We start from the raw sequence: 57671 nt of genomic DNA on the forward strand, positions 1-57671 counted from the left end.
GTACCGTAGCTACGGGGATTCTGTCTCTTTTTTATCGTTAATGGAAATAATTGTTAGTAAACCCGCAACAAAAGAGTATGTACAGAGAATTGGAAATTTAACTTTGTTACAAAGCAGATTAAACCAAGGCGGTTCTAATAAGAGCTTTGCTGAAAAAAAAGAAAACATTTATCAAAAATCAGAATTAAAAATCACTCAAGAGTTATTAGAATATAACGAATGGAATATGGAAAAGATTGATGAAAGACAAAAACGATTAGCAGACATAGCTTTAAAAGTCTGGGCCTTTTAATATATTTCTAAAATCTATCAAAGCTTTGTCACTAGTCTCTAGCCTTTATGAAATCCCTTAGTTCAAAGGCAACCTTTCGGCTATACTGTTTTAACACCCGGGTAATTTACTTTTAATAATGCGCTTGTTTCCTGAGTAGCTGCTTGAATGTAGACAGAGGCGGGGATAACTGCGTCTAAGGCTTTTTAAAGGCTTATTAATTCTTCTCTTTCGAGGGGAAGCATAAGCTAAAGTTTATTTCTTATATCATATATATAGGATATAATAGGCTCATATTAATTTTTTAATATTTTCAACTCGTACCTTTTTTCCCAATTTATAGTAACTATTGTGCAAAGCAATTAATAGCGCTTTCTAATCGAGCTTAATTTGTAATAAATTACTGCTCAATAATTTTAAATCGAAGCTCTATTATAGTGCCTTTAGACACACATAGTCCTGCTTGTTTAAGCACACAGCCGTTGGAGGCCAGATACCTTCAGCGGTTTTTCATTTTCATTTCAGTTTTATACTAAAAGTTTTTTGCTGTGAAGATCCTTTCATATATATGACCGGACTGATTCACCGCCGCCCTAGAAATTATTTACATGGGAAAACCACGGAATTTGTGTTTCACGAAGAAGTGTTGCGCTTAAATTGACAATCTAAGAAATAAAAAAGCCCTATTTCGCAAAATAAATAAAGCGAAATAAGGCTTATAATGTCAAGGCGGTCGTTCTTTGGTTCTCCCGATCTTTTGGTGAAAGAAAACGTGAGCGTATAGAAGATCAGAGATTATTTTTTCGCTATACCTTTGGCCAAGTATAGAGGACTTTCTGACGCAACAGATCGACGTTGGCTCGACCATAAATTTGGCGTTTCATTACCTTAATACGATTCACGTGGCCTTCCACCAGCCCGTTACTCCAGGGGAAATGATAGGCATTGGCCACGGCGTTCCAGTCCGTAACCAAGTAAGTGCTGACGTTTTGCATTTCGGGAACGGAACTTTGAACTACCTGCTGGACCCGGGCTTCAAAGGACGGCCAGTCGGTGCGGTGCTGCATTCGCTGCTGAAAGGTCTCCACCAGAACTTTCACTTCCCAGAGGGAAGGATATTGGTTCTCCAATACCTTGACGGCAACTGCTTCCTGCGACGAAAGCGCTGAGGGGACCAAAGATACGTATGGAGACGATGCCGCGACAGAGGAAACACATGGGGAGAGGCTTGGCCGGCCGGACTAGCGCGTACACGAGCGAGAAAATCCTTCAAGGTCGAGAGGGATTTTTTGGTAGCCTCGGGCTTGAAGGACCGTGAAAATATGGGTGGCAGATACTCCCTTCTTGACTAAGGGAAGGATGACCGATCGATACGGTTCCACGCTATGGGACCGGTGGCGTTCGTGGCTCATGGGGGTCCGGAGGGCACAGTATTTCCGGACCGTTTTTCGGTCCAGAGACAATTCCCGGCTGATGCGGGAGGTCGAAATACCTTGTCGATGCTGAGCCTGCACCTGTTGGATCACCTGCCATTTTTGTTCTTCCTTTTCGGTCAACGGGCGCGAGGTTGGATCGCTGGCTGTGAATGTGAAGGAAGCGATCGAGACCGAAATGGTCCCCTTTCTGGGAAAGACTCGTTTCAGCCAGTGATCGACCGACCGGCTCACATGAGGAAAAAGGTGCCACCGATCCGTGATTTGAAGGGCATCGGGACGAGCTTCTGCAATGGCTTTGGCGTACTCCCAGGAGTCGTCCCTGGTAACTAGGTGAATCGAAGGATAAGGAGCCAGCCATGCTTTCACGGCTTCCATCGTTCGCCCGGCAAAAAGACCGGTCAGTCTTTTGGTTTCCAAATCACAAATAAGGGTGCCATAGTGGTGCCCTTTCTTTATCGCCCAATCATCCAGGCCAATCACAGTGGGAGCCTGAAAGGCATGAAAGGGCTCGCTTCGCACCAAAGCCAAAAAGATATCCGCCCTCACTCGAACGCCATAAAAAGGGATCAGCCGGCTGGCGGCTTCGGCAGCCAGGGAAAAAGCCAGTTTGGTGAGGAAGGATCGAAGCTGGTCGGTTTTTCGAGCGTACGGGCGGCACCAGGCCGGATGCCGTTCCGTAAAAATACGCTGGCTGCAGGCTGGCTCACGGCAAAAGAATTTTCGGCACCGAAGGTGAAGAATTACTGCGCGCTCGCCCATGGGCATATCGGTTAGGGTCCGCCAGTAATGGCTATGAATGCGTTTCGATACATGGCGACAAGACGGGCAGAGACCGTCAAGGCTCGGCCTTTGGAGGTAAACATTCATCTGACTAGACGACAGCCCAACATGGAAACAGCCTCAACCAGATTTGTATTCTGTTAATATATTTATAAATTAATATCCAACAAACAAATATTCTTCAACGTCATTTTTATTCTTACCTACTTTAGTCGCCTGATTACCGAAAGAATATTTATGGTTAACAGATACTACTTCTACATTTTCTTTATACCCAGACATTAGTTCTAACATCTCAGATTTCGTTGGTAAAGAATTAGAAGAATAAGATACTAACAAAATGCTGTCTTGGTGCTTTTTAAATAAGCGGTCAAAAGCATCATAAGCTCCCTTTCGCGAATTAAACGGAGTCGGATAGTTTTTAAATTTCTTGGTTTTTGTATTTTCTTGAATCTCTACATCTTTCCAATCTCTAGAAAGTCCCTCTACAAAATGATATCTGCGAATATATTCATTGTCAGAATATGGACTGTAGTAAGGTGGATCTATATATACCAGATCAGCTTTTTGTCTAGTTGTCATAGCCTCCCCTTGGCGTGACTTATTACTTTTATTATTATCAAAAACAGCTTTATTATAAATTTCTACAGCTTCTATAAAATGTTCTTTTAATGATAACCGTAAGTCTCTGCGTCCATCATTATAACGGTCTAAACCTGTGTACGTAAAAATACCTCTTGGCCTTTTTTTCATACAAGCTCTAATCAATGCTGACATTGCTAATGCTTGCTTATTTTTGTTCTTTAAATGAGGGAGCGCCGATCTGATATGATCAATAAATTCATTGTCTTCATCGATAAAGTAAAGTCCTTTAAATTTGTTAGAAACGAAATTATCCTTCTCTACATCCATATTTAAAAGTCTATCTAAGTCATTTTCAGTTAACTTAGAATTGTTATTTTCAATTAAAGCTTTAGTAAAGGTAGATGAAAGTGCCATATAGTCGTTACTAAAAACTGTTTTACCTTGTGCTTTAAACATGTATGAGACGATGCCACTACCAGAAAAGATATCAGCAACACTTTCAAACTCAAATTGAAATGCTACTCCCCAGATATGTTTGAGCAAGTTTGACTTACTCCCCATAAACCTAGTGGTAGGATATTTTTCAACTTGTGTAGGAAGCTTTATTTCATCAGGTACAACCTCAAATTTGGGTTTGGGTTCCACTTTTACTAAAATATCTTCACCAGTTCTCTTTCCTCCTTTACTGCTTATATTTCTTTTTGTTTGATGAACGCTAATATTAAAATCACTATATAACTCGTGTACTAAAGGATGGTTTGAATTTGTTAGAAGAACGTGACATCCTAATTCATGGAGCCTTTTTACCTCTTCTGCTAATTCTCTATGGTCTTCTTCATAAAATTGTTCTTTAGTATAACGTTTAAAATCTGAATACTCGCTTATAGGTAAATAAGGCGGGTCTAAAAAAATAAAGTCTCCTGGGTCCGCATACTCACGTAAAACTTGTTTATAATCTCCATGATTAATTTTTGTGTTTTGCAATAGATTGCTGGCGGCTCTTAACTTATCTCCGTTACATATATTTGGATTTTTATAATTGCCGAACGGTACATTAAATTGTCCCTCTTTATTTACCCTATACAATCCATTAAAACAGGTTCTATTTAGATATATCATTCTCGCAGCTCTCTCTATATCAGTAAGCTTTGATACCTCTTGAGCCCTTACTTGCAGAAAGTAATCTTTATCATTAGGCATGAGCTTTAGCTTATTGATAAGTGCTTCAACATCTGTTGATACTACACTATATAAATTCACTAATTCTTCATTGCTATCTGCAATTACGGCATTTTCTGGAGAAAGAGAAAAGAAAAAAGCACCTCCACCAAAGAATGGCTCAATGTATTTATTGAACTTTTTTGGTGCTGCATCATTTAGTACTTCAAGAAGTTGCGTTTTTCCTCCAGCCCATTTTAGTATTGGCTTAACATCCACTAAATTTATATCGTTAAACACGTCATTATATATAGTTTCAAAATTACTCATACTTCCCCCTCCTTATAAGGGTTGATTTCAGCTCTAAACGAGATATTGTACCACACGCATCGTTAATTTTAACAATATATATTTTATAATTAAAAGGTCATGATGTACAGCAACATTTAAACAATGATATGAAAAAAGTTTTATGTCTAATGTTGGGACGCCCCCCCATCCGTTATCCGGTGAGCGATCATTTGTATTGATGATGCAGTAATACTTTCGCCTGCAGGCGGTCATACTACTAGAACTCGATAGCGTTCCGTTTGATCACTTTGGTTTGGTTATTCATCCCTTCGATCATGCCATTATGATCATCGAATGTAAAACTGTCCAGGATTTCGGTCTGTCAGCGCACACTGTGACGGCAGCCTGCGCCATGTCCCGAAACCCACTCGCTTCCCCCGGCCGGGAGAAGACGTACAAATCATCCTGGATCGCGCCGGCCTGGCCGGTTGTCATCCGGCGCTTGCTCCGCTCCAACCAGGCCCCGAAGGCCTCTTTGAGTTCATACGCCGTCCGGAGCTCTTCCGACTCGGCCAGGTAATGGTCCCGGATCTTCCGCTGCTGGACGATCAGGTCTTCGGCTTTTTTGGTAAACGCGTGCTTCAGCCATTTGCACTGCTTGCGGTGGTAGGACGACAGAGTGTGCTGGACGCGGCTCCGAACCCGTTCGAGGGCCCTGAACACGTGCCAGTGCACATGAAACTGGTCCGGAAGAATGTCGACCGGACACCCGGTAGATCCACCCGTCACCAACAGCTGGTACTTGCCGGCATTCCACCCGAAGATGCATCACGCCTTCCGTTCGTCGGCATGGAGGACCCTCAACTCTTAGAGGCCGGGGATCGTTATGGTATGATTCATATGCACGCAACTCCTATCCTGCTTGGTTTTTGTCGACAGAAGCATAACGAATATAGGGGTCTGCGTGTTTCTTGTGTTTATACCCTAACAAATATTATAAAGCCAGAAAAAACACCCATTAAGAATGAGTGTTAAATCAATAAATTATTTAAATCACTTCTAATTTGAGAGGGACAATCAAAACTTTCGCCGCCTTCACCTGGCCAACAAACATTAATCCTTCTATCTTCTACCAAGTAATCTTTAATCCATTCATTTTCATTTAAAGGTTCTGCTTCCAAAACTAGCCATAATTTTGCATAAGGCTTGTTATGGCGATAACTATACTCGTATAGTTGTGCAATACCACGTCTTACTTGACTCCGCATATTTGTTGAATTACAGCTCTTCATTTCAAATATATGCTCCTGCTCATTTTCTTCAGCAAATAAATCAATGTGCTTGTTGGCTTTTGGTAGAATATTTTTTCTTGTTAATGCTTGAGCCATTTCTGTAACTAACTTTTGATGGTTAATAGATGCCCTTTCTCTAGCACCAGCGCCAACTTGAAATGTGATGTCCCCGTCCTCTTCCATAGATAAAGACCCATCCCAAATGTCATTTAACTCCCTTATTTCTGATACAAGACTTCTTGCTTGGTAAGTATCTTGATCTTCAATAGTGTCTTCCTCATCCTGTATTTCCATAGCGTACCCGTCATAAATAGGTTTATAATTAACTCTATAACAGTTGTTATCTATGTTTATTAAATCTAATTCCAAAAGCCACCTTATCATCGTCGAAGTTCTACGATAAGCAATACTTTCTTTTACTTCAAGAGAGATTAAGTAATATGTTATTTCTTCAGCAGTACAGTTAGGGTTTGATTCTATGTACTCATATATTGCATTTATTGCATCGTTCTTCAAAACAGAATTCGCGATATAAAGCTTTTTTGCTTCTTGTGGTAAAGATAGAAAATCTCTACCGCTTTGGGTTAATATAGAATGATTCTTACCAACCGACCTTAGCAAACCCAATTGTTCTCCAGCAAGGCGATAATAACGTCCTTGTCTTTCTCCTTTATCTATAGAGTTTGCGATATCTTGATATGTTCTCGCTCCTCTTGAAACAGCTTTAACAGATCTAATTACGTCTTCCAAACTATTTGCTTGTGGAATAACTGATGAATCAAGCAATTTATCACTCCCTATGAAGAATTCACTTGTTACATTCTATCTCAGCGAACAAGTTAATTGAAGCTCTTATTTCGCAGGTTTATTAACAATTATTTCCATTATGAATAAAAAAGAGACAGAAACATCGTTGATAAGGTACAATGGCATCGACCAAAACACCATTGAAAAAGGATTCTGCCTCATGTCTACCGTATCATATTCCTCCTGCATCGCCAACGCCTTTGATCAATGGAACCTCCGGTTCTTTATGTCCGCCCCGGCTGTCCGGCATATGCAAAAGCTGCTAGAAGAAGGCTGGGCCCGGGAGCATCGCAATGGGGGGGAGTGAAAACCCTTCAGGAAGCCGCCAATCATAACGATCATCATTCGTCGGTGGCTCGGTTTTTTGCACGTGCCGGGCGGGTGACCAAACCCTGGAGCGTAAGCTCCAGCGCTCGGTGCTACAGCATATCCGGCGGGAGGCTTCCTCCGCCAATCCGGTCCTGATCTCCATCCATGATACCGTCGTTCCCAAATCGAAACCTTCGTCACAAGCGCACTACCCGCTCGACGACGGCGGATACCATTTTGATCATCAGACCGGCACGACCGTTTACGGGAATCAATGGCTCCCCCTCATGGCAGGCACGAACAAGCGCCTGTATCCCTATCATATCGAACGATATGATAGGGATACAGGCCCAGTAAAATCGATCTGGCCCTTCAGCAGCTTCGCACCATCGACGTGGGCGATTGAAACCTTTTTCCAGGAAGCCAAGGGCAGGCTGTCGATGGGCGGGTACCGGCTGCGGAGCGCTTCAGCCATCCGACACTGCCTGCTTCTCCTCCAAACTACCTGGCTGCTACTTGCCTGGGCATTTGCGGGCACCATCAGCGAAGCCTTTCATGCCAGTCACCAGGATCACCGGCGGCGGGAGATTACGGATATTTATCAGTGCGCCCGGGCGAGCGCGACCCTGGAAAGCGCGTATGACGCTTACCGCGTGGCCTGACCCGCAAAGCCATCGGTTGGATGATATTGTCGGTGATTTCTAATATTTAAATCCATGACCAACACTTGTTTTAAAAACTGCAAAATTAGAGTTGAAGTGAATAATTAATCAAAATTACCAAAATATAAAAGGATAGTAACATACTTTATTTTATATATAGTACTGAAGCAACACCACAGAAAAGAAAACTATATAAGTTGAACTTAATCTTTTGATCTTCTTTTCGGGTATAACAGAAGTATATAGATACCCGAAAGGATCGATGAGCATGAACCGAGAACAAGCTATTCGTGAACTGGAAAAAGCGAGACATGCTGCCTCTGACCGCCGCTCATTCGAGCGGTACCAGGCCCTGCTATTATGGTGTAAAGGCTATGCTCTTTCCGCTATTGGCGAAATTATCGGCCACTGCCCGGCCACGATTCACAACGATGTCAACGCGTATAAGGCAGGTGGCATCTCTGGTCTGGAGCGGGGAAAATCGCCCGGCAAGCCCTCGAAATTATCGGCGGATCAACAACAAGTCCTGAAAGAGACCATTGCGTATCAAACCCCGGCCGATGGGGGCATAGAGGGATGCGACTTCGTCGTAAATAAAAGAAAAATCCAGCGCGGCCTCGATCTGGCGGACCAGGTGGTCCGCGGGCACTAACTGATCCAACTGAATGGTCGCTTCCCGGTAACGAGCTTCTTCCATATTCCGCCTCCTCATGCGCCATAACCCCTTCCCAGACTATTTCTTTTTATCATAGCATAAAAAAACTGCCGACACGCTCTAAAATGAGAGCCATTGTCGACAGTCTAGTAGCTTCCTTTTCGGGGAGCTCTTTTTTTATTCCTCGCTCTCGCTTTCGGTCTGCAGGGAGACGGTCCGCTGCGGGACGAAGGTGCTGATGGCGTGCTTGTAGACGAGCTGCTGCTTGCCGTCGCTGTCGAGGACGACGGTGAAGTTGTCAAAGGCTTTGATCAGGCCGCGCAGCTGAAAGCCGTTCGTCAGAAAGACGGTCACCTGAATTTTTTCCTTGCGTACCACATTCAAAAACTGATCCTGGATATTGACTGATTGTTTCATGATTGAATCTCCTTCCACTGCAGGGCTTAGTAAGTGATTTATGTATTAGCGATGCTCGCGCTCGAACTGCCGCAGAATCGAAGCAAACGCTTCGTCGGCAAACGGCCGGGAGCGATCGGTAATATCATACCAGTGTGCGTCCTCTTTGTTGCGGAACCAGGTGAGCTGCCGCTTGGCGTATCTCCTGGAGTTGCGCTTCATCCGCTCGGCGACCCAGTCGGTGCCTTGGTCCCCGCGGAAATACGGGAACCATTCCTTGTAGCCGATCGCCTGGGCGGCCTGTACTTCCTCGCCGAAGCGTTCATACAGCCAGCGCGCCTCGTGCTCGAGGCCCCCTTCCATCATGCGGTCGACCCGGCGCTCGATCCGCTCATACAAATACGGACGGTTCATTGTTAATCCTATCATGAATGAGGCGTAGGGCGAATGCTTTTTTTGCATTTTTTTGGATAAAGTTGGACCTTCCTCCGACGTTTCAAGAATTTCGAGCGCCCGCACGACCCTGCGCACGTTATTCGGGTGAACCGCGGCCGCGCGCTCCGGGTCCTTTCGCTCCAGGTTCGCGTGCAGCGCCTCGCTTCCGTAATGGCGCGCGTACAGCTCCCACTTCTCGCGCACGCTCTCCTGCTTCTTTGCGTCATAAAACGAATAGTCGTGCAGGAGCGCCCGGATGTACATGCCGGTGCCGCCGACGATAATCGGGAGCTTGCCCTCCCCGTGCAGCCGCTCGATGATCGGCTCGGCCTTTTCCTTAAAGTCCGCAGCCGAATACGGCGTGTCCGGCGACAGCATGTCCACGAGATGGTGCGGGGCCTCGCGGCGTTCCTCGAGCGTCGGCTTGGCCGTGCCGATGGTGAGACCTTCGTACACCTGCATTGAGTCGCCGCTGATGATTTCGCCGTTGTATTTATGGGCGAGCTCGATGCCGAGCCGCGTTTTGCCAACCGCCGTCGGACCGACGACGGCGAGTACCGGTTGCTTCACGTGTATGCCTCCTTCCATCCGTACCGGACCGCGGCGCTCCGCCTCCCGGCCGGGGTTAACTGATACTGCTTAAAATGCGGGCTGTCCGCGTGGTCCTTGACGACAATCCGCCGCCGGGCCACCCGCAGCGCTTCCCCGATCCACGCGTCCGAGAGCGGGTCGGTCGCCGCCACCGGGCGCAGCCGGTCGATCGCCGGACTTGTGTCCACCGCTTCGGCAAACATCGGATCCAGGTACACGACGTCCACGCAGCTGTCGGGCAGCAGGCGCATCAAATGGAAGCTGTCGCCCTGGACGACCGTGATCCGCTGCATCGCGTCCGTAAACCAGCCGGGATAATCCCCCGGAAGCCGGAGCCCTTTACGGACGAGCGAGGCCACCACCGGCTGCTTTTCGATGCCGAGCACTGTACCGGTCGCCCCCGCGCCGAGGGCAAGCATGATGCTGTCGGCACCGAAGCCGAGCGTCGCATCAAGCACCGTGTCGCCCTCCCGGACGCCAGCCACCTCCAGCAGCGGATCGTTCCCGCCGCGGTGCACCTGCAGGCCGCGCAGCCACGCCATCGACGGATGAAAAGCGAGCGGCTCGGCGGCTTTCATCGCCGGGTAGTACGTGTCGCCGCCCGCTGCCACAATGTAGATGTCCTCCCCGGTTTCCCGCTGCCAGCGCTGGATCGAGCGCTTCTCCCGCGGCACGTACGATACGTTCCACGCCCGCGCCTGTGCCTCGGCTTCCGCGCGGACGAATGCGTCCGGCTTTTTGACGGTGGTAATAATCATGGCGCTCTCCCCTTCTATGCAGCTACATGATGCGCTTGAACATTTTTTCCATGTCGTAGTCGGAAAAGTGAATGATGATCGGGCGGCCGTGCGGGCACGTGTACGGGCTCTCGCACGTGCGCAGCCGGTCGACGAGCGCCTGGATTTCGTCCTTCGTCAGGTAGCGGTTCGCCTTGATCGCCGCCTTGCACGACATCAGAATGGCCGCTTCCTCGCGGAGCTCATGCACGCTGATGCGTTTGTTGTTTTTCACTTCTTCGATGCACTCGCGGATCACGCTTTCCTCGTCACCGGCCGGAAACCAGGTCGGATGCGCGTGCACCCGGAACGTCTGGCCGCCGAACGGCTCGAGGAAAATCCCGATGTTTTCAAAATCACTCTGGCGGTCGTTGATGAGGATTTCCTCTTCTTTGGTCACTTCGAGCAGAATCGGCACGAGCAGCTGCTGCACGTCCTTGTCCACGTCACCGATTTTCACGCGGAAGTATTCGTAAAAAATGCGCTCCTGCGCGGCGTGCTGGTCGATCATGTACAGCGCGTCCTCGTTTTCCGCGAGAATATACGTGCCGTGAAACTGGCCAATCGGACGCAGCTCCGGCAGCGCCGGGCCGGTGCTTTCCGGTGCCGGGGCTTCGGGTTCCGGCTGCGGCGCTTCCCGTTCCTCGGGCCACGCCTCTGCATGCTCAAACACCGTTTCCGCTTCCGGCTCCTTGGCAGGGGCGTCGTCGCTGAACGACGCCTCATGGGCGGAGGCGTGTGACGCCGGGGACGGTTCCGGCTCAGTTGGGGCAGGCGGTTCCTCCCGCCGGGGCTCAGCCGCCGGTGTTGGCGCCGGCTCGGCAAAGGTGAGGTTCATCTGTTCGGACGCAGGCGCCGATTTGGCCCGCTTCTGGTCGCCGGCCGGAATGAGCCGCTCCTGCTGGAGGCGCTCCCGCACCGCCTGTTCGACAAGCTGCAGCAGCTCCTCCTCCTTGCTCACGCGCACGTCGAGCTTGGACGGGTGCACGTTCACGTCAATCAGCCCGACGTTCATTTCTATATGGAGCGCTGCGATCGGGTGCTTGCCGATCGGAAGAAGCGTATGGTAGCCCGCTTCGATGGCTTTGGTGAGCGGGTAGTGCCGGATGTAGCGGTGGTTCACAAACGTGGACATGTACTGGCGCGAGGCGCGGTACGTTTCGGGCTTTGCGATCCAGCCGCTCACCCGGTAGTCGTCGGTCTTTGCTTCAATGTACAGCATGTCGCGCGCCGTCTGGCGGCCGTAAATGGCCGCGAGCACCGGCTGCAGGCTCCCGTTTCCGTTCGTGAGTAGCAGCTGCTTGCCTTGGTGGTATAGCCGGAAGCTCACGTCTGGGTGCGCGAGCGCCTGCCGGTTCATCACGTCCGCGATGTTCGCCACCTCGGTATTCATCGTACGCACGTATTTAAGCCTTGCGGGCGTGTTAAAAAACAGGTCGCGCACCTCTACCTGGGTGCCCTGACGGCTTTTGGACGGCGTGCAGGCGATGCGTTTGCCGCCCTGGTAGCGGATCAGCACCCCGGCCTCACGTCCGTCCCCGGTTTCCATCGTAACGTTCGATACGGCCGCGATGCTCGGGAGCGCTTCGCCCCGGAAGCCGAGCGTCTCAATCTGGAACAGGTCCTTTTCCCGGGACAGCTTGCTCGTGGCGTGGCGCTCAAAGGCAAGCTCCGCGTCCTCCTGGTCCATGCCGCGACCGTTGTCGGTCACCCGGATGAGCGACAGCCCGCCCTCCTCGACGTCCACCTGGATGGTCGAAGCGCCGGCGTCAATCGCGTTTTCCACCAGTTCTTTCACGACCGAGGCAGGGCGTTCCACGACTTCCCCGGCCGCAATTTTATTGGCGAGGCCGTCCGGGAGTTTTTTTACATACGTCACCGCTTATTCCTCCTCCTGGTTCGCGTACTGCTGTAGCTCGTACAGCTTTTCAATCGCATCCATTGGGCTCATGCGGAGCACGTCGGTCCGCTTCAGCTCGCTCATGATTTCTTTGGCCCGGGCGCTGCCGTCATCAATCGAAAAGAGCGCGAGCTGTTCGGGCTCTTCTGCCTCCCGAACCGTCGTCTCCGGTACGGGTTCCTCGGGTGCTGCGTAGGCGGCCGTTTTCTGCTGCTCAAAGCTTTTCAGGATTGTCTCGGATCGCTCGATCACCTGCGGCGGCAGCCCGGCGAGCTTGGCCACGTAAATGCCGTAGCTGCGGTCGGCCCTGCCCGGCTCCACCCTGTGCAGGAAGATGATTTCCCCGTTCTCTTCCACCGCCCGCACGTGCACGTTCCGAAGCGCCGGCAGGTGGTCCTCCATCACGGTCAGCTCGTGGTAGTGCGTGGAAAAAAGCGTTTTGGCCCCGACCTGCTCGTGAATGTATTCCATGATCGCCTGCGCAAGCGCCATGCCGTCGTACGTGGACGTGCCGCGCCCGATTTCGTCGAGCAGGATCAGGCTGTCGGCGCTCGCGTTCAAGAGCGCCTGCTGGGTTTCCTTCATTTCCACCATAAACGTGCTCTGGCCGCTCGTTAAGTCGTCGGCCGCCCCGATACGGGTAAAAATCCGGTCAAACAGCGGCAGCTCCGCCTCCTCGGCGGGCACAAAGCAGCCGATCTGCGCCATGATCGCAATCAGCGCCACCTGGCGCATCACCGTGCTTTTCCCGGCCATGTTCGGCCCCGTAATTAACAGCATGCCGTGCTCGTCCATATGGGTGTCGTTTGACACAAATTCGCCCGCGGTGAGCATCGTCTCCACGACCGGATGGCGTCCGTTGCGCACGGCAAGCGTTTTGTCCGCGCTGAAGGCCGGGCGCACGTAACCGAGCCGCTCGCTTACATGGGCAAAGTTCTGCAGCACATCCATTTCACTCAGCAGGTCCGCAAGCTCCTGGAGCGGACGCACGTAGCCCGCGACGCGTTCACGCAGATCGAGAAACAGCTCGTACTCGAGCTGGACGGCACGGTCCGCCGAGCCGAGAATCAGGTCCTCTTTTTCCTTTAGCTCTGGGGTGATGTAGCGCTCGGCGTTCGTGAGCGTCTGCTTGCGCTCGTAGCGGCCGTCCGGAATCAGGTAGGTGTTGGCCCGGGTGATTTCAATATAGTAGCCGAACACCCGGTTGTAGCCGACCTTGAGCGACTTGATGCCGGTCTCGGCCCGTTCCTTCTGTTCGAGCTCCGCGATCCACTGCTTGCCGTTCTGGCCCGCCTCGCGGTACTGGTCGAGCTCCTCGTGAAAGCCGGAGCGGAACATGCCGCCCTCCTGGACACCAAACGGCGGGTCGTCCACCAGGCTCCGGTCGAGCAGCTCCTCAAGCTCCTGAAAGGCGGACACGTCCACGAGGCGCTCGTTGATGGCCGGGTTGTTCATGCTGCTGAGCAGGTCGGCAATCGCCGGCACCGCCTGCAGCGTCCGCCGCAGCTGCACAAGCTCCCGGGCGTTAATGTTGCCGTAGACGGCTTTGCCGGCGAGCCGTTCAATGTCGTACACGTCGCGCAGATGCTCGCGCAGGTCCTCGCGGGCAAAAAAGTTCTCCGCAAACGACGCCACCATGCCGTAGCGCTCTTCGATGGCCGGGCGGGAGAGAAGCGGCTCCTCGATCCAGCGCCGCAGCTTCCTGCCGCCCATCGCGGTGACGGTATGGTCGAGCACGCCGAGAAGCGAGCCGTCCTTCGTTTTGCCCATCATCGTCTCCGTCAGCTCCAGGTTACGCCGTGAATGCAGGTCGAGCTGCATCGTCCGGTTCGGCTCGTATACCGTAAACGGCTGCAGGTGGCCGAGCGAGCGCTGCTGGGTACGCTCCACGTAGCCGAGCAGAAGCGCCGCCCCGTCCCGGAGCGTACGGCTCTCAAGGGCGCTGGTAAGCTCCTCCCATTCCGGCTTCAGCTCCGGCACCGGTCCGGTGGAAATCATGCCGCGGTAGATGTCAGCCATCACGCCCTCCTGCTCCTCCGGAACGATAATTTCCTTCGGGTGCGCGGTCGTCATTTCACGCTGCCATTCGCCGACGTCATCGGACAAAAGCGCTGCAGCCGCTTCCCCCGTCGTCAGGTCCGCCTTCACAAACGCCGTTTCCGTTCCGTTCGGCACCATGGCTACGAGGAAATTGTTTTCCGTCTCATCGAGGGCGCGCCCTTCCATAATCGTCCCCGGGGTGATCATGCGCACCACTTCGCGCTTGACAACTCCCTTTGCCTTGGCCGGGTCCTCCACCTGCTCGCAGATCGCAATTTTATACCCTTTTTCGATCAATGTTGCAATATACCCTTCGGCGGAGTGATACGGCACCCCGCACATCGGGATATCGTTTTCGTTTTTCTGGCCGCGTTTGGTGAGCGTAATTTCTAGTTCGCGGGCGGCAAGCTCCGCGTCGTCAAAGAACATTTCATAAAAGTCGCCGAGCCGGTAAAACAAAAAGGCGTCCGGGTAGGCCGCTTTAATATCCTTATACTGTTTCATCATCGGTGTATCTGTCTCTGGCATCCAAAAGCCTCCGTTATATGTGTTTCATTGCGTATCTATTGTACAGCGTTACCCCCGCTTCTCCAATAGAGAGTGCTTCGTTTTTGCAGTCCTTTTTATTATAGCATTATTGAAAAAGAAACTAAATTACAGTATGTGAAATTATTTAAGTGTTCCGTGATTATATCCAAAAGAATCTCCCTTCCTGCCCGGCGGCAACAAGGGAGACTTTTTTTATGATTTAATCATATGATGCTCTTTCACCCGCCAGGTGCGCTCCATTTCCCCGCGGGTAAGCGGCCCGTTTTTCATGAGCAGATACGAAAGCCCCAGGAAGAAAACACCTGCAGCCCCCGCAGTCTGAACCACTACCACATAATCGGTGAGCAGCCACTCAAGCAGCACCCCCATATCGCCAAACACAGCGGTCAGCGTTCCAGCGATCACGAGGACGGTGCCGATCAGCATGGCGTTGAATGAGCCGAGACGGAACCAGACGGCGTTAATGACCATCCCGGTGCCAAACAGAAACGTCCCCCACAGCAGATCCACCCACACGTATAAAAAGAAATTGGACGATTCCGACAGGTCTGCGAGATGCGCGATGCTCGCCGCGCTGTAACCTTCACCGACCAAAAATTCATTGAACACATAGAGCACATTCAGCGCCGTCATTCCTGCGAGGATAAACAGGCCTCCGGCGAGCATGACGGCCCCCATAAATTGCTTCCTCGTTCCGCCGAGCGACAGAATGTACTGATAGCAGCGGTTGAAGATTAAAAACGGATAAACGAGCAGCAGGCCGTAAAGCGGTCCATAAATGGCGCCCGCATTGAACGTTTCTCCGCTGTAAACCATTCCGAGAACGATATAGAACGCCGTGAGCAGCACGGTAATTGCCGAAATGATATAAAACTGAACTTTCATGTCTTCAAACATAAGCAGAAACGGTCCTTTAAACGTATTCATGTGCCTGCTGCCTCCTCTTCGTAAGAGCTACAAGGTACTCCTGGAACGGCACCTTCTGCACTGTCACGCCCGCACGAGCGGCTTTTTCCTGCCAGTCAGACCCGAACGGCTCATCGACCATGATATTCAGCTGGGTGCCAAGCCTGCGTTCTTCAAGGACAAAAGCCGAACCGATCACCCCGCGAACGGCGTCAGGGCCGCCCGAGACATAAACACCCTGCCGCTTCAGCTGCTGTGCCTCCTCATAACGGAGGACCGTCTGCTGGTCAATTACCGCAATTTTTTCACAGAGCGGCTCGAGCTCCTCGATGTGATGAGTGGAGAGCATGATCAGCCGCGGGCTCTCTTCATGGGTGTCGAGCAGCGCATCGTAAAACTGCTGGCGCATATGGGCATCTAGCCCGTTGGTCGGCTCGTCCATGATCGTCACCGGAGCTTTCGCTGCCAGCCCGATCGATATTTTGGCCATGGTCCGCATCCCTTTGGAAAACTTTTTGATTTTTTTGTTACGCGGCAGCTCAAACATGTCCACCAGATGTTCCGCGAGCGCCTGATCCCAGTGCCGGTTAAAATACGAGCCGAACCGGAGAGCATCCTTCACGTTCCAGTGCTCGGAAAACGGGTGGTCCTCCTGCATGTAGGTCACGTGATGCATCGCCTGCGGGTTATTGTACGGGCGGACGCCATTGATGCGAACCGTTCCTTCTGCCGGAGCCTCCAGGCCAGAGAGCACCTTCATCAGCGTCGTCTTTCCGGAACCGTTTCGTCCCCAGACCCCGGCAATGACCGGCGCCTGCTCCTGAAGAGAGACGTCTTTGAGCGCACGGGTCTGACCGTAATAAAAGCTCATATCCTCCACATTAATCATAATTTTCCTCCTCAATCCATTCATAAATTTCTTTTTCATTAATCTGCAGCCGCCTGGCTTCGGTCAGCATCGGCTGCACAAACTGCTGGTAAAACACTTTTCTTCTTTCTGCGAGCAGCCGTTCTTTAGCTCCGGTGGCAATAAATATGCCCACCCCTCGCTGCTTATAGGCGTAGCCGGATTCGACGAGCTCGGAAAGTCCTTTTTGTACCGTCGCACGATTGACCTGATAAAATTTTGAAATCTCCGTGGTGGAGGGCACCTGCTCCCCCTCTGCCAGCACCCCGTCGACAATGTCGTCCGCGATCATCTCGGCGATCTGTTGAAAAATCGGTTTGGAATCATCAAAAATAGCTTTCACAGTACTCGCTCCTTCTGCTTTTATTGTATACCTGATTACTTGACTAATCAAGTATAAAATAACTATGTATAATATCTAGTATGGTAAAAAGCATAAAAAAATCCGGCTCAGAGAAAATTTCTCTGAGCCGGAATCCAGCGGAAATTTCATCCGCAATTATTTATTCAATCCGTCGTCCTCATTCTCCCAGATTGAGGCGGTGATCTGGTCGCTGATCAGCTGCAGAATGTAGTTGACCTCGGTCTGGCTCTGGCGGAACTGCCCGACGATCGGAATGTTTTCAATCTCTTCGTGCAGGTCGTTGATCTGTGCTTCCACCTGGCGCTTCGCTTCCGTTTTTTCGTAGTGCTGGAAGTTGACCGCCTGCTTCTGCTTGTCCTTGATTTCCTGAATCAGGTTCTGGATCCGCACGTTGTTGTTAATCTGCGTTTCGGCGCGGATGAAAAAGTCCACTTCCTCGGTTTCCTTCAACCGTTCGGCAAGGCGTCCGGCCTCCTGCATCACTTCTTCTTTCGTGTAGGCCATTTGCTTACACCTCCGCAAATTCCACCACATGGCCGTCGAGCGACCACGTTTTGGCTTCGTCAATTTGGACGTAGATGACTTCACCGATCACATCTTTTGGTGCCCGGAAGTTCACGAGCTTGTTCGTGCGTGTGCGTCCGGAGAGCACGTCGGCGTTTTTGCGGCTTTCGCCTTCGACGAGCACCTCAAGCACCTGGCCTTCGAGCTCTTTGTTGCGGCGGTTCGAAATGTCGCCCATGAGCGCGTTCAGGCGGGCGAGCCGCTCTTTTTTCACGTCCATCGGCACGTTGTCCTCCATCTTCGCCGCCGGCGTATGCTCGCGCGGAGAGTAAATGTAGGTGAACGCGCTGTCGTAGTCCATCTCGCGCATGAGAGACATCGTGTCTTCAAACTGCTCCTCCGTTTCGTTCGGGAAGCCGACGATGATGTCGGTCGTAAACGACGCGTGCGGAATCGCCGTTTTAATTTTGCGGGCGAGCTCTACGTATTCCTCGCGCGTGTATTTGCGCCCCATCAGCTTGAGCATGTCGCTGTTGCCGGACTGCACCGGCAGATGGATATGCTCGACGAGGTTGCCGCCCTGGGCGAGCACCTCGATCAGGTAATCGTCAAAGTCGCGCGGGTGGCTTGTCGTAAAACGGATGCGCGGGATGTCGATTTTATGCAGCTCGTTCATCAGCTCGCCGAGCCCGTAGTCGAGTCCGAGGTCCTTGCCGTAGGCGTTCACGTTCTGCCCGAGGAGCGTAATTTCCTTATAGCCCTGGCGCGCGATGTCGCGCACCTCGGCGATAATGTCCTCCGGCAGGCGGCTGCGCTCCTTGCCGCGCGTATACGGCACGATGCAGTACGTACAGAACTTGTCGCAGCCGTACATAATATTGACCCACGCCTGCGTGCCGCCGGCGCGTTTTTTCGGCATGTTTTCGATCACATCGCCTTCCTTCGACCAGACCTCGATCACCATTTCCTTGCCCTGGATGGCGTCGCGGAGCAGCTCCGGCAGGCGGTGGATGTTGTGCGTGCCGAAAATCATGTCGATGTGCTGGTGCTTCTGCATGATGCGGTTCACGACGTTTTCCTCCTGCGACATACAGCCGCATACGCCGAGCATCAGCTCCGGCTTTTCGCGCTTGAGCGCCTTCAGGTGGCCGATCTCGCCGAACACTTTGTTTTCCGCGTTTTCACGGATCGCGCACGTGTTCAAAAAGATGAGATCGGCCTCTTCGGTGTCCTTTGTTTCGGCAAAGCCCATCTCTTCAAGGATGCCGGCCATGTTTTCGGTGTCGTGATAGTTCATCTGGCAGCCGTACGTGCGGATCAGGTACTTTTTGCCGTAGCCGATGCCGCGCATGTCCTCGGGTATGTCAAAGTCATAGTGCACCGAAGCGTCCTGCTTCGTCCGCTTGCGTCCTGCTTTATGGTCGGGCTGGTCGTTGATGACGATCGACCGGCCCCCGATTTTCATGTATTGCTTGCCGTCCTCGTTGCTTTCCACTTCGGCTTTGGAAAAATCAAAGTATTTTTCGTATGCCGGATCGACCGCCGGAGTCGTTTGTTCAGACGTATCCGTTTGCTTTTTATCAGTCACGGTGGTCTCTCCCTTCTCTATAGGTACGGGCGGACGTGCCGCCCGCAATTTTTTTATCGTCGCTTCATATTATAAGCCGAAAACCGGCAAAACTCAATCACCGTTCGACCCGGAGCGGACGGTAGCGGTTGATGGCCGCCGCGATTTCAAACCGGCGCGGGCGCGCAAAATCGCCCGGGTGCTGGTTTTTAAACGGCGACAGGCCGTCAAGCGACTGCTCGTCGATCGTCTGCTCGATGTAGTCGAGCACCTCCGGCAGCGGCGCCGGCTTTTGGAACTGCCTGCTCGCATGCCGGATGGCCTCGGCAATCGCATTCGTCTGGCTGCCGGTGATCAGCTGCTCGACCGCGCTCAGGTCGATGGTTTCCGTTCCGTACATCACCGTGTCGCGGCCCTTGCCGCTTACCTTTTCCTTTTTGCCTTTACGGGCGTCAAAGCGGTGGACCGCAATGCGGCGGCCCGTTAAGGCCCCAAAAGCTTCCCCGGCTTCCTTCGCCCGGTTGGTCGGGTGCTCCCCGGCAATCCGGCGCGCTTCTTCGGTCACGTCGTACGGCACGTACTCTTCAAGCATGATAACATAATCCGCCACGTCAAAATAATCTCCTGCTCCGCCGACGACAAGAATCGTGGAAATGCCTTCGTCGTCATAGAGGGCACGGACCTTATCAATAAACGGCGTGATCGGCTCCTTGCGCTTGGCCACAAGCGCCTGCATCCGGGCGTCACGGATCATAAAATTGGTCGCGCTCGTGTCTTCATCGATCAACAGCGTCCCGGCGCCCGCCTCGAGTCCCTCCATAATGTTCGCCGCCTGCGAGGTGCTGCCGCTCGCGTTTTCGGTCGTAAAAAAGGAGGTGTCCTTGTCGGCCGGAAGGTTCGCGATGAACGGGCTGATGTTGACCCCGGTGACCGAGCGGCCGTCTTCGGCACGCACCTTCACCGCGCCCGGGTCGGCAATCACAAATTCACGGCCGTCGCCGGCGCGGTGGTTGTACACGCCGCGCTCAATGGCTTCGAGGAGCGTGCTTTTGCCGTGGTAGCCGCCGCCGACAATAATCGTCACGCCCTTTGGCACCGCCATGCCGGTAACCGGCTTTCCGTGCGGAAGCTCAATCGTCACCTCGCGCTCCTTCGGCGATTGAAATGAGATTACATCTTTGCCGCTCATCGGGCGGTTGCTGACGCCGCTTGCACGCGGCAGCACCGAGCCGTTGGCCACAAATGCGATGCAGCCGTTGTCCTGCAGGTAGCGGCGCACCGCCTGCTGCTGGTCGGCGAGCTCGAGCTGGGCTGTCAGCTTTTGTTTGGAATGCTGCTGGACAGCGCGCTGTATCGCCTCCGGCAGCTGTTTGGTGAGCCGGTCGACCGCCTCCTGGCCCTGGATTGTGCGCCCTCGGGCCGGCAGGTGGATCGACAGCCGGATTTCAAGATGATCCTTCGACAGCTTCACGGCTGTCCGGTCGATCATTTCCTGGCCGGGGCCGTCGATAATGATGCCCGGCTTGCCCTTCTGCTTGTGGAGCTCCTCCTGCATGGCAAGGGCGAAAAAGTCGATGGCCGCCACCCGGCGCGCGTCGCTTTCTTCAACCTCCGGGCCGAGCTCGAGCGCTTTTCTCGAAAGTGTCACCCGGGCACGGGAGGGACTGGCAAACGGGTCCGCCTGCACGTGGTCCATGTGCAGCCGGAAGTCCGAAAACTCATGCGTGCCTTTAATATCGTTGTAGGCTTTGTAGCCCTTGCGGTCGATGCGTTTCAGCGTTTGAATCAATTGTTTCATTGGTATGCTCCTCTCATCGTATGCCGGCATACAAAAAGACGCCGCGGGGACGTCTCGTTGTACCACCGGCTGGTGATATGTATGGAATTGCCGGCAGCGCCCGGGCGCTGCCGGAGGCGGCGGGGGACGTTTACCTCGGCTCAATAATCAATTTTATCGCCGTACGTTCCTCGCCGTCAATTTCAATATCGGTAAAAGCGGGAATGCAGACCAGGTCAATGCCGCTCGGCGCCACAAACCCTCTGGCGATGGCTATCGCCTTGATGGACTGATTAATGGCGCCGGCTCCGATCGCCTGAATTTCCGCGGCTCCCTTTTCACGAATAACTCCGGCCAAGGCACCTGCGACAGAATTTGGAGTGGATTTAGCGGATACTTTTAATACTTCCATTTCTAGTACCTCCCTGCGTAGGATCAATGATAACGCCATTGTATTAGTCATAATTCATGAAAGAAGGGGCAGATTCCTGCTTTTTTCTAAATATTCTTTTTTTACTCGAAAAAAGGGTGGGCTTCGTCGATACGGATGCGTTCGATTGTGGTCGCTTTTCCGGTTTTCGGATCCGCTTTCACAAAGACTCCATTTAACTGTTCCCGCCCTTCGGCCACTTCAAACTTGGTAGGAAGATTTGTCTGAAACTTTCGTATGATGGCCTCGCGCTCCATGCCGAGAATGCCGTCGCTCGGCCCGGTCATTCCTGCGTCACACAGAAAGGCGGTCCCGCCGTCGAGAATCCGGTCGTCGGCCGTCTGTACGTGGGTGTGGGTCCCGACCACCGCGCTCACCCGTCCGCTTAAAAACCAGCCCATCGCCTGCTTTTCGCTCGTTGTTTCCGCGTGAAAGTCTACAAAGATGAAGCTCGTGCGCGCTGAGGCCTCTGTGACAAGCTCATCCGCCTTCTGGAACGGGTCGTCGTTCGGATTACCCATAAATGTGCGGCCGATCAGGTTGATCACCGCCACTTCCTGGTCATTGATGCGCAGGTACTTGATTCCCTCACCAGGCACGCCTGCCGGGTAGTTGGCCGGCCGGATCATCATCTCGGCGTCATCAATAAATTCGAAAATGTTTTTGTTGTCCCACGTATGGTTCCCCATCGTAATGACCTGCGCCCCAGCTTCGAGCAGCTGCTTGTAGATCTTTTCGGTAATGCCTTTGCCGTGCGCCGCGTTTTCGCCGTTCATGATCGTGACGGTTGGCTGGTACCTGCGCTTCAGGCGCGGCAGGTACTCCTCCACCATTTTCCGCCCCGGCGAACCGACGATGTCGCCAATAAATAAAAATTTCATGTCTGTGACTTCCTTTCTTCGCGTGTGTACGCATAAAAAAATAAAGCGGTGGCGATCACCGCTTTATTTCGCATAATCTACTGCCCGGGTTTCCCGTATCACCGTTACGCGGATATGGCCCGGATAATCCAGTTCACTTTCGATCCGTTTTGTGATATCTCTTGCCAGCTGCGGTGCCAGCTGATCGTCCACCACATCCGGTTTCACCATGATCCGTACCTCGCGTCCGGCTTGAATGGCGAAGGTTTTCTCGACCCCTTTGAAGGATTCCGAAATTTCTTCGAGCCGTTCCAGGCGGCGGATGTACGTTTCAAGCGTTTCCCTGCGTGCTCCCGGCCGTGCTGCGGACAGCGCGTCTGCGGCAGCGACGAGCGACGCAATCACCGAGGTGGCCTCGGTATCCCCGTGGTGGGAAGCAATACTGTTGATGACGACCTCGTGCTCTTTGTATTTCTTACCAAGCTCGACGCCGATTTCCACGTGGCTGCCTTCGACTTCATGATCGATGGCCTTCCCGAGGTCATGAAGCAGTCCGGCGCGGCGGGCCAGCTGTTCGTCCTCACCGAGCTCGGCGGCCATCAGCGCAGTCAAATGCGCGACTTCCATCGAATGCTTCAGCACATTCTGGCCGTAGCTTGTCCGGAAGTGAAGGCGTCCGAGAATCTTCATGAGATCCGGATGCAGCCCGTGAATACCCATTTCAAACGTTGCTTCCTCGCCGTATTCGCGGATAAATTCATCCACTTCCCGGCGTGCCTTTTCGACCATTTCTTCGATGCGTGCCGGATGAATGCGGCCGTCCTGCACGAGGCGTTCAAGCGCAATGCGCGCCACCTCGCGGCGAATCGGATCGAAACCGGAGAGAATGACAGCTTCCGGGGTATCATCAATGATAAGATCAATACCGGTTAACGTTTCAAGCGCCCGGATGTTGCGTCCTTCCCGGCCGATGATCCGCCCCTTCATTTCATCGTTTGGCAGGTTCACCACAGACACCGTCGTTTCGGCGACATGGTCAGCAGCACAGCGCTGCAGGGCCAGGGATAAAATATTCTTCGCTTTTTTGTTGGCTTCCTGTTTGGCTTCTTCTGTGCGTTCTTTGATCAGAAGCGCCGTTTCGTGTTCCATTTCCTGTTCGGTTTCGCGGCGGATCATCTCTCTCGCATCCTCCCGCGACATGCCGGAAACACGTTCAAGTTCCTCCTGCTGTTTGGCGAGAATCTCCTCCACTTTGCTGTTATTTTCCTCAACCTGTTGTTGTTTTTCGTAGAGAGACTCCTCTCTGCGCTCCAAGGATTCTTCCTTTTTGTCCAACGTCTCACTTTTTCGGTCAAGGGTCTCTTCTTTCTGCATCAAGCGGTTTTCTTGTTTTTGAACTTCATTTCTTCGTTCATTCAGAGTACTCTCTGCTTCTGCCCGAATTTGATGTGCTTCGTCTTTAGCTTCCAACCGCGATTCTTTTAAGATTGTCTCTGCCTGCCGCTCAGCTTCTTTCACAATCTGGCCGGCTTCGTGCTCGGCGCTTTTGAATTTCGCTTCGGCAATCGCTTTTCGGACAAAATATCCAATCAAACCAACTATCAATGCACCGATAACAAGCAAAATGGAGATGATTGCAGTGTTCATACATGTCACCTCCTCTTGCTATCTGATTGTTCACTTTCGGTTGTTGCGAAAGTTGCATTGATGATTCTTTTTCGTGTCCGCATTGTTCTGCTTGCGAATAAATACGCTCATCGAAGTGCGGAACAAAACAAACGTTCCACTTCTTTATTGTATCTTTACCGTAAGACGCTGTCAAGAAAGCTCAATGGCAGGAATCCCTGTTTTTATAGGGATTGACACCGCTTTCCTCCATCTCCCGCCCTCCGTTTGCTCCGTGCTGGCGGCACAAAGGCCGCAGATTTTTAACTCCCCGGCCGCTTTTTCCACACAAAAAGGCGCCGGAATCCCGGCGCCCTGGCAGTGCTTTAACGGTTCGTATCTGCTGTTTCTTCTTCTTCGGCAAGCAGGCTGGATTCATGCGGAGCTTCTGGTTCTTCCTCCGCCTCGTCCGGTTCGGCCTGAATGTCATCAAGCTTGTAGTGGTCGCGGATTTTCCGTTCAATCGCTGCGGCCGTGGCTTCATTTTCTTTCAGGAACTGCTTCGAGTTCTCCCGCCCCTGACCAAGGCGTTCGCCTTCATAGGAGTACCAGGCACCGCTCTTGAGCACAATATCGAGCTCGGCGCCGATATCAAGGATCGAGCCTTCCCGCGAGATGCCTTCGCCGTACATGATATCTACTTCTGCCTGGCGGAATGGCGGTGCTACTTTGTTTTTCACCACTTTGATTCTCGTTTTGTTACCGACCATTTCGTTGCCCTGCTTGAGGGTTTCCGCCCGGCGCACTTCAAGCCGCACCGAGGAGTAGAATTTCAGCGCACGGCCGCCGGGAGTCGTTTCCGGGCTGCCGAACATGACGCCGACTTTCTCACGGATCTGGTTGATAAACATCGCGATCGCGTTCGATTTACTGATCGCCCCGGAAAGCTTACGCAGTGCCTGGGACATTAAACGCGCCTGGAGGCCGACGTGGCTGTCGCCCATTTCGCCTTCAATTTCCGCTTTAGGTACGAGTGCTGCGACGGAATCAATAACGAGAATGTCAATGGCACCGCTTCGTACGAGGGCTTCAGCAATTTCAAGCGCCTGCTCGCCGGTGTCGGGCTGGGAAAGGATCAGTTCATCGATGTTGACGCCAAGCGCCCGCGCATAGCTCGGGTCGAGGGCGTGCTCCGCGTCGATAAATGCCGCCGTGCCGCCGTCGCGCTGGGCAGCGGCGATCGAATGCAGGGCAACTGTCGTTTTACCGGAGGATTCCGGCCCGTAAATTTCCACGACACGTCCGCGCGGATAACCGCCGACCCCGAGGGCAATATCTACGGCGAGGGCGCCGGAGGAAATGGTGGAAATGCGGCGGTCGGTCTGGTCTCCAAGTTTCATGATCGACCCTTTGCCAAACTGTTTTTCGATGCGGCTCAGTGCTTGATCCAATGCGGCTTTTCTTTCGCTCATCTTATCTCTCCTTCAAGGATATATACTATTAAACGGACACCCTCTTCCCCACGAAGAGCATATCCATACATGCCTGCTGTTATTCAGGAAGCGTCCCCGCTGTTTTCCTGCTTTCTATATTATATCTTTTTTTGTTCGATTTGCCAACAGATATGCGAACATTTATTCGTGTTTTATTTCCCGATTTCTCCATCAAAGGCACGAGGTTAAAAAAGCTCTTCAACGGCGGCTGCCGCTGAAGAGCGAACGGATTACTGGGACTGGCGCTGCGTGTTCCGGCTCGGACGGGCCGGGCGCGGCTTCGCCGGCTCGAGGTTCACGCGCGTGCCGTTGATGCGAGCGTGCCGAAGGGCTTCGTACACAAACGGAGCGCTGTCCTGAGGTACTTCCACAAAAGTAAACTTGTCAAAAATATCAATTTTGCCGATCGATTTGCCGGGAATGCCGACAGCGTTCGAAATTTCTTCGATTAATATTTTCGGCGTCATGTTCACATTGCGGCCGACATTGATAAAGAATCTTGTCATGCCGCGGGCGCCGCCGGTTTCACCAAAGCTGTAGCTTTCATCGGATTCGCCGACGGTGGAGGCGAAGTTCAGCTTCATTAATGCCCGGACGACGTCCTTCGGATCGTACTCGGTAAGCAGTTCCTCAGTGATGTCATTGAACAGACCAAGCTCCGACTCCTCTTCCATTTGGGAGGCAATCTGACGCTTCCATGCTTCCTGCTGCTTCTCCACCACTTCTTCGATGGTCGGCACCCGGTGCGACGGGATATACATCTTGATTTCCGACTCGATCGAACGCAGATGCTTCATTTCGCGCGGCGTTACAAGCGTCAGCGCTTCGCCTTTGCGTCCGGCTCTGCCTGTACGGCCGATGCGGTGCACGTAGCTTTCCGGGTCCTGCGGAATGTCGTAGTTGATCACGTGGGTGACGTTCTGTACGTCAATGCCGCGCGCCGCGACGTCTGTCGCCACCAGGAATTCAATCGACGCGTCGCGGAATTTCTTCATAACCGCATCGCGGTGCTGCTGGGTGAGGTCGCCGTGCAGGCCGTCTGCGAGGTAGCCTCTTGCCTGCAGAATTTCCGTCAGGTCGGCTACGCCCTTTTTCGTCCGGCAGAAAATAATGCCGAGGTCCGGGTCGCGTGCGTCAAGAATCCGGCAGAGAGAGTCCTGCTTGTTGCGCTCGAGCACTTTAAAGTACGACTGCTCGATGTTTGGTGCCGTCACTTCGCTTTTGTTGATGGAGACCGTGACCGGGTCCACCATATATTTTTTCGACAGCTTGCGGATTGCCGGCGGCATCGTCGCTGAAAACAGCAGCGTCTGCCGGTCGACGTTCACCTGTTTCAGGATCGCCTCAATGTCCTCCACAAAGCCCATGTCGAGCATTTCGTCCGCTTCGTCGAGCACGACGGTATTTACTTTGTCGAGGTGCAGCGTTTTGCGGCGCAGATGATCCTGCACCCGCCCCGGCGTACCAATCACAATCTGCACGCCCTGCTTGAGCGCTTTAATCTGGTGCCCGATCGACTGGCCCCCGTAAATCGGCAGCGAACGGACATTTAAATGCTTGGAGAGCTTCTGGATTTCCGAGGAAACCTGAATGGCAAGCTCGCGGGTCGGAGTAATGATAATCGACTGCACGTGCGGCTCTTCGGTTACCTTATTTAAAATCGGTATGCCAAACGCTGCTGTTTTACCGGTACCGGTTTGTGCCTGTCCGATCAAATCCTTCTGTTCAAGAGCATCGGGAATTGCTTTTTCCTGTACCGGGGACGGCTCTTCAAAGCCCATTTCCCGTACAGCCTGTTTAATTTCGTCTTTCATTTGAAAATCATTGAATGTTGTCATTTTCTACCACCTTTTCTTTCCATAACAATCGGCACCCTTCATATAAAGCCATAAAGCGGACACGATCCCTGGTGCCGGCGATGTGAATTTGCTTTGAGATCGTTCCGTGCGGACCGGACACCCCGATCCAGACAAGCCCGGGCTCTTTACCTTCATCGCAGTCCGGCCCGGCGACACCGGTAAATGAAATACCAATGTCGGTATTGAATTTTTCTTTCACCTTTTCGGCCATCGCTTCTGCACAGGCGGCACTCACGGCGCCATCTTGTTCGAGAAGCGGCCGGTCAATGCCAAGAATGTGCTGCTTGGCCGCTTTGGAATACGTCGTGACGGACCCCTGAAATACGCTTGACGCCCCCGGCACGTCCACGATGGATTTTGCAAACCAGCCGCCGGTCAGGCTTTCCGCTGAAGCGATCGTCTGGGAGCGCTCTTTCAGCACATTCACCGTATGGTTAAAGACCGAATCGTCATCGTAGCCGTAAAAATGCTCCCCGACGCGCCTTTGCACCTGTTCTTCCACGCCTGCGATCATCTGCAGCGCTTCATCTGCAGTCGCAGCCGCCGCCGTCAGCCGGAGCGTGACTTCCCCGTCCCCGGCCAGCGGAGCAATCGTCGGGTTCGTCTGGGCTTCAATCAAATCCTGCAGCTCCTCTTCAAGCGAGGATTCCCCGATGCCGTAAAAACGGAGCACCCGGGACGACACAAGCCTGCCGCTTCCGGCAAGTGCTGCCACGTAAGGCTCGACGTCATACTTGTACATGGACTTCATTTCCCGGGGAGGCCCCGGTATTAAAATGTAATGCGTGCCGCCTTCTTCAACCGCCATGCCGCACGCCATGCCGTTCTGGTTAAAAAATACCGTGCTGTTTTCAGCGTAGTGTGCCTGGCGCATATTGGACGCCGGCATCGCCCGGCCCGTCCGGTTGTAGTAATCTTTGATTTTTTGCGCTGACGCTTCGTGCACGAGCAGCTTCCGGCCGGTAAAGTCTGCTATCACGTCTTTGGTAATATCGTCCTGCGTCGGCCCCAGGCCGCCGGTCAGTATGACGATATCCGCCCGTTCGGAGGCTTCTCCGACGGCTTCTTGCATCCGGGCTTCGTTATCCCCCACCACGGTGTGGCGGTACACATTCACCCCGAGAGAAGCTAGTTCCTTTGATAAATACTGGCCGTTTGTGTTGGCAATCTGGCCCAGCAAGAGCTCTGTCCCTACTGCGATAATTTCAGCATTCATTACACGTTCCTCCGATACACCTTACATCGTCTTCATAATCACAGCGCGGTTTTTCCAGAAATAATCGACGCCGGATATGATGGTTAAAATAACAGCGATCCACATAAGCACGTCGCCTGCCGGAATGCCGGCATAGGAAAATGGAAAGTGGTGAAGCAAGAGCACCACAATAGCAACCATTTGGAATGTGGTTTTCCATTTCCCAAGTCCGCTTGCCGCAATGACGTTCCCTTCTCCCGCAGCCACCAGCCGGATGCCGGTGACCGCAAATTCGCGGCTCAAAATAATGATCGCCATCCAGGACGCCAGCATAGAAATGTCAATCAGCACAAGCAGGGCGGCCGTGACAAGCAGCTTGTCCGCAAGCGGGTCCAAAAACTTGCCAAACGAAGTCACCAGCTTGTACTTTCTTGCAATATAACCGTCGAGCCAGTCGGAAACGGCTGCGATCGCAAAGATGACCGCTCCGATGAAATGATGCACCGGCAGCCCGGCGTTTCCTATCGACCATGTGCCAAACGGAAAAGGCACCAGGACAGCGATAACGAATAGCGGAATCATCAGCACCCGGGCGATCGTAATTTTATTAGGTAAGTTCATAGCGTCCTCCTACTTGCAAATCGTGCTGTTCCGTCCACATTCCAGTCTTTCATATTGTATCACATATCTTTTTTTCTCATGGAACAAAACGCACAATTTGTTTATGGCAAAGCAAAGCCTTCGTTCTGAAACGCTCAGAAGCGAAGGCCGGATTTATTCTTCTGGCACTGCCGTAAATGTAATTCTCTGGTGGGTGCCGTCCGAAGGGTAGGAAAATTCCCGGCCGTTAACGGCCAGCTCCATATTGTTTGTGTTGCCGACGTTGACGGTAATCTCTTCTTCTTCATACGTTTCCTCAAGTTCATCACCGGCTGACTGGCTAGAGAACATGTCGAGCATGTCGCCTTCTGCATTCGTCACATCCACGTAGGAGTCTCCACTGAAATTCATCGTCAGCTCGAACGTTTCCGCCCCGATCACATCATACGAGGCGTTGTCTCCTTCAGCGGACGTTTCTTCCAGCTGCACATCGGCACCGCCGTTCTCTTCTTCGTCAGTGTTTTCGTTTTCTTCCCCGCCCGCTTCTTCGTTTTCCTCCGGGGCGTTTTCTGCACTGCCTGCGTTCTCTTCTGCGCTGCCTTCATCGTCGCTGCCTGCGCCCGACTCAAATTGCACACCGGTGCCCTCATCGCTCTGCTGCTGTTGAGTCTGCGTATCGCTGTTCACATTTTGAAATAACAGCCAGATGCCTGCCCCGATAATTAAAAGAAAAATAAGCGCAAACACAAAGGGCAGGAAGGATGTTTTTTTCTGTTTCTGCTGCTGGCGCGGCTGCTGATTTCTGCTGCGCGTCTGCTTCCGTGACGTCCGCGACGGCATCGCGGCCGGCTGCTGTTTCGGTGCCGGCAGTTCACCGCCGTACTGCCGGAAAATGTCCTCGGCATTCAGGCCGAGCGCTTCGGCGTAGCTGCGGATGAACGCCCGGGTATAAAATGCTCCCGGCAGCGCTCCGTAATCGCCTTTTTCAATTGCCTGTAAATACCTTCGTTGAATTTTCGTGCGCTGCTGCATCAGCTCGAGGCTTGCCCCCTGGCGCTCGCGTTCCCCGCGAAGGTATGGTCCTAATTCTGCCATAACGGCTCACCTGCCCCTTTAACTAATATCAAAGGATGAAAACCCCGAGTCCACCGTATCGTAAGAAATCACCTGGCTTTCATCGTTTCTCAGCTCAATCATGCAGTCAAAATCATCCGCCGTATACGACGTTTCCCGGATAAAAATATCCGGATGCTCGACGACCTTGACCGCAGGCAGGCGCATGATCTCTTCCACGAGGTCGCGGTGCTTCCGGGCCGCGCGCATGGTAGTGACAATTCCGTCGATAATAAACACGTGGCTGTTTGTTCGTTCGTCCTCCCCAAGCTGGGTGCGCATCGTCTGGCGCAGAAGCGTTGACGACACAAATGTCCAGCGCTTGTTGGCACATACGCTTGCAGCCACAAGGGATTCGGTTTTCCCGACCCGGGGCATGCCGCGGATACCGACAAGGTAGTGGCGGTCCTTTTTGAACAGTTCGGCCATAAAATCGACCAGCAGCCCAAGGTCCGGGCGCACGAAGCGGAACGTTTTCCGGTCATCGGCATCGCGTTCAATATAGCGGCCGTGGCGGACAGCGAGCCTTTCCCGCAGGCCCGGCTGCTTGACCTTGCGAACGGAAATGATCTGAATCGTATCCAGAATGGCGCGCAGCCGCTGAATCCGGTCATAGCTGTCACAACGGAGAAGCAGCCCCCGGCGGTTGCCCTCCACGCCGTTGATCGTCACGATATTGATCGCAAGCATGCCGAGCAGCGAAGAAATATCCCCGAGCAGGCCGGGGCGGTTTTGATGAATTTCATATTCCACGTACCATTCGTTGCCAGCCATCAGGCGTTCCCCCTCTTATCTCTACTGCTTTTATTGTACGTCATTTTTTCCCATTTGAACAGAACATGCGGGGGCTTCAGGACGGAAATAAACCGTCGACGCGGAGCACTTCCCCGTGGACATAAGCGGCATCCGGCGAGCATAAAAACGCCACGGTTCCAGCCACCTCCCCCGGTGTGCCAATCCGTCCGAGCGACACGCGCCCGGCGACGTCCTCCCGTTCTTCCTCCGACAGATGCCCGAGCATCGGGGAGGCGACCGCTCCCGGCGCCACCGCGTTTACCCTGACGCCGGACGGTCCGGTTTCTTTGGCAAGCGACCGGGTGAACGCTTCAATCATTCCTTTGGCCGCCGCATAGGTGGATTCCATTGCTGCTCCTTCCCGGGCCCATACGGAGCTCACAAAAACAATCGTTCCTTGGCGGGCACGGATCATTTCCGGGAGGAGTGCCCGGCTGACCGCAAGCGCGCTCATCGCATTTGTCTGAATAATCGAATTTCGGTGGGCGTACGTGGTTTCCTGAAACAGTATGTATTCCTCCATGCCTGCAGCATGAATAAACGTATCAATATTTTGGGGCAGCCGTTCCGTAAACGCCTTTTGGCCTGCTTCCGTGCCAAGATCCCCGTAGATTGTTTCTGCCCGCTGTCCGTTTTGGCGGCAGCGCATAGCTGTCTGTTCTGCGCTTTCTTTTCCTTGATAATAATGAAGCAGAAGCGGGCGGCCGGAGGCAGCAAGCCGTTCAGCTGCTGCGCTTCCAATCGCCCCGCTCGCTCCAGTCACCAGCGTCCAGTCAGGCATCGGTTTCGCCCTTCTGGTCGACGATGGAGGTTGTTCGGTTGTCGATGCGGAATTCATTTTGCAACAATCCGGAAATGTCGTCGAACGTCACCTGCTGCATAATGTCCACTGCATCCATGACCGATGCGCCGTGAAACGCGTAGCGCGTGCCCTCGGTAGCGAGAAATTCAGTGGAATTCAGCTGTTTGACGAGCTGGCCTAGCAGCTTTTTGCGCATCCGTTCAAAGCGCCGTTCGTCCATGCCTTCAGTCTGGGCGTGTGCGATAATGTCAAGCAGCCGTGCCTCCGTTTCTTCCGGCTTCGGCGTATTGCCGCCAATGGCCGCGAGCGAAAACGAACGCTCAATCATCGCCTCGCTTGAAAAGCTGTCATCGATCAGCCCTTCGGAGTACAGCGTTTCATACGCCTCCGAGCCTTCTCCGAACAGCGTTTCAAGCAGCAGCTCCAGCCGGGCTTCCTCGTACAGCAGGTTCTCCGTTGCGCTGTGCAGTGACAGCTTGTAGCCAAGAAGCACCTTCGGCAGGCGGATACTCATCTTTTCGACTGCCCTGGAATGAAGCGCCGTTGCCGGCTCGTTCACTTCAACGCGTTCCACGTGGTCCATCGGCGCAAATTCCTTTTCCGCCTGGTTGCTTCGTACGAGCTCGAAAATGTCTTCAGGCTCCACCGCCCCTGCCACATATAAAATCATGTTGGCCGGATGGTAAAACGTATGATAACACGTATACAGATCATCCTTGGTAATCCGGTTAATGGACTCAGCGGTGCCGGCAATATCAATACGGGCCGGATGGCGGTGATACAGATTGCCGAGCAGCTGGAAAAAGAGGCGCCAGTCAGCATCATCATCGTACATGCTGATCTCCTGGCCGATAATGCCCTTTTCCTTTTCCACGCTTTCCTCGGTGAAATACGGGTGCTGCACAAAGTCGAGCAGCGTATGCAGGTTTACTGCGGTGTCGTCAGTGCTTGAAAATAAATACGCCGTGCGGGTAAAGGACGTGAACGCGTTCGCTGAAGCCCCCTGTTTGCCGAACGTATCAAATACGTCCCCCTCTTCATCTTCAAACATTTTGTGCTCCAGAAAATGGGCGATTCCGTCCGGCACCTCCACGCTCTGCTTTTGCCCGATCGGAACGAAGGCGTTGTCAATGGAGCCGTAGTCGGTGGTGAAGGTGGCAAATGTTTTACTGAACCCCTGTTTTGGAAGCACGTACACCCGGAGGCCGTTTGGCATCACTTCGGAGTAGACAGTTTCATGCAGCTGATCATACTGTTGTTTCTGCATCTTTATCCTCCTTTCCGTGTAGGAAAAATACGGTATCAAGCACAATCGAGTTCGCGCATGCAAGCACGTCCTCCGCGCTCACCTGCTCAATTTCTTCAATCCATGTTTCAATCGGGCGGACGCGGCCGGCCATTTTTCCCTGAAAATGCAGAGCTGCCAGTCCGCCCGGGGCGTCGGTCGTCTCCCGGATCTGGTTGATGAGCATTCTTTTCGTCTGGGCCAGCAGTTCCTCGGACACGGCCTCCTGCTGCAGCGCCTGCAGCTGTTCACCGATGACCGTCTTCACCTGCTCGTACTGCTCTTTTTCAATGCCGGTCATCACCATGACCAGCCCCTTCTGGCTTTCATAGCGGGACGCGGCGTAATACGCCAGGCTCCGTTTTTCACGCACTTCCTGAAACAGCTTCGAGTGCGGAAAGCCGCCGAACAGTCCGTTGGTTACCTGCATCGCGGCAAACCGCGGATCGTCCTGCGTAACCGGCGTCCGGTAGCCGAGCTGCAGCTTGCCCTGGTGAATGTCATCGGCCTCCTCCACGTAGCGTACACGCGGCGGGCGCTCCGACCCGTCTTCAACCGGCGGCAGGGGGCTTCGTTCCGGAAACGGGCCTGTTACTGCCTCCACGTCATACGATTCCACGTCGCCGACCACATAGACGTCAATCGCATCTTCAGCCAGAAACTGCTCGTATACGTCGTAGAGCTTCTGCTCATCGAGAGCCTCCATCTGGTGGGCATCGCCAAGCGGATGCACCGAGTATGCTTCGGCGCTGCACATTTCCTGCACAAGGCGCATGTTGGCGTAGCGGTCCTTTTCATCGTAAATCGTATTGATTTTCTGCAGCAGGGTCCGCTTTTCCTCTTCGACGATCTTTGAGTTAAACGCGCGGCTCTCTACAAGCGGTGCGTGCACCATTTCTGCTAAAAAAGCGGTCGCTTCGGCAAACAGATCCTCCTGTGCCGGCAGAAACTGCTCGTTTACAAACTCCATGCGAAAGCTCATCACATGATAGTTGCCGCGTTTGCCGACGTCCACGTTGAACGAGGCACCGTACAGGTCATCGAGCTTTTCTTTTATGTGGGACTGCGACGGGTAGCGCAGGCTCCCTTTTTTCAGCACTCTGGCCAACAGCGCCCGGCCCGCTGCAGTATGTTCGGACAGCGGAGCGCGGCACTGCATAATGACGGCCGTTGTTTTAAACTGCTTCGTTTGAAATAAATGCACCGGAATATTCGTGTTCGTTGTCACTGGCTGCATGAAAATCCTCCTCAACTATGGTGCGTATCTTCCTTTTCTTCCGCGGGTTCGCTGTTTGCTCCCCGGGTGTCCCCAAGCACTTCACGCGGCTTGCTGCCGCCGTAAGGCCCGACGATGCCACGGTCCTCCATTTCATCGATGAGGCGGGCTGCGCGCGTGTAGCCGATGCGGAACCGGCGCTGCAGCATCGATACGGAGGCGCTCTGCATCTGCAGAATCATATCCACCGCTTCGTCAAACAGCTCGTCGCTCGGCCGTTCAGCCTGCGCCGGCTGGTCATCGGGTATCATTTCTTCCTGGTACTTGGCTTTTTGCTGGGCGACGACTGCCTCCACCACCTGTTCCACTTCCTGGTCGGACACAAACGCTCCCTGCACACGGGTGGATTTGTTGGAGCCGATCGGGGAGAACAGCATATCTCCCTTGCCGACCAGCTTTTCCGCTCCGCCGCTGTCAAGAATGGTCCGGGAATCCGTCTGGCTCGATACGCCGAATGCGATCCGCGACGGAATATTGGCTTTGATGACCCCGGTAATGACGTCCACGGACGGGCGCTGGGTCGCGATAATCATATGAATGCCGGCCGCACGGGCCATCTGGGCGAGGCGCGTAATCGCATCCTCCACCTCGCCCGAGGCAACCATCATGAGGTCCGCAAGCTCGTCGACGATAACCACAATGTATGGGAGCTCGGGCTGCTTGGCACCGCCTTTATCGTTCTGCTTCCGGATCCATTCGTTGTAGCCTTCCAGGTTTCTCGTGCCCGTGTGCGAAAACAGATCATAGCGCCGTTCCATTTCAGCCACCACTTTTTTCAGCGCCTGGGCCGCCTTCTTCGGTTCGGTGACCACCGGCGCCATCAGGTGGGGCACGCCGTTATATACGTTCAGCTCTACCATTTTTGGGTCAATCATCAGCAGCTTCACCTCGTGCGGGCGGGCCCGCATCAGAATGCTTGTAATGATGCCGTTAATGCAGACACTTTTTCCGCTTCCTGTCGCCCCGGCGACAAGCAGGTGCGGCATTTTGTGGAGGGAAGCGAGAATCGGTTCGCCGGAAATATCCCGGCCGAGCGCGACATTCAGCACATGTTCGTCTTTTTTATCGAGCGACTCAAGCACTTCCCGAAGCGTCACCATCGCCACTTCCTGGTTCGGCACCTCAATGCCGACGGCGGATTTGCCTGGAATCGGCGCTTCGATCCGTATGTCCCGGGCCGCGAGCGCAAGCGCAATGTCATCGGAAAGGTTGACAATTTTGCTGACCTTCACCCCGACAGCCGGCTGGATCTCGTATTTGGTGACCGCGGGGCCAAGGTGTACTTCCGATACGTTCGCCTTTACCCCGAAGCTCTGCAGCGTTTCTTCGAGCTTTTTCGCATTGGCCGAAATTTGCGAACGCTCCTGCTGCTGATTCTGGTTTTTCGGCGCTGAGAGCATCGTAAGCGCCGGCAGCTGATAGTTCTTGTTCTCGGTTTCCCCCTCGGTCACACTCAGCATATCCGAGCGGTCCACCTCGGGTTCGGACTCTGCAGGCGCCCCCGTTTGCTCCGGCGCAGGCGCTTCTTTTTTGCGCGCAGGCTCCTCCGGCTTCGGTGTCTCTTTAACCGCCGGCGGCTCCTGGTACGCCTGTTCGGTAAAGGAAAAGATTTTCGGCTTTTCTGCGCTTTCTTTCGCTTTTTCCGCAGGTGCTTCAGGCGTTTCTGTCCGCTTCGGCGCAGCCTTCGCAGGCGCTTCTTTTGCCCGCGCCTCCTTTTGCTTTCTTCGTTCCGCCTGGCGCTGTTTCCCTTTTTCGACCGCCCGGGCTGCTCCCTGTTTCGAGGCACGGGCCGCCCATGCCCCGCCTGTCTGCATCGTATGTTGAAAAGACCACTGCATAAGTAAAAATAGTCCCGCAATCACAAGAAGCACAGAAACAATATATGCCCCGGCTGTTCCGATCAGAAAATGAACAGCATCGTAAATAAGAGCGCCGATCGCGCCGCCACCGGTAGAGGCTGCTCCGGATCGGTCGAGCCAGCCGTCACGGCCGAACGTTTCCATAAAAACGGAAATCGCCGGACCGTTGATGCCTGAAGCCCAGCGGACCTCTGTAAAAAGAATCACCCCGAGAAAAAGAAGTGTTCCGCCCGTCCACCGCAACGGATATTTCTTCACTGCGTTCCGGTTAACCATCCATACAGTGGAAAAAGCAAATATAAGCAAGTTCAACACCCACCAGAGGTCCCCGGTGAGCCACTGGGACCCGGAGCGGAGCAGCTGGCCGGCCCATCCCCATCCGCCAAGCGATATGAGGGCAAGCAGCGCAGCTGCAAGCGCCGGCCATGAAAAAGCCGGCTGCCTGTTTCTGTTCGACGAGGTTCGTTTCTTTTTCCGCTTCGCCGTTTTTGCCATGATTTGGCTCCTTTCTCCCCGAAAAAGCTCTGTTCAATAAAACACCCCCTGCCCGCCAAACTGGCTAACGCAGGGGTGTGTCATGGCAAGCTTTTCGCGTGCTTTTAAATTTCCATAATAATCGGCAGAATCATTGGGCGCCGTTTTGTTTTTTCATAAAGAAAACGGCTCATTGAATCCCGAATGCTGCTTTTGAGCGTCGACCATTCGCTCACGTTATCGCTAATTGATTTTTCCAGCGTCTCGGTTACTTTTTTATGCGCTTTTTCCATCAGCTCTTCGGACTCGCGCACGTAGACGAATCCGCGGGAAATAATGTCCGGGCCGCTTGCGATGGTGCCGGTCTTTTTGCTGAGCGTTACGACGACGACAAGGATGCCGTCTTCGGACAGCAGGCGGCGGTCACGCAGAACAATATTGCCCACGTCCCCAATGCCAAGGCCGTCAATTAACACGTTGCCGGCCGGTACTTTGCCGGCTTTTACAGCTTTGCCTTTGCTGAATTCCACAACTTCCCCTTTATCAAGCAGAAAGATGTTATTTGGATCCATGCCGGTTTCTTCCGCAAGCTCCCCGTGCACAAACTGCATCCGGTACTCCCCGTGCACTGGAATAAAGTACTTCGGCTTCACCAGGTTCAGCATCATTTTGAGTTCTTCCTGGCGGGCATGGCCGGAGGAGTGGACGTTTTCGCCCATGACGACCTCGGCTCCGATCTGATAGAGAAAATCGATCGTCTGCGAAACCGTTTTTTCGTTTCCGGCAACCGGGTTGGCAGCAATAATCACCATGTCGCCTTCCTCGATTGTCAAATTGTCGTCTTCGCCTTTTGCCATATTCATGAGGGCGGAGACCGGCTCGCCCTGGCTGCCTGTGCATAAGATAGCTACTTTTCTTGGATCCATATCTTCTACCTGATCGGTCGTAATAAAAATGTCATCCTCGGCCTCCAAATAACCGAGCCGGCGGGAGATTTCAATTGTTTTTTCCATTGCCTGCCCGTTCACAGCAATTTTACGCCCGCTTTCTTCCGCTGCCTGGAGCACCTGCTGGATGCGGTGGATGTTAGTCGCAAAAGTTGTAATTACAATGCGCCCTTCGTTTTCTAAAAAGATATCCATGATGCCGTTACCAGCAATCGCTTCCGACGGACTCACGCCGGGAACTTCGGCGTTAATGCTGTCAGAAAGCAGGCAGAGCACGCCTTTTTTGCCGATTTCAGTCAATTTATCCAGGCTGGTGTACTGCCCGTCCACCGGCGTCTGGTCAAATTTAAAATCACCGGTGTGCACCACGATGCCTTCCGGCGTCTGGACGACCATCCCGACCGAATCGGGAATGCTGTGATTGGTCCGGAAAAAGCTTGTTTTCAGCTGGCCGGTCTGGATGACGCTGTTGTCATGAACCACACGGAAATCCGGTTTCTTGCGGAGTCCTTTTTCTTTTACATACGACTCCACGATGCCAAGCGTCAGCTTGGTGCCATACACTGGCACATGCACCTGGCGGAGAATGTAGGTTAACGCCCCGATATGGTCTTCATGCCCGTGGGTTAAAAAGATCCCGCGGAGTTTTTCTTTGTTCTGGGTTAAGTATGAAATATCCGGAATCACGATATCAATTCCGAGCATGTCATCCTCTGGAAACATTAGTCCTGCGTCTATAACAATCATGTCCTGTTCTGATTCTATAACGTACATATTTTTTCCGATTTCCCCGATACCGCCAAGGGAAAAAACACGAACGTTACCATTCGCTTGTGTGGCCAAAGTATATTTCCTCCTAAATTAAAATGAATTATTGCTGACGTCGATTTACGGCCCCAAAAAGAAACATTTTTCCCTTTGGGTGAATGGTTTCCGCACAAATCACTTGTAATCAGTATAACCCAGGCGGTTTTTGAAATACAAGGGAAACTATTGGGCTCAGGCATTTCTCGCGGCTTTGGGCCAGGGGTTTTCTGGTTCATGCTTGTATTTGTAAAAAAATTGGACACCGGCAGCCGGGCTGTCGGTGTCCTGTTAGAAAATCATTAAGATGCGGCAGTGAACCACTGTTCGAGCTGCCGGATTTCGGCATCCGTCAGCGGCACGAGCGGCAGGCGGGTATAGCGCCCGGTAATGCCCATCTGTTCAAGCATTGCCTTCACCGGAGACGGATTCGGAGCCATAAAACAGGCCCGCATCTTCGGAAGGAGCGTCCGGTGCGCCTCTGCTGCCCGCTGCACGTGTCCGGAAAAGAAATCGGTCATCATCTGCTGCAGATCCTCGCCGGCAATATGGGCTGCCACAGAGACCACGCCGTCACCACCGACCGAAAGCGTCGGGAGCGTGAGCGAGTCATCGCCGCTGAAGAGCTGGAAATCCTTCGGTGCCGAAGAGAGAAAGTGCGAAATCTGATCAAGGTTCCCACACGCTTCCTTCACCGACGTAATGTTGGAAATTTCCGCGAGCCGGAGCAGCGTTTCCGGCAGCAGATTGACGATGCAGCGCCCCGGAATGTTATAAATCATCAGCGGAAGCGTTGTGGCGGCGGCGATCCGCTGAAAATGCTGGTACATGCCTTCCTGATTCGGCTTGTTGTAATAAGGCGTCACCGCCATTAAGCCGTCAAGGCCGACTTTAGTTGCTTCGTTCGCAAGGTCAGCTGAATACGCCGTATTGTTCGTACCGACGCCGCCAATCACATCCAGCCGGCTCCCGGCAATATCTTTCACCCGGCGGAACAGCTGCAGCTTCTCTTCGCTGCTGAGCGTCGGTGATTCTCCGGTCGTGCCGGCCACTACAACGCCGTCGCTTTTTGTGGCTATCAAATGCTCCGTGAGCTGCTCGACTTGGTCCCAGTGAATGTCGCCATTTTCATGAAAAGGTGTAACCATTGCTGTGAGTAACTGTCCAAAAGCCATAAGTCGGCTCCTTTCTCTCATCTGCAGGGAATCGATGCGGCTCGTAATACTTCTCTGCAGCTTACTAGGAAACAGATGGGGGACGTATACCAGCACGTCCGAGCTCAAATACACGGTGCAGGGCAGATACTGCTTTATCCGTATCTTTTTCGCGGACAAGCGCCCAGATGGTCGTATGCGAATCCGCCGACTGTAAAATCGGCACCCCGGCCTCTGAGAGTGCAGTAACAATTTTGGAAGCCACTCCAGGCACGCCGGTCATGCCAGCGCCGACAACACTGACTTTTGCACAGTGAGGCACCGCGGAGATGCTCCAGCCGTCTTCTTCAAGAGCGCTGACCGCAGCTTTCGCATGCGGGTCGGGTACGGTGAATACAGCACTTCCCAGTCCAATGTTAATAAAATCTACGCTCAGGCCAAGGCTTTCCATCCGCTGAAAAACGCGGGCATGCATATCTTCTGACTGCTCCGGGTCCGCCCAAACGCTGATCTGGGTAAGCGACGGGATGTGGGCGATGCCGGTAATCAGGCGTTCAGCCACCTCCCGGCCCGGCGCACCCCCGAGCATGGACGTAATCAGCGTGCCCGGCTCTTTGGTCGACGTCGACCGGATACGGATCGGCACTTTACCCTGCATGGCAATTTCAACCGCACGGGGGTGAATAACTTTAGCCCCCTGGTACGCCATGTTGCAGATTTCCTGATAGGTGACGGTGGAGAGCAGCCTCGCATCTTCCACGACACGTGGGTCCGCCGTCATCATGCCTTCGACATCGGTAAAAATGTCCACCCACTCGGCCTTTAAGGCTGTACCGAGCGCTGTCGCTGACGTATCGCTGCCTCCGCGGCCGAGCGTCGTGACCATTCCATCCTCGCTGACGCCCTGAAAGCCGGTTACGACGACAACATCATGAGTGGTAAGCAGTTCTTCAACTTTTTCTGTGCGCATGTCGATAATTTTGGCATTGCCGTGGTTGCTGTCGGTAATAAACCCGGCCTGGGCCCCATTTAAGGCAGCGGCTGTGAGCTGCTTCGAACGCAGAAGCTCTGTAAATACTACGGCCGAGATGGTTTCACCGCACGACACAAGCAGGTCGCGCTCGGCTCTTCCTTCTCCCGGCGCACTTTCATCGATCAGGCCGAGAAGGGTATCAGTAGCGTAAGGGTCTCCGCTCCGGCCCATGGCAGAAACGACCACCACCACCTTATAGCCTTCACGCACCGCATCTTCAACATGGCCGGCGGCCTGCTCCCGCAGTTCCTTCGTTTTTACAGACGTACCGCCAAATTTCTGAACGATAATATTCATCAGTCCGGCTCCCTCTCAGGTTATTTGATTAAATTAAGGCGGATCAGGCTTTCAGCAATCTGTACCGAGTTATAGGCAGCACCTTTTAAAAGGTTATCCGAAACGACCCAGAAGTGGTAGGCGTTTTCCCGGTCAAGATCACGGCGGATACGGCCGACAAATACATCCGGCAGGCCAACGCTGTTCACAGCCATCGGGTACACCTGGTTGGCCGGATCGTCCTGAAGGGTAATGCCCTCGCCTTCGGAGAGCGTCTGCTGCAGTTCTTTTACATCCGGATTCCCTGTTTCGGTCTCAATATACACCGACTCCGAGTGGCCCGTGGCAACCGGAAGGCGCACACACGTTGCTGCTACCGGGAGCTCGTCCATATGAAGAATTTTTTTCGTTTCATTGATCATTTTCATTTCTTCAAACGTGTAGCCGTTGTCCTGGAATTTGTCGATCTGCGGGATCGCGTTAAAAGCGATCTGGTAGTGCTTTTTATCGCCGCTGACGGGCATAAGGTTTGCTTCTGCCTCCTCGCCGTTCAGTACCGCCGTCGACTGGGTGTTCATTTCATCGACCGCTTCCAGCCCCGCGCCGGATACAGCCTGATACGTGGAAACGACCACTTTTTTCAGGCCGTATTTCTGCCGGATCGGCTCAAGCGCTACGGCCATTTGAATGGTCGAGCAGTTCGGGTTGGCGATAATGCCGTTATGGTTGTGGAGGTCTTCTTCATTCACTTCCGGAACCACAAGCGGGGTGTCCGGATCCATGCGGTACGCGCTCGTGTTATCCACGACAATCGCCCCACGCCTGACCGCTTCGGGAGCCAGTGCTTTCGATACGGAACCGCCGGCGGAGAACAGGGCGATCTGTACACCGTCAAACGATTCAGGGGTTGCTTCTTCAAGCGTGTATTCCTGGCCTTTGAACGTCATTTTTTTCCCGGCGGAGCGGCTTGAAGAAAGCAGCTTCAGCTCTCCAACGGGGAAATTTTTATCTTCTAAAGTTTTCAGCATCTGCTGGCCCACGGCGCCGGTTGCGCCTACGACCGCTACAGTATATGTTTCGTTAGACATGTTCATTCTCCCTTTCTGATTCATCCATTTCACATTTATTAAAACAAACTTTGCTTTATTTTACCACACTTGTCAGTGCTGAAAAGGGCAATTCTGGCTTATTCTCCGCTGCTCACGCTGAAATTAGAGCTGTTTTTCTTTAATAGCCCAGGCAGACGGCCATCCGGCTGGATCAGCGAGGCACTCGGCGGCGTCTGCATCATCGCCCGCCCCCGCTCCTCGACATGTCCGAGCTGTACACTTTCAAGCCTGTCCAGGGTTTCATCAATTCCCGGATGCCGGCCGAACAGCATTTCGTTCCGGGCGTTGCGGGCCATACGGGCTGCCGACGACTCCAGTCCCAGTACAAAAGCGGATTTCAGCTGCGACCGGTGGTTCTCAATCTCCACTTCTTTGATATTTCCAGCGGATAAACGTTCAAACAGCCCATCGATGGTCTCGAGCAGCTCTTCGACACGTCCCGGGGCCGCCGCGCTGTAAATCGTATGAAAGCCGGTATGCTCAAAGGCTTCAAATGAAGAAAAAATAGAATAGGCGAGTCCCCGATCCTCCCGGACTTCCTGAAACAGCCGGCTGCTCATCGAACCGCCGAGCAGGTTATTCCACAGCACTTCCGCAAAATACTGGTCATGAAAACGGGAAACGCCCGGAAATCCCAGACAAAGATGGGCCTGTTCGGTTTCCCTGTTCTTTACTTCTCTTCCCGGGACAAATACAGCGTTTTCCTCCCGGCTTTCCGCCCGGCGCCCGTGCCCCCAGCCGGCAAATAAACGTTCGATGCAGGCAAGAAGCTCTCTGCTCACATTGCCGGCAACCGAAATCACAACTCGTTCGGGCGTATAATGGGTATGGAAAAAATCGAGCAGCCGCTCCCGGGTCACTTCGTTCAGCACGGGCTTCGTTCCGAGAATTGGGCGTGCAAGCGGATGGCTCCCGTAGGAAGCTTTCCACAGCATATCGTGAATAATGTCGTCGGGCGTGTCCTCCACCATGCTGATTTCCTCTAAAATCACGTTCCGCTCCTTCTCTACGTCCTCCGGGTCAAAGCGCGAGTGAAAAAACATATCGGCAAACACCCCGGCGGTCTGCTCCGCATGCTCATCAAGCACGGTCGCCTGCAGGCAGGTGGTATCCTTTGCCGTAAAGGCTTCCATTTCTCCGCCAATCCGGTCAAAATAGCCGGCAATGTCTGCCGCACTCCGTCCGGATGTACCTTTAAACAGCATATGTTCGATAAAGTGTGCCATCCCGTTTTCTTCTTCCCGCTCCTGCCTGGAGCCTGCATCTATCCACAGGCCAATCGACACCGAGCGCACGTGCGGGATCTGTTCCGAAACCAGCCGTGTTCCATTCAGAAAATGTTTTGTTTCCACCATCTGTTGGCCCTCCCTTTTTTTACTCTCTTTATGTTTATAAAAAAAAGGACCTGGAAATCCAAGTCCCTGCTGATCTATAGGCGCCTTACTGGGAAGGTGTGTCGGAGCTTTCCTTCGCAAGCAGCGCTTTTCTTGATAGGTTAATCCGTCCCTGATTGTCTATTTCTGTTACTTTTACCATGACTTCATCTCCGATGGAAACCACGTCTTCCACCTTATTGACGCGCTCGTGGTTCAGCTGGGAAATGTGGACAAGACCTTCTTTGCCTTTAAACAGCTCCACAAAAGCACCAAACTTCTCGACGCGTTTGACTTTTCCTAAATACGTCTCGCCCGGCTCCACTTCACGAATTAAATCTTCAATGATTTTTTTCGCTTCCTCGTTTTTATCCTGCTCGGTGGAGGAAATAAAGACGGTACCGTCCTGCTCGATGTCAATTTTCACGCCGGTGTCTTCAATAATCTGGTTGATCGTTTTTCCGCTCGGGCCAATTACGTCCCGGATTTTCTCCGGCTTAATGTGCATGGACATAATTTTTGGAGCATACGGGGACAGCTCACCGCGCGTTTCGCTGATGGTAGCGAGCATGTTTTCGAGTACTTTCATGCGGGCAACCTTCGCTCGTTTGAGAGCAAATTCAAGCACTTCGCGGTCGATACCCGCCAGTTTAATATCCATCTGCAGCGCCGTTACGCCGTCCGCCGTGCCGGCTACTTTAAAGTCCATATCGCCAAGGGCGTCTTCCATGCCCTGGATATCGGTCAGTACAGCCAGGTCGTCGCCTTCTTTCACAAGACCCATCGCAATACCGGCAACCGGCGATTTAATTGGCACACCGGCGTCCATCATGGCAAGCGTGCTCGCGCAAATGCTCGCCTGGGACGTGGAACCGTTGGATTCAAGCACTTCGGATACCAGGCGGATTGTGTACGGGAACTCCTCCTCGGAAGGAACCACTTTTTCAAGGGCACGCTCCCCGAGAGCGCCGTGTCCGATTTCCCGCCGGCCCGGCCCGCGGATGGGGCCGGTTTCCCCGACACTGAAGTTCGGGAAGTTATAATGATGTAAAAACCGCTTCGACGTTTCCGTGCCGAGACCGTCAATGATCTGCACTTCTCCAAGTGCTCCGAGCGTGCAGATGCTGAGCGCCTGCGTCTGGCCGCGGGTAAACAAGCCAGAGCCGTGCGTACGCGGCAGAATGTCCACCTCGGAAGTCAGCTGACGAATGTCGTCCGGGCCGCGTCCGTCCGGGCGGATATGCTCTTCGGTGATCAGGCGGCGGAATTCTGCTTTGACAAGCTTTTCAAAAATATCTTTCACTTCGCTTTGCTGCTCTTCATCTTCATATGGCTCGGAGATCTGCGTTTTCAGCTCCTGGATGGCCACGTCGCGCTCTTTTTTATCTTTAACCATCACTGCTTCTTTCACAGAGTCCTGGAACTGGCTGCGGATGGTTTCTTCCAGGTCTTTATCCGTCTGGGAGAGCTGCACTTCCATTTTCTCCTGGCCGAGCTCACGGATAATGCCTTCCTGGAACTCCACCAGGCGCTTGATTTCTTCGTGTCCGAACATGATGCCTTCAAGCATCGTCTCTTCCGGTACTTCGTCTGCTCCGGCTTCCACCATGTTGATGGCGTCTTTGGTGCCGGCAACCGTCAGTTCAATATCGCTTCTGGCCGCTTCGGATTCTGAAGGGTTGACGACAAATTCACCGTCGACCCGTCCGATGACCGCACCCGAAACCGGGCCGTAAAATGGAATATCCGACAGGGAGAGAGCGAGCGATGAACCGACCATGGCAGCAATTTCCGGTGACGCGGACTGATCCACGCTCATCACCATATTGATTACCTGCACGTCGTTACGGAACCCGTCCGGAAAAAGCGGACGGATTGGCCGGTCAATCAGGCGGCTTGTTAAAACTGCTGTTTCGCTCGGGCGTCCTTCACGTTTAATAAAACCGCCGGGAATTTTCCCTGCCGCATACAGCCGCTCTTCGTAATTCACCGTGAGCGGGAAGAATGGAAGATCCTTCGGTTCTTTTGAAGCCGTTACGGTGGAGAGAACCACCGTATCTCCGTAGCGGATCATCACCGCTCCGTTCGCCTGTTTCGCAATGTGTCCTGTTTCGACGGTCAGCGTCTGTCCCGCCCATTCAATTGAGTAGGTTTTCTTTTCTTGTTCCAAATTTCAGGACCTCCTATACGTTTTTTCACGTATACGTCTGCATTTCCGGGTATAAATGTTCCATTCCGCCGGTACTCCCGACTAGCAGGAAACCCTTTCGTGCGCACAAGCTTAACGCGGAAGCCGCACTGCTTACGCGTTAAGCTTGTGCGATGTGCGTAAGGGATCATTTCATACCGCCCAGCCGCATACGTTATGCACATGGTTATTTTTAGGTAAGAGAAAAAGCGGGAGATACCTCCCGCTTCCCAATACTTCTTAACGGCGCAAGCCGAGTTTATTAATGATGTCGCGGTAACGCGTGATGTCCTGGTTACGAACGTACGTTAACAGGTTACGGCGTTTACCAACCATTTTTAAAAGCCCGCGGCGGGAATGGTGGTCCTTTTTATGCTCACGCAGGTGTTCGTTCAACGAAACAATCTGCTCCGTCAAAATAGCGATCTGCACTTCCGGGGAACCGGTGTCGCCTTCATGTGTTTTGTACTCTTCGATCAACTCTGATTTACGCTCTGGTGTTAAAGCCATTCAGTCGACCTCCTTTTGTTTTTTTGTTTCAACCATTTCCTCGCAAGCCGCAGGAGGCGCGTGCAAGCCAAGAAGTAGTTTCCATACATCAACCATCTTACCTTTTGAGCAGAAAAAACGCAAGGGAAAACAGGTGTTAATCCCTGATTTCCTGCTGAAGTACCTGCTCGGCTGCGCGTTTGTCTTCATGCAGCTGGGAGACCAGCGCATCGAGGGAAGGAAATTTCACTTCACCGCGAAGCCGCTCCCGCCATTCAACCCGGACCGCTTTTCCGTAAATATCTCCATCGAAATCAAACAGGTGAACTTCAATTTCCGGCGGGCCGTCCCGTTCGTCGTGAAACGTCGGCTTATAGCCGATGTTGCTCATCCCCCGGTGCCATGCACCGTCGATAAGCGCACGTACAGCATACACGCCGTCATTTGGCAGCAGGTACGGCTCGTCGGCCTGAATGTTAGCTGTCGGAAATCCGATTGTCCGGCCGCGCTTCTCGCCCTCAACCACGGTGCCTTCAAACGTATACCAGCGCCCGAGCAGGCGGGCGGCTTTGACCATTTCTCCCTGTTCCACAGCCTCGCGGATCCAGGTGGAGCTTATCTTCTCTCCCTCTTCGGTGTAAGGAGATACCGTGGAAAACGTAAAAGCATCCCTCGAATGGTACGGGAGCGTCTCCATGTTGCCGCGCCCGAATTTACCGTAAGAAAAATCAAATCCGGCCACTGCGTGCTTTACACCGAGATCAATAATATAAGCATCAACAAAAGCCTGAGGGTCGAGAGAGGCAAATTCCTGGTCAAACCGCACAATGTACAGCTCCTCCACTCCAAGTGATTCAAGAATATGCTGCTTTTCCGCCAATGGGGTTAAATAAAACATATCTTCCTCTGACTGCTTGGACAGTACCACTTTCGGGTGCGGGTGGAAGGTCATTACAGTGAGCGGCAGTCCCCTGTCTTCTGCTGCCTGACGGGCCTTCTCAATCACTTCTTTGTGACCGCGGTGCACTCCGTCAAAGTAACCCATCGCCATCACTTTAGCCTTTGAAAGTGACGGGGTTAACGTATGTGGATGTATAAGATGATGAACTTCCATTATTTTCACCTGCCGATATTCTTTCATTCACGCTTTTAAAGAAGCATTGTTTTAGGTTTGAAAATGCCGGGCTTAGCCGGATGCGCCGTATAGACAGCAAGCGGTTTCCCGCTCTCTGCCTTTACCGCCATCGTCTGCTCAGAAAACCAAGCTGCCGGAAGCACCCGTCCGTGACTGATCTGCTCCGCCGTCTCCTCCGACACTGTAATGGCCGGAAGGTGAGCCACTGCCCAGTCTACCGGATACACGGCTTTTTCAGGACGGCCAGCGGCCACCAGGGCTTCAAGCTCTTCCCATGTGGAAGTGTGTTCCGGTTCGAATCCCCCGGACGCCGTGCGGACGAGCTGCTGCAGATGTGCCGGGTACCCGAGCTTCTTTCCAGCATCGACAGCAAGCGTGCGCACGTAGGTTCCTTTACTGCAGCTCACCCGAATTTTAAAGGAAAATTCCCCGCCCCGCGGAGCTTCGTCCATTTCAAGCAGCCGAAAGTCGTAAATGCAGGCCTCCCGGACTGGACGCTCGACCTCTATGCCTTCACGGGCATATTCATACAGCTTGCGCCCCCGGACTTTAACAGCTGAAAACATCGGAGGCACCTGGGTTACCGAACCACTTAAAGCTTGGAGCGCCTCCTCAATGCGCTGCTTTGCCGGTGCCGTCTCTACAGCGAGGGCTTCCACCGTCTCCCCGTCGGCGTCTTCAGTGGTTGTCGCTCTTCCGAGAGTGATAACCCCTTCGTATGCCTTTGGAGCTTCGTGCAGGTAATCCACCGCTTTAGTGGCTTTTCCGATACAAAGCGGAAGCACTCCGGTCACGGATGGATCAAGCGTGCCGGAATGACCAACTTTTTTTGTTTTCAGCAGCCGGCGCGCCCGCGCTACACAATCATGGGACGTAACACCTGCTTCTTTCCACAAAGGAATGATTCCATCAATCATAGGGCCGTTTCGCTCACTTCCATTACAGAATTCATGTACATAGGAAAAGCTGTTTCAAAGTCAGCAACAGCTCTCCCAACTTTAAAACAGCTTCTGTCTTCTACTTTTCCCGTTCATTTAAATCGCGCAGCAGCGATTCAATACGGTTGCCGTATTCAATCGATTCATCGAAAGAAAAGAAGATTTCCGGTGTTTTGCGAAGCTGAATTCGTTTTCCGATTTCACTGCGGATGAATCCCCGGGCTTTTTCAAGGCCCTGAAACGCTTCCTCTTTGTCTTTTTCTTCTCCGAGAACGGTGACAAAGATCGTTGCCTGCTGCAGATCTCCGGTCACTTCCACGTCAGTCACCGTCACAAACTGCACCCGCGGGTCCTTGATTCCGCGCGCAAAAATATCCGAGACTTCTTTTTTAATCTGCTCTCCTACACGCTGAGCACGTATATTAGCCATAACTGTTCCTCCTATAACCATTCATAGTGTACGGAGGTTATTTCCCATTCCGTATAACTTTCAATCATATGAATGGCACGCTGCAGCTCTTTTTCCGCCCCTGCCTTTTCGTTATGCACGGTGACAATCGAAAGAGCTGCCCGCTGCCAAAGCTCCTGATAATCCGTTTCTGCCACGGAGAGGTTCCGCTGCTTCAGCTTCGTTTTCACGCTCTGAAGCACCGCCCGCTTCTGCTTTAAATGACTCGCTTCATAAAGCATGCACTCTACATGGACTACACCGATCATGTGCGTTTAACTTCCTCCATGATATACGGCTCCATAATGTCGCCTTCCTTAAGGTCGTTAAAGTTTTCGAGGGTCACACCGCACTCATAGCCGGCTGCAACTTCCTTGGCGTCATCTTTATAACGCTTCAGGTCCTTGATGCCGCCGTCGAAAATAACGACGCCGTCGCGTACGACCCGTACTTTGGAGTCCCGGGTGATTTTGCCTTCGAGCACATAGCTTCCGGCAATGGTACCAACGCGGGAAACTTTGAACAGCTGGCGCACCTCAACCTGTCCGAGCACGCGCTCTTCATAGACCGGGTCGAGCATACCTTTCATGGCTGTTTCAATTTCGTCAATCGCATTGTAGATAACCTGGTGGAGACGAAGATCCACATTTTCTGCATCCGCCGTACGCTTGGCGTTTACGTCGGGACGGACGTTAAAGCCGATAATGATCGCGTTGGAAGCTGAAGCAAGGATGACGTCTGATTCTGCAATCGCGCCGGCGCCGGCGTGTACGATATTGATTTTGCAGCCTTCCACTTCTATTTTTTCAAGCGAACCGCGAAGCGCTTCGACCGAACCCTGTACGTCCGCTTTAACGATCACGTTAATTTCTTTCATGTCGTTTTCCTGAATCTGGCTGAACAGATCGTCCAGGTTGATCTTCGAGGTTTGTGCACGCTCGGCATCCTTTGCCCGGCTCTTACGCGCATCAGCGATCTGGCGGGCTTTTTTCTCTTCTTCAAAGACAACAAACGGGTCGCCTGCCTGCGGCACATCGTTCAGGCCGATAATTTCCACTGGCTTGGACGGCCCCGCGCTTTTCACCTGGCGGCCAAGATCGTCCACCATCGCCCGGATTCGTCCGAAGGCGTTGCCGACGACAATCGGCTCGCCGACATGCAGCGTACCGTTTTGAACAAGCAGGGTAGCCACCGGCCCGCGCCCTTTATCAAGCTCTGCTTCTACGACGCTTCCGCGCGCACGCTTGTCCGGATTTGCTTTGAAGTCTTCCACTTCGGCCACGAGCAGGATCATTTCAAGCAGTTCGTCGATACCTTCACCGTTGATCGCGGAAAGGTTCACAAAGATTGTATCTCCGCCGTATGCTTCCGGCACTAATTGGAATTCCATGAGTTCCTGCATCACACGGTCGGGGTTGGCGCCTTCTTTATCCATCTTGTTTACCGCGACAATGATCGGCACCTCAGCCGCCTTGGCGTGGTTAATGGCTTCCCTTGTCTGAGGCATTACGCCGTCGTCGGCTGCGACGACCAGAATTGTAATGTCGGTTACTTCCGCACCGCGTGCACGCATGGTCGTGAATGCTGCGTGACCGGGCGTGTCGAGGAAGGTGATCAGTTTGTTATTTTCTTCCACCTGATAGGCGCCGATATGCTGGGTAATGCCGCCCGCTTCCCCGGAGGTGACTTTTGTGTGGCGGATGGAGTCAAGCAGCGTCGTCTTCCCGTGGTCGACGTGACCCATAATGGTTACTACCGGCGGGCGTTCCTGCAGCTTTGCCGGGTCGTCCTGCTCGACATAGTTATCAATATCGAGTTCATCCACCACTTCTTCCTGCTCCACCTCTACGCCGTAATCCGTGGCGATCAGTTCAATGGTTTCTGCCTCGAGCGTTTCATTAATGGTCGCCATTACGCCGAGGTTCATTAATTTTTTGATGACTTCCGAGCTTTCTTTGTTCAGTTTTTCTGCCAGTTCCCCGACGGAGAGGCTGCCGGCAAACGTAATTTTTTCAGGAGTAGCCTGCTGCTCTTTACGGCCCCCGCCCGGGCGTTTTTGGTTGGTCTTTTTCTTGCTTGGGCCTCTGTTTCCCTGGGTGTTTCGTGTTTTATTGCTTCTCACTTTACTCATAGTGACATCACTTTCCTTCCAAAGATATCGTTTGTGAATGTTGTTCGTTTTTCGTCCATCTACACGTCCTTCTCATTTTATTTCTTCATCTATCAATTTTATCAGCTTTTTGGCAAAGCCGCGTTCAGTGACGGATAAAATGGTTCTTGCTTCTTTTCCGATCGCTGCACCGAGATCGGCTTTTGTTCCCGCAACCCGAAAAGGACATGAATAAAAGCTCGTTTTATCCGTGAATTTTTTAATCGTATTGGCCGAAGCATCCCCGGCGACGATAACGAGATGTGCTTTTTTTGCCTGTACGGTTTTAAGAACGGTGTCATCACCGCTTTTCAGTTCTCCTGCCCGGGCGGCAAGCCCGAGAAAAGACAATGCTTTATCGTTCATGCTTTACGCCTCTGCGCTCTTCTATAAGACGATCGTAATCATCGCTCGATATATTCACCTTTAAATGGCGGCTCAACGAATCTTTTGCTTTCGCCTGTAAAAAAACATCATCACTGTCTGTTAAATACGCGCCCCGCCCGTTCTTTTTACCCGAGCGGTCGACAAAAACGGTGTTATCCGGGTCCCGAACGACTCGCACCAATTCTTTCTTGGGCTTTTCCTCTCCAGTAATGATGCACTTTCTCATGGGAATTTTTTTAGCCATAGCCGTTCACCCTCATTTTTACAAATCTTCTGTGTCTAAATCAATGCTTGTGCTCGTTACCGGAATTTCTTCGGCATCCTCCGGGGAGAAAATACCAAGCTCTTCAGCTTCAGTTTCACTTTTAATATCGATTTTCCAGCCGGTAAGCTTGGCGGCCAGACGGGCGTTCTGCCCGCGCTTGCCAATAGCAAGAGACAGCTGGTAGTCCGGTACTACGACGAGCGTGCTTTTTTCTTCTTCATTTACCTGCACATCCAGGGCTTTCGCCGGGCTTAGGGAATTCGCCACATATTCCACCGGATTTTCCGACCATTGCACGATGTCAATTTTTTCACCCTTCAGCTCTTTGACGATGGTCTGGACGCGCTGGCCGTTCGGCCCTACGCAGGAGCCGACCGGATCCACTTCCGGATCATCCGCAAACACCGAAATTTTCGAGCGGTCGCCTGCTTCCCGTGCCACTGAAATGATCTCTACTGTACCGTCGTAAATTTCCGGTACTTCAAGCTCAAACAGCCGCTTCAATAAGCCCGGGTGCGTACGGGAGATAACAATCTGCGGACCTTTGGTCGTTTTTTCCACTTTCGTGATGTACGCTTTCAGGCGGTCATTATGGTTGTACGTTTCATTTTGCATCTGTTCGCTCTGGGGCAGCAGAGCTTCTACTTTTCCGAGATCCACGTAGATAAAGCGGTGGTCCTGGCGCTGCACAATGCCGGTCATAATATCTTCTTCGCGGTCGATAAAATCAGAATAAATAATGCCGCGCTCTGCTTCACGCACGCGCTGGGTCACGACCTGCTTTGCCGTCTGGGCTGCAATACGCCCGAAGTTCTTCGGAGTGACTTCCATTTCCACTACGTCGTCAAGCTCGTACGACGGGCTGATAGCCTGCGCTTCCTCCTGGGAGATTTCAAGCCGCGGATCGAATACCTCTTCGACTACTTCTTTGCGGGCAAATACCTGAATCGATCCGGTGTCACGATTGACATCCACCCGGACGTTCTGTGCCTGGTTGAAGTTTCGCTTGTAGGCGGAAATCAACGCGGCTTCGATCGCTTCAAGCACTATTTCTTTATCGATTCCTTTGTCTTTTTCCAGTACGTCCAATGCTTCCATAAAGTCTGCATTCATGGAATTAAGATCCTCCTTTTTCTCGATGCCCGCCGCACCGTTAAAAAATGATAGCGAGCCTTGCTTTAGCTACTTTACTGTATGGTACATGAACCGTGCGTTCCTTCTGTTTTTGTTTGGTGAAAATCAAAAGCTCTCCGTCTTTGAAGTCACTCAGCTTTCCTTCGAACGCTTTTTCCCCTTCAACGGGTTCATACGTGGTCACGTACACGTTTTTTCCGACTGAACGGCGGATGTCTGCTTCGTTGTTCAGTGGACGCTCCGCGCCCGGCGAAGAAACTTCCAGATAATAAGCTTCCTGAACCGGGTCCAGGTCGTCGAGCTGTTCACTCAGTCGTTCGCTCACCCGTCCGCAGTCCTCAAGATGCACACCGGAGGGACTGTCCACAAACACCCGAAGGTACCAATTTTTTCCTTCTTTTTTATACTCTGTATCCACCAGTTCCAGGTCCAGTTCTTCAGCAATCGGCCGTGCCAGGCGTGCTGCAATGTCTTTAATACTTTCTTTCATTACGTACCTCCCTGCTGCTTTGTCATCATCTTCATTTCTTCCAATGATAGTATATAGTTTATTTTATGCAGAAAGCTTCAACCATAAATGAAAGAGTGGGTGTTTACCCACTCTTTCGCCGTCTCGATATACCTCTCACTGCCCATTATCATAGCACGTTTCGCGCAATTCCGCAAGTCTCCCCGCTGTTTAGAACAAGGAAAGTTGGTTCGTGTCGGGCAGCCCGCCGAGGCATCCGTGCAGATCAAGATGCTCGATCACCGTTTTGGTTGCCTTGCTGCGCTGCTGCAGATCTTCCTTGGACAAGAATTCACCGTCAGCGCGGGCTTTCACAATATTAACCGCGGCGTTGGTGCCCACTCCTTCCAAAGCGTTAAACGGCGGGATCAACTGGTCGCCGTCGACGACAAATTCGCTCGCCTCCGAACGGTACAGATCCACCTTTTGGAAACGATAGCCCCGCTCGGTCATTTCAAGCGCGAGCTCGAGCACCGTCACCAGGCTTTTTTCCTTTGGCGAGGCGTCAAAGCCCTTAGCCTGAATTTCATCAAGCTTCGCGCGGATGGAGGTGCTTCCGTTAATCATGGTCGGCAGATCAAAGTCGTCCGCCCGCACCGTAAAATACGCTGCATAGAACAATATCGGGTGGTGCACTTTAAAGTAGGCGATCCGGACCGCCATCAGCACATAGGCGGTGGCGTGCGCTTTCGGGAACATGTACTTAATCTTCAGGCAGGACTGAATGTACCATTCCGGCACGCCGTGATTTTTCATTTCTTCGATCCATTCCGGGTCAAGGCCTCGTCCTTTACGGACAAATTCCATAATTTTAAAGGCGAGCGAGTGTTCGATGCCTTTATAAATCAAATACACCATAATGTCGTCCCGGCAGCCGATCACGTCCTTCAGCTCACACGTGCCGTTCTGGATCAGTTCCTGGGCGTTGCCGACCCATACGTCCGCGCCGTGCGACAGACCCGAAATCTGAACCAGCTCGGAAAACGTCGACGGCTTCGTGTCTTCAAGCATCTGCCGCACAAAACGGGTGCCAAACTCCGGTATGCCGTACGTGCCTGTTTTACAATTAATTTGCTCCGGCGTGACGCCGAGTACTTCCGGACCGCCGAAGATTTTCATCACTTCCGCATCGTCGGTCGGAATGGTCTGTGGGTCAATGCCGCTTAAATCCTGCAGCATGCGTATAACTGTCGGATCATCGTGGCCGAGTATATCAAGCTTCAGCAGGTTGTCGTGAATGGAATGAAAGTCAAAGTGCGTCGTTTTCCATTCCGACGTTTTGTCGTCCGCCGGAAACTGGATTGGACAGAAGTCGTGGATGTCATACTCATCCGGGACGACGATGATCCCGCCCGGGTGCTGGCCGGTCGTCCGTTTGACGCCCGTACATCCACTGACCAGCCGGTCGATTTCCGCTCCGCGCAGATGCAGCTCGTGGTCGCTCTGATAGCCTTTCACGAACCCATACGCTGTTTTGTCCGCCACGGTTCCGATTGTACCTGCCCGGTAGACTTTCTCCTCGCCGAATAGTTCTTTCGTGTAATTATGGGCCCGCGGCTGGTAGTCACCGGAGAAGTTCAAATCAATATCGGGAACTTTATCACCTTTAAACCCGAGGAAGGTTTCAAACGGGATGTCATGCCCGTCTTTAATCATATCCACGCCGCAGCTGTCACATTGCTTGTCCGGCAGGTCAAAGCCGGAGCCGACCGAGCCGTCATCAAAAAACGTCGATTGCTTGCATTCCGGACAAACATAATGCGGGGGCAGCGGGTTCACTTCGGTAATTTCTGTCATCGTGGCAACAAACGACGAACCGACCGAGCCCCGGGAGCCGACCAGATAGCCGTCTTCGAGGGATTTTTTTACGAGCTTCTGCGAAATCAGGTAGATAACGTCAAAGCCGTTACCAATAATACTGTCGAGCTCTTTATCGAGCCTGGTTTTCACAAGCTCCGGTATTGGCGAGCCGTAGATGCTTTCCGCCCGGCGGTAGCACATTTCGCGTATTTCCTTGTCCGAGCCTTCGATGTTTGGTGTATACAGGTCGCTTGGCACCGGATGAATCGTCTCCACCTGGTCAGCGATTGCCCGTGTGTTTTCCACCACAATCCTTTCTGCCGTGCGGTCATCGAGAAAATCAAAGCAGGAAAGCATTTCCCCGGTCGTACGGAAGTGCACCTGCGGAAGTGTCTGGTTGTTCAGCGGGTTCGCCCCGCCCTGCGATGCAATCAGGATCTGCCGGTAGCTGTAGTCGTGCTCATCCATATAGTGGGCGTTGCCGGTGGCAACGACCGGAAGATTCAGTTCATCCCCGGTGCGGATAATTTTCTGAATCACATCCCTAACGTCATCGTAGCTTTTCAGAAGCTCCTTTTCCACAAGGTGCGCATAGTTTTCCGGCGGCTGTACCTCGAGATAATCGTAAAATTCAGCGGCTTTTTTCGCTTCGTCCTCCGACTTCTGCATCATCGTTTCAAACACTTCGCCTTTGTCACACGCCGAGCCGACGAGTATGCCTTCGCGGTACTTCTGCAGCTTCGAACGCGGGATCCGGGGCGTCCGGAAAAAGTACTCCAGATGCGACAGCGTAACGAGGTGATACAGATTCTTCAGCCCTTCCTGCGTCTGGGCGATCAGAGTGCAGTGCGACGGACGCAGGCGGTGAAAGCCGGACTGGCCCATGTTATCATTGAGCTGTTTATGGTTGGTAATGTCCTGGGCGAGCGCATCCTTTACCATTTTCCAAAGCAGATAGCCGGTTGCTTCCGCATCGTAAATCGCCCGGTGATGGCTTACGAGTTCAATATCAAATGTTTTACAAAGCGTATTCAGCCGGTGGTTTTTTAAATTCGGATACAAAAAACGGCCGAATTCGAGCGTATCAATCACCGGCATATCTGCCGTTTTACCAATTTTTTTGTATCCCTCCCGGAGAAATCCCATATCAAAGCTTGCGTTATGGGCAACAAGCACCGAGTCCTTGGAAAAGGCGTGGAAGTCTTCCAGTACCGGCTCGATCTCCGGGGCGTCGACGAGCATATCGTCTGTGATGCCGGTGAGGTTAATAATGGTATCGGTCAGTTTTTCATGCGGATTTGAAAAGCGTTCAAACCGGTCGATAATCTCGCCGTCTTTTACTTTAACCGCTGCGAGTTCGATGATGGAATCGTACACGACCGACAGACCGGTTGTTTCCACGTCAAAAACGACATAGGTGCCTGTTTCAAGATCCACATCTGCCTCGTTGTAAGCGATCGGAACGCCGTCATCCACAAGGTTCGCCTCCATGCCGTACAGCACTTTAATATCGTGCTTTTTGCCGGCATTGTATGCTTCCGGAAACGACTGCACGACACCGTGGTCCGTAATTGCGACCGCCGGGTGCCCCCATTCGGCTGCCCGGGTCACGTATTCCCCGGCAGAAACGGTCGCATCCATCTGGCTCATGTTCGTGTGGGCGTGCAGCTCGACACGCTTTTCTTCGGCATCATCGGTTTTGGACGCTCCCTGCACCTGGATGACATCGTTTGCGATCATCACCAGGTCACGGACGAATGTATCGTCCTGCACGCCGCCACGGGCCTTTACCCAGATGCCCTTTTGCACGGCTTCGAGCAGCGGCACCTGTTCTTTATCCTTGGAAAACATTTTGATCATTATCGAATCTGTGTAGTCGGTAATTTTAAACGTTAACAGCGTCCGCCCGCTGCGGAGCTCCTTCGTTTCTGCTTCGAAAATGTAGCCCTCTACGGTCACGCGGCGTTCTTCCTCGCGGATATCCTTCAGCGGCACTGCTTCGTCTTTGATCGGGTAGCCGATCTGAATCGACTGGGAGGCTCGCTTGGAGTCGGCTTCGGATTCTTTTTTCTTTCGTTCCATCATTGCTTCTATTACTTTCGAATGCTCTTCTTGCTTTTTCTTTTCTTCAAACTGTTCCTTTTCTTCATCGCTCGTTTTGGCTTCCATGGTGAACGCGGCAGCCGGCAGGCCGAACAGCGGCAGGACATCATTCATCGCCTGCTGCAGCTTCGGCCCGAGCGAATTCATTTCGATGTCACTTTTGCACGGGAAAATCAGCTCGCCTTCCCGCAAAAACGGCGCTCCCCCGTTCAGCCTCATTCGCAGATGAGGATCATACTGTTCGAGCTTCTGCATTATAAGCGGCCAGTAATCAGGGACGGCGTCCACAGGCACGGTTGTGCCTTCCTCGTAATGAAGCGTGAAATCAACAGCTGCGATGCTTTCAAACGCGGACTGCAGCTTCTCCTTCAGCAGTGCGTACACCGTGAACGGAAGCGGTGCTGCAAGCGTCAGATGGAAATGCCACTGCTTCTGTTCTTTATGAATAACAAGCTTTTCGAGGCGGCCTTCGGTAAAATAACGGTTGGTTTCTTCTTCCGGCATGCCAATCTGCTCAAGTAGCAACTCAAAACGTTCCTGCTGGATGTGACGGTCGGTCTGCACGTTTCTCGCCTCACTTTTTCGTTCTTTTATCATCTATTTTATCAAAAAAATTCATCTTCGGCAGGCACAGGGAAGAGGGAAACCCCTCCTGGAGCATCCAGAAAGGGTTAATGGATTTCAGCCCACAGCTTCTCTAAATACTGCGGCAGGTCGCTGACAGCGACTTCCACGTTTTCTTCGGCAGTTCGGGCTTTTACTTCCACAATCTGCTCTCCTGCTTTTTTACCGGAAGCAATACGGACCGGAAGGCCGTAAAGATCAGC

Annotated in this window: 50 protein-coding genes and 3 pseudogenes (1 of these 53 running past the window's edge); 4 read left to right on the plus strand and 49 right to left on the minus strand. The window is 52.9% G+C overall.

Annotated features, from left to right (window positions below; genetic code table 11):
- A partial coding sequence (locus tag ACTTK6_RS04865; RefSeq protein ID WP_462832839.1) for an HNH endonuclease family protein occupies positions 1–292 on the plus strand: 292 nt, incomplete at its 5' end.
- A gap of 785 nt (positions 293–1077) precedes the next feature.
- Here ACTTK6_RS04865 and ACTTK6_RS04870 read toward each other — a convergent pair.
- From ACTTK6_RS04870 to ACTTK6_RS04895, 6 genes are all read right to left on the minus strand, one after another.
- Positions 1078–1449: a transposase gene (locus ACTTK6_RS04870; RefSeq protein WP_462832840.1), complete on the minus strand. Its 372-nt coding sequence runs from the start codon at positions 1447–1449 to the stop codon at positions 1078–1080.
- Between the two features lie 63 nt (positions 1450–1512).
- Positions 1513–2574 (minus strand): ISL3 family transposase, encoded by a 1062-nt coding sequence (locus ACTTK6_RS04875; RefSeq protein WP_462832841.1) that lies wholly within the window; start codon positions 2572–2574, stop codon positions 1513–1515.
- Positions 2575–2643: 69 nt separating this feature from the next.
- Positions 2644–4560, minus strand: a complete 1917-nt coding sequence (locus ACTTK6_RS04880) for a Dam family site-specific DNA-(adenine-N6)-methyltransferase (RefSeq protein ID WP_462832842.1) — start codon at positions 4558–4560, stop codon at positions 2644–2646.
- A 238-nt stretch (positions 4561–4798) separates the two neighbouring features.
- Positions 4799–4858, minus strand: a complete 60-nt coding sequence (locus ACTTK6_RS04885) for a hypothetical protein (protein ID WP_462832943.1) — start codon at positions 4856–4858, stop codon at positions 4799–4801.
- Positions 4855–5310, minus strand: a complete 456-nt coding sequence (locus ACTTK6_RS04890; protein ID WP_462832944.1) for a transposase — start codon at positions 5308–5310, stop codon at positions 4855–4857. The genes ACTTK6_RS04885 and ACTTK6_RS04890 overlap by 4 nt, the downstream gene beginning before the upstream one ends.
- Positions 5311–5552: 242 nt before the next feature.
- The gene (locus ACTTK6_RS04895; protein WP_462832843.1) at positions 5553–6599 is read right to left on the minus strand and encodes a DUF7226 domain-containing protein; all 1047 of its coding nucleotides are present in this window, start codon (positions 6597–6599) and stop codon (positions 5553–5555) included.
- A gap of 181 nt (positions 6600–6780) precedes the next feature.
- Here ACTTK6_RS04895 and ACTTK6_RS04900 point away from each other — a divergent pair, with 181 nt between their 5' ends.
- The 3 genes and pseudogenes from ACTTK6_RS04900 to ACTTK6_RS04910 all read left to right on the plus strand — a co-directional run.
- Positions 6781–6927 (plus strand): hypothetical protein, encoded by a 147-nt coding sequence (locus ACTTK6_RS04900; RefSeq protein ID WP_462832844.1) that lies wholly within the window; start codon positions 6781–6783, stop codon positions 6925–6927.
- Positions 6928–7216: 289 nt separating this feature from the next.
- Complete coding sequence (locus ACTTK6_RS04905; RefSeq protein WP_462832845.1) at positions 7217–7591, plus strand: hypothetical protein; 375 nt, start codon at positions 7217–7219, stop codon at positions 7589–7591.
- Positions 7592–7859: 268 nt separating this feature from the next.
- Positions 7860–8072 (plus strand): annotated as a pseudogene (locus ACTTK6_RS04910) (terminase gpP N-terminus-related DNA-binding protein); the annotation flags it as partial.
- Positions 8073–8144: 72 nt separating this feature from the next.
- Here ACTTK6_RS04910 and ACTTK6_RS04915 read toward each other — a convergent pair.
- The 43 genes and pseudogenes from ACTTK6_RS04915 to ACTTK6_RS05125 all read right to left on the minus strand — a co-directional run.
- A pseudogene (locus ACTTK6_RS04915) lies at positions 8145–8303 on the minus strand (IS5/IS1182 family transposase); the annotation flags it as partial.
- A gap of 120 nt (positions 8304–8423) precedes the next feature.
- Positions 8424–8663, minus strand: a complete 240-nt coding sequence (gene hfq, locus ACTTK6_RS04920) for an RNA chaperone Hfq (RefSeq protein WP_022792841.1) — start codon at positions 8661–8663, stop codon at positions 8424–8426.
- A 45-nt stretch (positions 8664–8708) separates the two neighbouring features.
- Positions 8709–9647 carry a tRNA (adenosine(37)-N6)-dimethylallyltransferase MiaA gene (miaA, locus tag ACTTK6_RS04925; protein WP_094907896.1) on the minus strand — a complete coding sequence of 313 codons (939 nt, stop codon included), beginning with the start codon at positions 9645–9647 and terminating at the stop codon, positions 8709–8711.
- Positions 9644–10426 carry a class I SAM-dependent methyltransferase gene (locus ACTTK6_RS04930; protein ID WP_462832846.1) on the minus strand — a complete coding sequence of 261 codons (783 nt, stop codon included), beginning with the start codon at positions 10424–10426 and terminating at the stop codon, positions 9644–9646. Before ACTTK6_RS04930 ends, miaA begins: the two co-directional genes overlap by 4 nt.
- 22 nt (positions 10427–10448) lie before the next feature.
- On the minus strand, positions 10449–12323 hold the full coding sequence (mutL, locus tag ACTTK6_RS04935; protein ID WP_462832847.1) for a DNA mismatch repair endonuclease MutL: 1875 nt from the start codon (positions 12321–12323) through the stop codon (positions 10449–10451).
- 3 nt (positions 12324–12326) lie between these two features.
- Positions 12327–14912: a DNA mismatch repair protein MutS gene (gene mutS, locus ACTTK6_RS04940; protein ID WP_462832848.1), complete on the minus strand. Its 2586-nt coding sequence runs from the start codon at positions 14910–14912 to the stop codon at positions 12327–12329.
- 213 nt (positions 14913–15125) lie between these two features.
- Positions 15126–15860, minus strand: coding sequence for a hypothetical protein (locus ACTTK6_RS04945; RefSeq protein ID WP_462832849.1), 735 nt, complete (start codon positions 15858–15860; stop codon positions 15126–15128).
- Positions 15847–16728, minus strand: a complete 882-nt coding sequence (locus ACTTK6_RS04950; RefSeq protein ID WP_462832850.1) for an ABC transporter ATP-binding protein — start codon at positions 16726–16728, stop codon at positions 15847–15849. Before ACTTK6_RS04950 ends, ACTTK6_RS04945 begins: the two co-directional genes overlap by 14 nt.
- Positions 16721–17089, minus strand: coding sequence for a GntR family transcriptional regulator (locus ACTTK6_RS04955; protein ID WP_462832851.1), 369 nt, complete (start codon positions 17087–17089; stop codon positions 16721–16723). Before ACTTK6_RS04955 ends, ACTTK6_RS04950 begins: the two co-directional genes overlap by 8 nt.
- A gap of 156 nt (positions 17090–17245) precedes the next feature.
- Complete coding sequence (locus ACTTK6_RS04960) at positions 17246–17614, minus strand: YlbF/YmcA family competence regulator (protein ID WP_462832852.1); 369 nt, start codon at positions 17612–17614, stop codon at positions 17246–17248.
- A 4-nt stretch (positions 17615–17618) separates the two neighbouring features.
- Positions 17619–19202, minus strand: coding sequence for a tRNA (N6-isopentenyl adenosine(37)-C2)-methylthiotransferase MiaB (miaB, locus tag ACTTK6_RS04965; RefSeq protein WP_079476224.1), 1584 nt, complete (start codon positions 19200–19202; stop codon positions 17619–17621).
- A gap of 97 nt (positions 19203–19299) precedes the next feature.
- The gene (locus ACTTK6_RS04970; RefSeq protein ID WP_462832853.1) at positions 19300–21045 is read right to left on the minus strand and encodes an ABC-ATPase domain-containing protein; all 1746 of its coding nucleotides are present in this window, start codon (positions 21043–21045) and stop codon (positions 19300–19302) included.
- 64 nt (positions 21046–21109) lie between these two features.
- On the minus strand, positions 21110–21370 hold the full coding sequence (locus ACTTK6_RS04975; RefSeq protein WP_022792833.1) for a stage V sporulation protein S: 261 nt from the start codon (positions 21368–21370) through the stop codon (positions 21110–21112).
- A gap of 101 nt (positions 21371–21471) precedes the next feature.
- Positions 21472–22269 carry a TIGR00282 family metallophosphoesterase gene (locus ACTTK6_RS04980; protein WP_462832854.1) on the minus strand — a complete coding sequence of 266 codons (798 nt, stop codon included), beginning with the start codon at positions 22267–22269 and terminating at the stop codon, positions 21472–21474.
- 63 nt (positions 22270–22332) lie between these two features.
- Positions 22333–23895, minus strand: coding sequence for a ribonuclease Y (rny, locus tag ACTTK6_RS04985; RefSeq protein WP_094907892.1), 1563 nt, complete (start codon positions 23893–23895; stop codon positions 22333–22335).
- Positions 23896–24239: 344 nt separating this feature from the next.
- Complete coding sequence (gene recA, locus ACTTK6_RS04990) at positions 24240–25325, minus strand: recombinase RecA (protein WP_079476220.1); 1086 nt, start codon at positions 25323–25325, stop codon at positions 24240–24242.
- A 251-nt stretch (positions 25326–25576) separates the two neighbouring features.
- Positions 25577–27184, minus strand: coding sequence for a DEAD/DEAH box helicase (locus ACTTK6_RS04995; protein ID WP_462832855.1), 1608 nt, complete (start codon positions 27182–27184; stop codon positions 25577–25579).
- Positions 27168–28421, minus strand: a complete 1254-nt coding sequence (locus ACTTK6_RS05000) for a competence/damage-inducible protein A (RefSeq protein WP_462832856.1) — start codon at positions 28419–28421, stop codon at positions 27168–27170. Before ACTTK6_RS05000 ends, ACTTK6_RS04995 begins: the two co-directional genes overlap by 17 nt.
- 21 nt (positions 28422–28442) lie before the next feature.
- Complete coding sequence (gene pgsA, locus ACTTK6_RS05005; RefSeq protein ID WP_462832857.1) at positions 28443–29021, minus strand: CDP-diacylglycerol--glycerol-3-phosphate 3-phosphatidyltransferase; 579 nt, start codon at positions 29019–29021, stop codon at positions 28443–28445.
- Positions 29022–29174: 153 nt separating this feature from the next.
- Positions 29175–30095: a helix-turn-helix domain-containing protein gene (locus tag ACTTK6_RS05010; RefSeq protein ID WP_462832858.1), complete on the minus strand. Its 921-nt coding sequence runs from the start codon at positions 30093–30095 to the stop codon at positions 29175–29177.
- A gap of 18 nt (positions 30096–30113) precedes the next feature.
- The gene (locus ACTTK6_RS05015) at positions 30114–30887 is read right to left on the minus strand and encodes a DUF3388 domain-containing protein (protein ID WP_079476215.1); all 774 of its coding nucleotides are present in this window, start codon (positions 30885–30887) and stop codon (positions 30114–30116) included.
- A 76-nt stretch (positions 30888–30963) separates the two neighbouring features.
- A complete protein-coding gene (gene ymfI / locus ACTTK6_RS05020) occupies positions 30964–31689 on the minus strand; it encodes an elongation factor P 5-aminopentanone reductase (RefSeq protein WP_462832859.1) in 726 nt (241 codons plus the stop codon).
- Positions 31682–32977: an EF-P 5-aminopentanol modification-associated protein YfmH gene (gene yfmH / locus ACTTK6_RS05025; protein ID WP_462832861.1), complete on the minus strand. Its 1296-nt coding sequence runs from the start codon at positions 32975–32977 to the stop codon at positions 31682–31684. The genes ymfI and yfmH overlap by 8 nt, the downstream gene beginning before the upstream one ends.
- Positions 32958–34232, minus strand: a complete 1275-nt coding sequence (gene yfmF, locus ACTTK6_RS05030) for an EF-P 5-aminopentanol modification-associated protein YfmF (protein ID WP_462832862.1) — start codon at positions 34230–34232, stop codon at positions 32958–32960. Before yfmF ends, yfmH begins: the two co-directional genes overlap by 20 nt.
- Positions 34233–34243: 11 nt before the next feature.
- Complete coding sequence (locus tag ACTTK6_RS05035) at positions 34244–36625, minus strand: FtsK/SpoIIIE family DNA translocase (RefSeq protein ID WP_462832863.1); 2382 nt, start codon at positions 36623–36625, stop codon at positions 34244–34246.
- Positions 36626–36729: 104 nt separating this feature from the next.
- Positions 36730–38394 (minus strand): ribonuclease J, encoded by a 1665-nt coding sequence (locus ACTTK6_RS05040; protein ID WP_462832864.1) that lies wholly within the window; start codon positions 38392–38394, stop codon positions 36730–36732.
- Positions 38395–38657: 263 nt separating this feature from the next.
- A complete protein-coding gene (gene dapA, locus ACTTK6_RS05045) occupies positions 38658–39530 on the minus strand; it encodes a 4-hydroxy-tetrahydrodipicolinate synthase (protein WP_079476209.1) in 873 nt (290 codons plus the stop codon).
- A 64-nt stretch (positions 39531–39594) separates the two neighbouring features.
- On the minus strand, positions 39595–40839 hold the full coding sequence (gene dapG / locus ACTTK6_RS05050) for an aspartate kinase (RefSeq protein ID WP_462832865.1): 1245 nt from the start codon (positions 40837–40839) through the stop codon (positions 39595–39597).
- A gap of 20 nt (positions 40840–40859) precedes the next feature.
- On the minus strand, positions 40860–41906 hold the full coding sequence (asd, locus tag ACTTK6_RS05055; protein WP_079476207.1) for an aspartate-semialdehyde dehydrogenase: 1047 nt from the start codon (positions 41904–41906) through the stop codon (positions 40860–40862).
- Positions 41907–42004: 98 nt separating this feature from the next.
- Complete coding sequence (locus tag ACTTK6_RS05060; RefSeq protein ID WP_462832866.1) at positions 42005–43282, minus strand: M16 family metallopeptidase; 1278 nt, start codon at positions 43280–43282, stop codon at positions 42005–42007.
- Positions 43283–43367: 85 nt separating this feature from the next.
- The gene (locus ACTTK6_RS05065) at positions 43368–45470 is read right to left on the minus strand and encodes a polyribonucleotide nucleotidyltransferase (protein WP_462832867.1); all 2103 of its coding nucleotides are present in this window, start codon (positions 45468–45470) and stop codon (positions 43368–43370) included.
- 258 nt (positions 45471–45728) lie between these two features.
- Positions 45729–45998, minus strand: coding sequence for a 30S ribosomal protein S15 (gene rpsO, locus ACTTK6_RS05070; RefSeq protein ID WP_022792814.1), 270 nt, complete (start codon positions 45996–45998; stop codon positions 45729–45731).
- A 136-nt stretch (positions 45999–46134) separates the two neighbouring features.
- Positions 46135–47091 carry a bifunctional riboflavin kinase/FAD synthetase gene (locus ACTTK6_RS05075; RefSeq protein ID WP_079476204.1) on the minus strand — a complete coding sequence of 319 codons (957 nt, stop codon included), beginning with the start codon at positions 47089–47091 and terminating at the stop codon, positions 46135–46137.
- A gap of 35 nt (positions 47092–47126) precedes the next feature.
- A complete protein-coding gene (gene truB, locus ACTTK6_RS05080; protein ID WP_462832946.1) occupies positions 47127–48026 on the minus strand; it encodes a tRNA pseudouridine(55) synthase TruB in 900 nt (299 codons plus the stop codon).
- A 103-nt stretch (positions 48027–48129) separates the two neighbouring features.
- Entirely contained in the window at positions 48130–48480 is a 351-nt protein-coding gene (gene rbfA, locus ACTTK6_RS05085) for a 30S ribosome-binding factor RbfA (RefSeq protein ID WP_079476203.1), read from the minus strand.
- An 11-nt stretch (positions 48481–48491) separates the two neighbouring features.
- The gene (locus ACTTK6_RS05090) at positions 48492–48767 is read right to left on the minus strand and encodes a DUF503 domain-containing protein (protein WP_022792810.1); all 276 of its coding nucleotides are present in this window, start codon (positions 48765–48767) and stop codon (positions 48492–48494) included.
- Positions 48764–50521 (minus strand): annotated as a pseudogene (infB, locus tag ACTTK6_RS05095) (translation initiation factor IF-2); the annotation flags it as partial. The gene ACTTK6_RS05090 and the pseudogene infB, both read right to left, overlap by 4 nt.
- 180 nt (positions 50522–50701) lie before the next feature.
- Positions 50702–51013 carry a L7Ae/L30e/S12e/Gadd45 family ribosomal protein gene (locus tag ACTTK6_RS05100; RefSeq protein WP_079476201.1) on the minus strand — a complete coding sequence of 104 codons (312 nt, stop codon included), beginning with the start codon at positions 51011–51013 and terminating at the stop codon, positions 50702–50704.
- The gene (gene rnpM / locus ACTTK6_RS05105) at positions 51003–51278 is read right to left on the minus strand and encodes an RNase P modulator RnpM (RefSeq protein WP_079476200.1); all 276 of its coding nucleotides are present in this window, start codon (positions 51276–51278) and stop codon (positions 51003–51005) included. Before rnpM ends, ACTTK6_RS05100 begins: the two co-directional genes overlap by 11 nt.
- A gap of 18 nt (positions 51279–51296) precedes the next feature.
- Complete coding sequence (nusA, locus tag ACTTK6_RS05110) at positions 51297–52412, minus strand: transcription termination factor NusA (RefSeq protein WP_079476199.1); 1116 nt, start codon at positions 52410–52412, stop codon at positions 51297–51299.
- A gap of 40 nt (positions 52413–52452) precedes the next feature.
- Positions 52453–52923 (minus strand): ribosome maturation factor RimP, encoded by a 471-nt coding sequence (gene rimP, locus ACTTK6_RS05115; RefSeq protein ID WP_079476198.1) that lies wholly within the window; start codon positions 52921–52923, stop codon positions 52453–52455.
- Positions 52924–53112: 189 nt separating this feature from the next.
- Positions 53113–57408 carry a PolC-type DNA polymerase III gene (locus tag ACTTK6_RS05120; RefSeq protein ID WP_462832869.1) on the minus strand — a complete coding sequence of 1432 codons (4296 nt, stop codon included), beginning with the start codon at positions 57406–57408 and terminating at the stop codon, positions 53113–53115.
- A 107-nt stretch (positions 57409–57515) separates the two neighbouring features.
- A protein-coding gene (locus ACTTK6_RS05125; protein ID WP_462832870.1) for a proline--tRNA ligase crosses the window boundary here: on the minus strand, positions 57516–57671 show its 3' portion. The gene runs 1557 nt beyond the window's last position; the window shows 156 of its 1713 coding nt (coding positions 1558–1713); its start codon lies beyond the right edge, outside the window — the gene reads right to left on this strand; the stop codon is at positions 57516–57518.

This window comes from Marinococcus salis (assembly GCF_054971365.1).

What these genes read in the sequence shown, in the direction of transcription:
- dapA (WP_079476209.1), bottom strand. Translation starts at nt 39,530, where the DNA reads ATGGCTTTTGGACAGTTACTCACAGCAATGGTTACACCTTTTCATGAA.
- ACTTK6_RS04980 (WP_462832854.1), bottom strand. Translation starts at nt 22,269, where the DNA reads ATGAAATTTTTATTTATTGGCGACATCGTCGGTTCGCCGGGGCGGAAA.
- ACTTK6_RS04880 (WP_462832842.1), bottom strand. Translation starts at nt 4,560, where the DNA reads ATGAGTAATTTTGAAACTATATATAATGACGTGTTTAACGATATAAAT.
- hfq (WP_022792841.1), bottom strand. Translation starts at nt 8,663, where the DNA reads ATGAAACAATCAGTCAATATCCAGGATCAGTTTTTGAATGTGGTACGC.
- asd (WP_079476207.1), bottom strand. Translation starts at nt 41,906, where the DNA reads ATGTCTAACGAAACATATACTGTAGCGGTCGTAGGCGCAACCGGCGCC.
- rbfA (WP_079476203.1), bottom strand. Translation starts at nt 48,480, where the DNA reads ATGGCTAATATACGTGCTCAGCGTGTAGGAGAGCAGATTAAAAAAGAA.
- ACTTK6_RS05035 (WP_462832863.1), bottom strand. Translation starts at nt 36,625, where the DNA reads ATGGCAAAAACGGCGAAGCGGAAAAAGAAACGAACCTCGTCGAACAGA.
- recA (WP_079476220.1), bottom strand. Translation starts at nt 25,325, where the DNA reads ATGAGCGAAAGAAAAGCCGCATTGGATCAAGCACTGAGCCGCATCGAA.
- rimP (WP_079476198.1), bottom strand. Translation starts at nt 52,923, where the DNA reads ATGAAAGAAAGTATTAAAGACATTGCAGCACGCCTGGCACGGCCGATT.
- ACTTK6_RS05015 (WP_079476215.1), bottom strand. Translation starts at nt 30,887, where the DNA reads ATGGCTGGCAACGAATGGTACGTGGAATATGAAATTCATCAAAACCGC.
- pgsA (WP_462832857.1), bottom strand. Translation starts at nt 29,021, where the DNA reads ATGAACTTACCTAATAAAATTACGATCGCCCGGGTGCTGATGATTCCG.
- ACTTK6_RS04905 (WP_462832845.1), top strand. Translation starts at nt 7,217, where the DNA reads ATGGCAGGCACGAACAAGCGCCTGTATCCCTATCATATCGAACGATAT.
- ACTTK6_RS04995 (WP_462832855.1), bottom strand. Translation starts at nt 27,184, where the DNA reads ATGACAACATTCAATGATTTTCAAATGAAAGACGAAATTAAACAGGCT.
- ACTTK6_RS05100 (WP_079476201.1), bottom strand. Translation starts at nt 51,013, where the DNA reads ATGAACGATAAAGCATTGTCTTTTCTCGGGCTTGCCGCCCGGGCAGGA.
- dapG (WP_462832865.1), bottom strand. Translation starts at nt 40,839, where the DNA reads ATGAATATTATCGTTCAGAAATTTGGCGGTACGTCTGTAAAAACGAAG.
- ACTTK6_RS04950 (WP_462832850.1), bottom strand. Translation starts at nt 16,728, where the DNA reads ATGATTAATGTGGAGGATATGAGCTTTTATTACGGTCAGACCCGTGCG.
- rnpM (WP_079476200.1), bottom strand. Translation starts at nt 51,278, where the DNA reads ATGGCTAAAAAAATTCCCATGAGAAAGTGCATCATTACTGGAGAGGAA.
- nusA (WP_079476199.1), bottom strand. Translation starts at nt 52,412, where the DNA reads ATGAATGCAGACTTTATGGAAGCATTGGACGTACTGGAAAAAGACAAA.
- ymfI (WP_462832859.1), bottom strand. Translation starts at nt 31,689, where the DNA reads ATGCCTGACTGGACGCTGGTGACTGGAGCGAGCGGGGCGATTGGAAGC.
- ACTTK6_RS04930 (WP_462832846.1), bottom strand. Translation starts at nt 10,426, where the DNA reads ATGATTATTACCACCGTCAAAAAGCCGGACGCATTCGTCCGCGCGGAA.
- ACTTK6_RS04875 (WP_462832841.1), bottom strand. Translation starts at nt 2,574, where the DNA reads ATGAATGTTTACCTCCAAAGGCCGAGCCTTGACGGTCTCTGCCCGTCT.
- ACTTK6_RS04900 (WP_462832844.1), top strand. Translation starts at nt 6,781, where the DNA reads ATGTCTACCGTATCATATTCCTCCTGCATCGCCAACGCCTTTGATCAA.
- ACTTK6_RS04945 (WP_462832849.1), bottom strand. Translation starts at nt 15,860, where the DNA reads ATGAATACGTTTAAAGGACCGTTTCTGCTTATGTTTGAAGACATGAAA.
- yfmH (WP_462832861.1), bottom strand. Translation starts at nt 32,977, where the DNA reads ATGCAGAAACAACAGTATGATCAGCTGCATGAAACTGTCTACTCCGAA.
- ACTTK6_RS05000 (WP_462832856.1), bottom strand. Translation starts at nt 28,421, where the DNA reads ATGAATGCTGAAATTATCGCAGTAGGGACAGAGCTCTTGCTGGGCCAG.
- ACTTK6_RS05075 (WP_079476204.1), bottom strand. Translation starts at nt 47,091, where the DNA reads ATGGAAGTTCATCATCTTATACATCCACATACGTTAACCCCGTCACTT.
- mutS (WP_462832848.1), bottom strand. Translation starts at nt 14,912, where the DNA reads ATGCCAGAGACAGATACACCGATGATGAAACAGTATAAGGATATTAAA.
- ACTTK6_RS05090 (WP_022792810.1), bottom strand. Translation starts at nt 48,767, where the DNA reads ATGATCGGTGTAGTCCATGTAGAGTGCATGCTTTATGAAGCGAGTCAT.
- rpsO (WP_022792814.1), bottom strand. Translation starts at nt 45,998, where the DNA reads ATGGCTTTAACACCAGAGCGTAAATCAGAGTTGATCGAAGAGTACAAA.
- yfmF (WP_462832862.1), bottom strand. Translation starts at nt 34,232, where the DNA reads ATGCAGCCAGTGACAACGAACACGAATATTCCGGTGCATTTATTTCAA.
- ACTTK6_RS04975 (WP_022792833.1), bottom strand. Translation starts at nt 21,370, where the DNA reads ATGGAAGTATTAAAAGTATCCGCTAAATCCACTCCAAATTCTGTCGCA.
- ACTTK6_RS05010 (WP_462832858.1), bottom strand. Translation starts at nt 30,095, where the DNA reads ATGGCAGAATTAGGACCATACCTTCGCGGGGAACGCGAGCGCCAGGGG.
- rny (WP_094907892.1), bottom strand. Translation starts at nt 23,895, where the DNA reads ATGAACACTGCAATCATCTCCATTTTGCTTGTTATCGGTGCATTGATA.
- ACTTK6_RS05060 (WP_462832866.1), bottom strand. Translation starts at nt 43,282, where the DNA reads ATGGTGGAAACAAAACATTTTCTGAATGGAACACGGCTGGTTTCGGAA.
- ACTTK6_RS04960 (WP_462832852.1), bottom strand. Translation starts at nt 17,614, where the DNA reads ATGGCCTACACGAAAGAAGAAGTGATGCAGGAGGCCGGACGCCTTGCC.